Source organism: Pseudomonas sp. 22082 (assembly GCF_052046055.1).
Lineage (GTDB): Bacteria > Pseudomonadota > Gammaproteobacteria > Pseudomonadales > Pseudomonadaceae > Aquipseudomonas > Aquipseudomonas pharyngis.
This window is the reverse complement of sequence record NZ_JBQEQB010000028.1, coordinates 1-57,415: the sequence shown is the minus strand read 5'-3', so window position 1 is coordinate 57,415 and position 57,415 is coordinate 1. Positions and strand designations below refer to the sequence as shown.

Genomic DNA, 57,415 nt, shown 5'->3' with positions numbered 1-57,415 from the left:
TCGGCAGGAAACCGTCGGCATCGACTTGATTGACGCCGATCTTGTATTCCTTGACTGCCCAATCGAACAGGTCGCGGCGGTTGGTCGCGACCGATGTCGCCATCACCGACCACGCGGCCCAGTACGAGTGGTTATTGGTTTTTTCCAGCGGCAGGTTGTCCCAATCGCTGACCACCTGATCAGCCATTTTGCTGAACCAGGCTTCGATCACCTGGGCTTCCTGCTGGTGCTGGGCCAGGGGATGGGAGTCGGAGAACTTCAGGCGAATGTACGAAGACGCCATGCTGCCCAGCGCCCATTTGCGCATCGACTTGCCGGTGTGGTTGAAGTCCTTGGACATCAACGCATCGGCCTTGGCCCAAGCTGTCAACCAGTTCAAGGTGCACTCCAGCTGTTCAGGGCGACCGTCGCGCATGAACTGCATCACCCGCTTGGCGGTGCCGCGCTCCAGGGTGGTGATGTCTTTGGTGGTGTCGCGGAAGGCCTTTTCCGACTGCACGTTCAGCGTCGCGCGAGCCTTGTCCGAGCCTTCGTACTTGCTGCGAAATTGCAGCGGCCCGGTGTAGGGCGTCGGCATCGCATCGCAGCCTTCGCTCTTGTCGCCGGTCTTGAATTTATCCACAGGCGCAAAATAGCCCTGTGGCGGACGCAGTGGTGCGGCGGCCTGCGCGGTACCGGCGAAGATCGCCAGCCCGAGCAGCGTCGGCGCCAAAAAAGTTTTCAGTTTCGGATTTCGCATAGCAGACCTCATTGCCCGACCTGAGCGGTTTGTTGCCCAGCGCCCGGGAATACGTTGCGTTTGCAGATTTTCGCTTCGACTTTCTGTGGCGCGGTGCCCGCTTCCGGACCCTGGACTTCGACTGCCAGCAGGTTTTGCGAGGCCCAGTCTTCGTCCGTGCGCAACTCAAAGGCGAAACGACCGTCGGTGTCGGAGGTTTCCGGTTTCTCGATCTTGATGTCCTCGTGGCGACCGTTCATGTACCAGAGGGTGGCTTGCAGGGTTTTCACCGAGGTGTCGGCGAAGCGGATGTCGACCTGATGGCTGCTGTTCTGCAGGTTCAGGTTCTTGCTGTTGACCAGCAGTTCTTGTTTGCCGCCCGGCTTGAGCGTGGTGCTGGCGGACATTTGCGCCTCTTTGCCTTCGCAGCCGTTGTCGAGCAGCGCCATCATCTGGCGATAGATGGTTTCCTGGTCGAGGCGGTACAGCGGCGAGAATTCCCAGATGAGGATTTTCGGCGGCGTCTTCTGGAATTCGTCGCTGCCCAGGTACTGCAACATCGAACCTTCCAGACCGCCGCCGGGGAACGCGACGTTGAGAATGTCGGCGCCGATGGCTTCTTCGAGGAACCCGGCGAAGTTGTAGTTCTTGCCGCTGTGCGAAGTACCCACGAGGGTGATTTGCGGATTGCCGGAATCACCGAACAGATCGCCGTCACCGGCCTCGCCTTTCGGCTCGGTGGTGAACTGGTCCATGTACTGGATCGCGTAACTGGTGCCGCACAGTTGCCCGGCCATGTTGTGCAGGGTGCCGGTCTTGCCCATGCGTCCGGAGCGTTTGGTTTCGAACTCACGCTTGGGAATGTCGGCGAAGGCCGGAATCTGCTTGACCTTCTCGGCGACGATTTTTGCCGTGCGCTGGGCACCGTATGGCGTCCAGTGCTGGTCTCCGCGGAAGTAGAAATCGTGGGCGGGCAGGGTCTCCGGCAGCGATTCGTTGGTCAGCGGCGACAGGTCCGGCACCACGTAACCCATCTTGGCGAAACGGCCGAGCATGGTCTTGTAGTTGCCCAGCGCTTTCTCGTAATCGAACGCGGCTTTTTCCGCCGGGTTGAGCTTGTTGCGGTTCACCAGGCCACGGGTCGGCTGATAGACGATCACCAGTTCGACGCCTTTGGCCTTGAACGCATCGTGCAGCTGTTGCAGGCGCTTGTAGCCGGCCGGGGTGGTGTTGAACTCGGTGCGCAAGTCTTCCTGGGTCCGGAACAACCAGTCGCCCTGCGCCTGCACCAGAGTGGTGAAGTTCTGCTGATAGCGCGTGGTGTAGTTCTTCGCGTCATAGGCGGCCGGGCACAGGCTGCAGCACGGTTCGGCGGTGAACGTTGGCGCTTTCACTTCGTCTGCGCGGGCGCCGTTGCTGGCCGCCAGAATGCCCACGGTCAGGGCCGACAGGCTGAGTAATTTGATCAGGTGTGGGTGCATAAAATTATCCTCAGTCCTGCAATTCGGTCTGGCGTTCGACAGGGTCGATCAGCACGGCTTTCTGCTGGCGCACCAGCAGGTCGAGAATTTCATCCTGGCGCTCGCCGAGGATGCCGTTGAAGCTGATGCCGCTGGATTTGGTCGGCGCCAGCATCGACACGCGATACAGCTCGACACTCAGGGGCGAATCGATCGACAGCGGGCCGCTGCCGTTGGCCGCCAGTTCACCGCCGACCACGATCAGCGAGACCTGGGCGTCGAACGGGTCGAGCTTGATGTCACGGTCGGTGTCGGTCAGGTCCTTGATGTGCCCGTAGACGCCGGTCAGGCCGTTGGCCATGGCGACGTTTTCGTAGAGGCGGATGTTCACGCTGTTACGAATGCGGATGCCGTGGCGCTTATTGCTGATGACTTTGTTGCCCCACAGCAGGTTGTCGGCGGACTCGTAGAGGGTGATGCCGTCGGTGTGGTTCTTGTAGATCTCGTTGTAGGCGATCAGGTTGTTCACGCTGTTACGGTCGATCACCAGCCCCGAGAGGTGGTTGTCGTAGCTTTTGTTGTTGAAGATGAAGCTGTCGTTCACCTCACGGGAAATGATGATCCCGTGCTTCTTCTTCGTGCCGTACACCGTATTCTCGGCAATGATCAGACCGTGGGAACGGTCGTGCGGGTCGATGCCGTAGACGATGTTGTCCTTGTAGGTGTTGCCCTTGACCACGAAGTCGCGTGTCTCGTAGCAGTAGAAGCCGTACCACATGTCCGAGAACTCGGAGCCGACGATCCAGCCGGTCGGCTCGGGACGCTTGAGCACCTTGGCCATGTTCGGCGTGTACTGGGAAATACTCACGCCGTAGGACTTACTGTTGGCGTAGCCGAAGCTGGCCATCTTGCTGTTGACGATGTAGGTCTCGGTGCCGCCCCAGGCCAGCAGGAACGGGCGGAATTCCTTCGGCGAACGGAAGGTTGCCGGGCCGTTTTCCTTCTCGCGCCAGCCGGTGACCTTGGTGTCACGCACGAACAGCTGGCCGTCGTTGACCAGGAACGAACCGGCCTCCTGGGACAGGCGCAATTCCTGGGTCTGGCCGTCGATCTCGAGGATGCCTTTGCGGCCGACCACGATCGGCAACTTGGCCAGGTAGACGCCCGGCGAGGTTTCGCTGAAGTACTGCTTGGGCAGTTTCTGCGCCAGCTCTTTCAGGTTCATGTAGCCGTCGTCGACGAAGATCGCCTGCGGGATGCCGTGCTGACGCACCACCCATTCGGCCATCTTGTTGTCGCCGCCGATGAAGTCCTTCAGGGCGTCTTCCTGCATCATCCGGCGCACGCTGATCTTGCCCGCTTTGCTGCGCACGATTTTCGCGGCGGCGGCTTCGGCGGTGTAGCCGGAGAGGTCGGGCAATTTCGGCTTGGCCAGTTCCAGCGCTTCGGTCGGCGCGCTGCTGACGGTGTAGGTCTTGGCCTGTTGCAGCTCCTTGGCGGTGGTCGCGGGTTTGGCCGGTTCCACACTGGCGAAGGCGCCGGCCGAGGCCAGCAGCATCGCGCCGGCCAGCAGGCTGAGTGAGCCTTTGCGGGCACTGTTCATGTCGGGCACTCCCTTGGCGGTCAGCATCAGAAGCGCCAGATCACGTCGATGAACGCGCGGTGCATGTACGAATCGACCTGGCTGCCATAGGCGTCACCCGGCTTGAACACGCCGCCACGGAAACGCACCAGCGCCGACGGTTCGTCGATCGACTGGCTCAGCGCCGCCGGCAGCAAGCCTTGCTTGAAGTACTTGGTGACCACCAGATCCATTTCCTGGCCCAGATCCTTGTTGCCGTCCTGCAGTGGCAGGGAAGTGCTGGAAAGGATCGCGCCGGTGACGTCGTCGGTGTTGTTCTCCACGGCGTTGATGCCGTTGCTGCCCACCGGCTTGTTGCCGTCCACGCGCCAGAACTTGTGGTAGATCAGGCTGGCGTCGTACTGGTCGTTGAGCATCCACGAACCGAACAGGGTGGCGGTCTGCATGTTGTTCATTTCGCCACGGAAGGCCTCGCCGAAACGGTGAACGCGGGAGCGAGTACCGGTGTAGTTCGAGCGGTTGCTTTCCAGGCCGTTCTGTTCGTAATCGGCGCTGGCACGGGCATACGCCGCACCGACCTGCCATTGCGGATCAAGGCGCAGACGCACACCGATGTCGGTGGCCCAGCCGTCGACGTTGTCACTGCGCTTGGCCTGGGCCGGGCGGGTGCCGTCGGCGTTGAGGGCGTTGACCGTGTCGCGGTCGCCGCTCATGCCGGTGATGCTGCCCCAGTAGTTGACGGTGTTGGTGTTGCGCCAGTTGTAGGCGTCGCTGTCTGCGGTCAGGCCGAGCCAGCTGATGTCGCCGTTTTCTTTCTTGTCCAGCGAATCGCCGGCCACGCCTGGCTCCGGATAGTCGAGCTTGCCGTCGTCGTGGGTGTGGTGACCGCGAATCCCGACCCAGTTGCCCGGTGTCCACTGGTAAGCGGCATCGGCGTAGGCGTGCAGGCGATCCTTGTCTTTGGGGGCCAGCTCTTTCAAGTCGGTGCGGTATTCGCTGAAGCGTTCGGCGACACCGGCGTTGGCGCGCAGCAGGGTGGTATCGAAAGTCCAGTTCAGGGCTTCGATGTTGGTGTCGCGCCACTGGCCGTCGTCGTTGCGCAGGCGCTGGCGACCGAACTTGAGGATCTCGCCGGGGTAGGGCGTCAGGCCGCTGTAGCCGACCCAGAACTCGCGCATCGCCAGGTAGTTTTTCTTGGTCTTGCGGTCACCGTTGTCGGTGGTCTGGGTGCCCTCGCTGTCGGACTGCTGCAGGGTGTCGGTCTCGATGATGTCGGTCGAGGTCACGGCCTGGCCCATGGCATAGGCGCTCCACGCGCCGCTTTCGCCGTAGACCCACGGACGCAGATCGAGGCCGATGCCGTTGACGTCGCCGCCGCTGGCGGTGCCGAGGTCGCGGTCGTCTTCGGACTGGCCGGTGATTTTCACTTCGAGGCCGAAGTTCTTCGATTCAGTCATCGCGGCCAGGGTCGGGCAAGACCAGATCAACGCGAACGTGAGGCCAATGCCGGCCTTCACAAAGGGATTCAATTTCATGGTTTTTCCTCGCCGTCTTCTTCTTGCAGGGCGTGCAGTTGCAGCGTGTTCGGGCTCAGGGCGCCACGGGTCGCCTGTTCCTGTTGCAGCAGGCGCTGGGCTTCGGCCAGGCGCTCGGGCGGCAGTTGTGCGGCGAGGGTGGTCGCCAGCTCATCGGCTTGCGGGGTGTTTTGCGCCTTGGCCAACTGGCTGAACACATAGGCATTGAGCGGGTCGGGCTTGGTGCCCTTGCCTTGGGAAAACAGCTGGGCGATGGCGAAGTCGGCGCTGTTCTGGCCGTTGCGCGCAGCGGTCAGCAGATGGTCGAGGGCCTTCTGCGGATAGACCTTGCCCAGGTAGCCACGGCGGTAGATCTGGCCGAGGTAGTAATCGGCGGCGACTTCGCGGCCGACGGCTTTCTGGAAATGTTCCTCGGCGACTTTGGCGTCGGCCGGGACCAGTTTGCCTTCGTAGTAGAGCTTGCCCAGCAGCAGTTCGGCGCGCGGCTGATCGGCGGCGCGGCCGTTGTCCAGGTACTTCATCATCTGGTCGACGTCGCCCAGTTCCGGGAAGTCGTAGAGCAGTTGCGCGAGGGTGACCCACGACGCCGGGTAACCCGGCGCGATCGGCTCGAGCAGCGACTGCGCGGTTTTTTCGTCGGTCTTGCCCAGGGTCGAATCGGCCAGCACACGGGCCACGGAGTCCACCCGCTGAGCACTGACGGTGCCGCGGCTGTAACCGGCCTGCAGTTGTTTGATCAGCTCGGCCTGTTGCTCCGGCGCGCCACGTTTCTGATAGACCGTGGCCAGCTCGACGTAGCAGATGTCGGTGGTGTTGAGCGCGGCCTTGCAGATCTTTTCCACGTCATCCAGATGCTGGTCGTACGTGCCTTGGGTGCGATACAGCAGCACTTGTGCGAGACCTGCTTCCGGGTAACCGGATTTGCGCCATTGGTCGATCTGCTGCTGGGCGTTGATGTTCGGGAAACTGTGCGGGTATTGCAGGTACAGCATCGCGAGCGGGATCAGCGTGTTGCCTTCGCCACTGGCGGCGGCCTTTTTCAGCAGGCTTTCGGCTTCCTGATGCTCGGCTTCGGTGGAGCCGGGCTTGGCCACCAGCAAACGACCGAGTCGGGCCTGGGCACGCGGCGAAACACTGGCGGCGGCGCGGTAGGTGGCTTCGGCCTGTTTCATTTGTTCCGGATCGCGGCTGTCGACCTGAATATCGGCGAGGCCCACCTGGGCTTCGCTGTACCCCAGATCGGCCAGCGCACGGTAGTTCTGCGCGGCGGTCGCGGTGTCACCGCGCTTGAGCGCTTCGTTGGCCAGGCGCTGGTCAGGCAGGCCGGCGCAACCGGCCAGACTCACTGCCAATGCAACTGCACACAGAGGACGCATGTGAGAGCGGGCTTGCTCGCGAAGGCGGAGTGTCAGCCCACACTGATTCTGAATGTTGAACCGCATTCGCGAGCAAGCCCGCTCCCACAGGGGACGCGGCGTATTCGAGAGAGTTGGAATCGTCACGGGCATGTCCTCGACTTAAAGACCGGCAGCCATGGCTTTGTCGATCAGCCAGTTCAGGTTCGGACCACGGTCGCTGTTGACTTCCACCGGGCGGCCGGCGAAGCGGCTGTCCAGCGGCTCGTCAGGCTGGATCTGCACACGGATGTCGGAGGACAGGTCGGCACTTTTCAGGCTGGTGCTGCTGACGATCTTGCCGGTGCGGGTCTTGTCTTCGCCGGCGATCTGGAAGCTCACCGGGGTGCCCGGACGCACGTCGCCGAACTGGCGATAGGAGAAGCGCGCATCGACGGTGGCCTGGGTGTTGCGCGGCACCAGCTGGAAGATCACGTCGCCCTTGCTCGCGTATTGACCGTCGGCCACCAGTTGCTGGGCCACGGTGCAATCGCACGGCGAGGTCAGGGTGCCGGTCATCTGTTTGCCGAACAGTTCTTCAACCTTGGCCGGGGACAGTTGATCTTCTTCCAGGTGACCTTTGAGTACGTCGAGCATGCTGGTGCTGAACGTCGCCAGCGGTGCGCCCTTGGCGGCGACGCCGTCGGACTTCACCAGGCTCTGCACGGTGCCGTCGCGCGGCATGGTGATGTTCATCCCCGGCACGCTGACCAGACCGGCCTGCGCATGGCTGACGAAGTACATGCTGTACACCGATTTGAAAATGAAACCCGCCGCCACCAGCCCGACCGCGAAGATACCGGCGCTGAACGTCACCGCTTTCAGACGCCCGAACGGGGTCATGCCGGAGTCGCCGTCCTTGACCTTGCGGGCCTTGGTGAAGTTGTCGCGCTGCAGGGTTGCCAGCACTTCGCCGATGCTGACGATGTCGCCGGCCAGGTGCGAAGTGATCAGGTGGCGCAGGGTGGAAATGTCCTGCGGCTCGAGGTTCTGGAACTGGCAGCCAGCACGACCCGTCTGGCGGTCGTAGGAGCGCACTTGCAGTTCAACGTCCATGGCCAGGCCGAGGTTGTCGATGACGAACTGCAGACGCGCCTTGTACACCTCGCCGACGGTCAGCGGCAGTTGTCCGGCGTTGAACGCCAGACCACCGGCGGACAGGTCGAGGACCCGCGCTTCAACCGGAGTCCGGTCGGGGCCGAAGAAGCGCAGCTTGGCCGGGATTTTCACACGGGCGTGCTGACGCTGGGCTTCGGATTCATGCACTACGTTGGCGTTGACGGCGGTATTCATGGGGGCGATTTCCTTGTTAATTCAATAGGGGCAGGTCAGACCATCATCAGCAGCACGGCGACGAAAATGCTGCCGGCGGAGAAGGTCATGGTCCGAGACGACCAGGTGTTGAACCAACGTTGAAAGCTGGCGAGATCACGGGTCAGGGAAGTGGGTTGTCGGGTCCAGGATTGTTGGTCGAGGCGGAAGAACACGTAGATCTTCACCAGCGCACCGACGATCTGGTTGTAATAGAGAATTGCCGGGTAAGCCGGGCCGATCCGGTGGCCGGAGCAGGACAGCAGCAGCGTCAGAATCAGACGGGTGATGCCGATCCACAGCAGGTAAACCAGGATGAACGCGGTGCCGTACTTGAAGCTGGCGATGATTGCCACGGTCAGGCCGAGCAGCGAAGTCCACATCGATACGCGCTGGTCGAACAGCACCACCGAGGTGAAGGCGCCGAGGCGTTTTACACCCAGGCCCAGCGCACGGGAGTTCTGGCGCAGGTTGTTGCCGTACCAACGGAACATCAGTTTGCGGCTGGCCTTGATGAAGCTCTTTTCCGGCGGGTGTTCAACGGTATTGATCGCCGCATCCGGCACGTAAAAGGTGTCGTAGCCCAGACGCATCAGGCTGAACCAGCTCGACTTGTCGTCGCCGGTCAGGAATTTGAACCGGCCCAGGCGCCAGTGTTGCAGCGAGTCGCTTTCAACGTCGGCGATGAATTCCGGGTTGGTGACCACGGTGGCGCGAAACACCGACATGCGCCCGGTCATGGTCAGCACGCGTTTGGACAGGGCCATCGAGCACATGTTGATGTGGCGCTGGGCGAAACGCAGCTTGTGCCATTCGCTCATGATGTAGCCGCCGCGCACTTCGCAGAACTCGTTGGTGGTCAGGCCGCCGACGTTGCCGAACATCTGGAACCACGGCACGGTTTTGCGCACCACGCCTTCGCCTAGCACGGTGTCGCCATCGATCACGGCCACCACGGCGCGGTCGTCCGGCAGGTGACGGGAGATCGCGCGGAAACCATAGGCCAGGCCATCGCGTTTGCCGGTGCCGGGAATGCGTACGAAGTCGAGTTTCACGCGGTCTGGCGGATTCATCCGCGCCCACAGTGCCTTGACCAGCAGCTCATCGGACATTTCGACGATGGAACAGACCACGGTGGTCGGCAGTTCGCAGTCGATGGCTTCGCGGATCACCGAGCTGTAAACCTGCGCGGTGGTCAACGCTTCGATGCGGAAACTGGTGACCATCAGAAACACATGGGACGGGTCCGCCGCCTTACCCAGCTTGCGAACCTTGCGGCGCAGGTGCGGGTAGACGATGTAGAGAAAAATCATGCCGCGCACAAAGTGCGTGGCACCCATCGAGTAGCGCCAGATACCTACGGCGCCAATCAGGAAAATGAAGTCCTTCGACTCGGAGTCGAATGTGGACGTGGGCAGCATCAGGGCCAGGCCCATCAGCAGGCTCAGAAACAAAAGCCAGCCGGCGGATTGCAGAAAAAAATGTTTGAGCTTGGACATGACCGTCATCCGAAGGTGATGGGGGCTTCAAGCCGCCCGCCGATTCACGGCGTGCGGCCTGAAGCTCGAGGCTTGCTGCTGCGTTACCAGCAGATCCCTTCGGTGCGGCTACCGGCGCTGGTGGCCTTGGACATGAAGCCCACCAGGTCGATCACCTGCTTGCCCTGCGGCGCTTCTTCGGCGAGGGCGCGGAACTTCTCGTCGCGGTTGCCGAGGATGATCACGTCGGAGTTGTCGATCACCGAATCGAAGTCCGAATTGAGCAGGGACGATACGTGCGGGATCTTCGACTCGATGTAGTCCTTGTTCGCGCCGTGGACACGGGCGTACTGGACGTTGCTGTCGTAGATGCTCAGGTCGTAGCCCTTGCCGATCAGCATCTCGGCCAGTTCCACCAGCGGACTTTCGCGCAGGTCGTCGGTGCCGGCCTTGAAGCTCAGGCCCAGCAGGGCGACTTTGCGTTTGTCGTGGCTTTCAACGATGTCGAAGGCGTTCTGCACTTGCGATTCGTTGCTGCGCATCAGCGAGTTGAGCAGCGGCGCTTCGACGTCCAGGGAGCCGGCGCGGTAGGTCAGGGCGCGCACGTCTTTCGGCAGGCACGAACCGCCGAAGGCGAAGCCCGGGCGCATGTAGTACTGCGACAGGTTGAGGGTCTTGTCCTGGCAGACCACGTCCATCACTTCGCGGCCATCGACGCCCACCGCTTTGGCGATGTTGCCGATCTCGTTGGCGAAGGTCACTTTGGTGGCGTGCCAGACGTTGCAGGTGTACTTGATCATCTCGGCGACGGCGATGTCCTTGCGGATGATCGGTGCGTCGAGTTCTTCGTACAGCGATTGCAGAACGTCACCCGAAGCCTTGTCGAACTCGCCGATGACGGTCATCGGTGGCAGGTCGTAGTCGGCGATTGCGGTGGATTCACGCAGGAACTCAGGGTTGACCGCCACGCCGAAATCGACGCCGGCCTTCTTGCCGGAGCAGTCTTCGAGAATCGGGATGACAACGTTTGCCACGGTGCCCGGCAATACGGTGCTGCGCACCACGATGGTGTGGCGGGTGGACTTTTCACGCAGGACAAAACCGATCTCGCGGCATACCGCTTCGATGTAGTTCAGTTCCAGGTCGCCGTTCTTTTTGCTCGGCGTACCGACGCAGATCATCGACAGGTCGGTGTCGCGAATCGCTTCGGCGAAGTTGGTCGTGCCGCGCAGACGACCGGTCTGGATACCTTGTGCGAGCAACTCACCCAAGCCCGGTTCAACAATGGGAGATTTGCCAGCGTTGATCATGTCGATCTTGTCTTTGGCAACATCGACGCCAACCACGTCATGGCCCCGTGCAGACAGGCAACCGGCACATACTGCGCCAACGTAACCCAAACCAAATATGCTGATGCGCATCGCAATTACCTCTGTATATATCAGGCCTTAGAGGGCCGGAGTTAATGGTGTTCAGCGTTCATTAGTGCACTCGAAAGTGCGGCATACAGGCGCCACAATGCCGTGTGCAGGCATACTAAGTTTCGAGTGTCTAAATAAGTGCACTCAAGATGTGCGTAACCAGGCCTTGTTGTTATGACGTGCCCTGTTATGCAGCCGATCTTCTTTGGAGAAGACTCTTGTGCAATCGTCTTGCGCGCTCGATGTCAGGATTAAAGTCCCGTAAATCAAGCGGTTGGGTGCTCAGGCGAGCACGTTTATAAGGGCGCGGCCATGGCCTTTGTAGGGGATATTAATGGTGCGTATCTCCTGTCCATCGTCTGGTTTGAGACTAGTTAGTCATCTAGGCAAGTTGCTGTGACAACTTGGTTACATGGCTATCTGCTCCGCGTAAGTTATCTCGTACAAACTCGGCGAGAATCGTTACCGGTGGTATGAGCTATGCATTCGGACGAAGTTCCTGTCCGCTCATCGCGAAATCTGAAATTTCTTGAAATATTGTCAGAGATGGCACCAGTATCAATTTGATAGCAGTTTCGTTTTCGACCTTTAATAACAGGCGAAAAATCACGTTAGATAGTTTTGTGCCACTACGGTGAAAAAATTTAGGTGCCACTACTGAAAAAAATGATCAGTGTCGAGTGAAACTAATCTTAGAAAAGACAGGGAGGTTTTTCTGGCGCCAGTAAAATGGCGAAATGTTGCGAGGGATTTTTGACATCGTGCGAGCTGCACGACTCTTCATATAAAGAGTCGTGCATTAGGCATGCTTTATTCGGGGGCGTGATCGCGTAGAAAAACCAGATTATCCGGTTTCGATTGCTCGGCGCTGTAGCGATAACCCTGCACATCGAACTGTTTGAGCAGGGCCGGATCGTTGATTTTTTCCTGGATCACGAAACGGCTCATCAGGCCTCGGGCCTTTTTCGCGTAGAAACTGATGATCTTGTATTGGCCGTTCTTCAGGTCCTTGAACTCGGTGTTGATGATCCGCGCATTCAGCGCTGTGCGTTTCACCGCCGAGAAATACTCGTTGGATGCCAGGTTCAACAGCACGTCATCGCCCTGATCGGCCAGTGCTTCGTTCAGCCATTCGCTGATGCGCGTGCCCCAGAAGGCGTACAGGTCCTTGCCTCGGGCGTTGGCCAGTTTGGTGCCCATTTCCAGGCGATACGGCTGCATCAGGTCGAGCGGGCGCAGCAGGCCGTAGAGGCCGGAAAGCATGCGCAGGTGCTGTTGCGCGTAGTCGAAATCGGCTTCGCTGAACGACTGGGCGTCGAGACCGGTGTAGACGTCACCCTTGAACGCGAGCAGCGCCTGCTTGGCGTTTTCCGGCGTGAACGCTGGTGTCCAGCTGCCGAAGCGCGCGGCGTTGAGGCCGCCGATCTTGTCGGACACGTGCATCAGTTCGCTGATCTGCGCCGGGCTCAGTTCGCGCAGTTGCTGGATCAGTTCCTGGGAATGGTCGAGGTATTGCGGCTGAGTGAAGCGCTGGGTCGCCGGCGGTGTTTCGTAATCGAGGGTCTTGGCGGGGGAAATCACCATCAGCATGAAGTCGTCTCCTTTAATCGTGGGGGCGATTCTAGGGGGTTGGGACGGATCACTCCAGCTATCAGGTCCATAGGTGATCGGCGGTTTGCCAGCCGGATCGGCTATAGTGCGGCGCGGGTTTTGTTATGGAGACACCCTTTGCGCATTGTTCTTTTCTTCACCGCGTGGCTGTTGAGCGTCGGTGCCGTTGCGGCGCCGGGCGATATCGCGACGCTGGATCGCAGCACCTGGCCGGAAAAGCTCGACAACCCGACGCTGTTCGATGTCGCCTCGCGGGCGGAAATCCTGATGTTCGCCCGCGGTCTGCTCGGTACCGAAGCGCTGGACGAGGCGGCGCTGGCCCAGCGCCTGGGGCTGCGCACAGTCAATCTGGAGGCGATCAACAGCCTGCGCGAGCGGCTGTGGCAGCGTCTGCTCGCCAACTACAACTTTGCCCAGCAAAGCTGCGATCAGGATGCCTCGTTCTGCTTCCTCGTCGAAGACCTGCCGACCCTGCGCGAGCAGGCCGCCAAATTCGTGGTCAGCGACGAAAGCTATTACACCAAATGGGCCGAGCCGAGCCGAATCTTCCATCTGCAATACCTCGATGAACTGATGCGCAAGGCGGCGCTGTCACCGCAGACCAGCAGCGAAATCGATCATTTCGGTGACTACGAGCGCAACGGCGACGATATGCACGATCGCCTGTTTCTGCTGAGTTTCGACAGCGCCGCCAACCTGCAACCGGACAACACCGACTGGCTCGCCGAGTACTTGCGCAAGTCGAACCTGAGCGGCACCTTCTTCATGTTGGGCAAGGATGTTCAGGCACGATTGGCCGACCGTTCCGTCAGCAGCCTGCAAGCGGCGTTTTCGCAGCAGTGCGTCGGCGTGCAGGGCTGGGAGTTCCGCTCCCACAGCCACTGGCAGGACTGGCAGGATTCGGTGCGGCGCAGTGCCGATCTGGTCCGCAACAAGCTGCCGGAAAACTACGTGCCGCTGTTCCGTCCGCCGGAAGGCCAACGTCGCAGCGATGCCCAGGGGTTCTTCAACAGTCAGGGCCTGCAAGTGGCGCTGTGGGACATCGATGCCCAGGACGGCGCCGGCAAGCTCAAGGGCAGCCAGAGCGCGCAACGGGTCCTGACCCTGATGCTGTTGTGGCGGCACGGGGTGATCAATTTCAACATGAAGCAGGATGCGGTGAAGACCGCGTTGCCGTGGCTGATCACGCAAACCGCGCAAAGCGGCATCGGCTGGGAAGACTGTCAGGACGCGTTTCGCTGAAAAACGGCAAGAGCCCGGAAACATTGGGCTTGGGGTGAATTTTTTGCAGAATTCGATGCAGGCGGACTTCCGACTCTAACGGGGGCAGGGCAGTCCGCCAAGGGCTTTTCGTCACTTTGCAAAATAAACTTCAAAAAAGCGTCAAAGTGCTTTTTTCTGTCACGGGTTTTGGAGTATTACGAAGTCAGACCGCCGAAACCTGCAACACAGGTGGCGTCTTCCAAGACCCATTTTGTGTGCGGTTCACCTGCTATCCCGACAAAAGCTGTGCAGGTGGATTCGGCAGTCACTTCGAGGCGCAGCACCGCCGAGGTATTGCGTCGAATGGCTCCCACAAAGGTGACCGAGTATGGATGATCACGGACGTAGCCCTTCCTCCAACCAGCCAATCCTTTATGTACTCGATACCAACGTACTGATTCACGATCCGAACGCCCTGCTGAATTTTGAAGAACACCACGTCGCGATCCCGATGACCGTGCTTGAAGAGCTGGACAAGCTCAAGAGCGGGCATCACAGCGTGGCCGCCGAATGCCGTCAGGCGATCCGGCTGATCGACAAGACCCTGGGCGATGCCTCACCCGATGATGTTGAACAGGGCGTGCCGATCCAGCGCGGCAAGGGCGGTCCGAAGGGCTTGCTGTCGATTCTGATGAGCAAGCAGGCCGAATCGAACCTGATTCTGCCCGAGCATCTGAACGACAACAAAATCATCAACCAGCTGATCGACCTGCACACCCGCGAACCGAGCAAACCGGTGGTGCTGGTCACCAAAGACATCAACATGCGCCTCAAGGCGCGCGCCTGCGGAATCGACGCCGAGGACTACAGCACCGACCAGCTGGTCGATGACGTGTCCCTGCTGCCCAACGGCTATCACAACATGACCGGCTCTTTCTGGGACCGCGTGAGCAAGGTCGAAACCCGTCAGGACCACGGCCGCACCTGGCATCAGGTACAGCTGATCGACAACCTGCCTGCCGTGCACATCAACGAATTCATCATTGATGAGCAGGGCTTCGTCGGCTGGATCAAGGAGATCGAAGAAGACAAGCTGCTGATCCTCGACCTGCACCAGGAACCGCTGCTGCACCAGGAAGCCTGGGGCCTCAAGCCACGGGACATCTATCAGAGCCTGGCGCTGTACGCGCTGCTGGATCCGGACATTCACCTGGTCAACCTGTCCGGCGCCGCCGGCTCGGGTAAAACCATTCTGGCGCTGGCCGCGGCGATCGAGCAGACCATGGTCAGCAAGCGTTATCGCCGCATCATCGCCACCCGCAGCGTGCAGGGCCTGGACCAGGAAATCGGCTTCCTGCCCGGCACCGAGGCGGAAAAAATGGAGCCTTGGCTCGGCGCCATCACCGACAACCTCGAAGCCTTGCACATGGATGACGAAAACACCCATGGCAGCGTCGACTACATCCTCAGCAAAGTGCCGTTGCAGTTCAAATCGCTCAACTACATTCGCGGTCGCAGCTTCCAGCAGAGCCTGATCCTGATCGACGAATGCCAGAACCTCACGCCGCACCAGATGAAAACCATCATCACCCGGGCCGGCGCCGGTTCCAAAGTAGTGTGCCTGGGCAACCTGGCACAGATCGACACCCCTTACCTGTCCGCGACCAGCTCCGGGCTGACCTACCTGACCGAACGTTTCAAGGATTTCCCCAACGGTGTGCACATCACCCTGCAAGGGGTGCCTCGCTCGATCCTGGCCGAATACGCCGAATCGCATCTGTAACCGTCCACAACCAACCGGGCGGCCCCAAAGCCGCCCGGTTTTTTATGTGCGCAATTCTGACCCCCAGGTTTACAATCGACGCTCCTGATCAGGAGTAATCCCGTGCTGACTCATCTCGATTCCCAAGGTCGCGCCAACATGGTCGACGTCACCGAAAAAGCCGTGACGTTCCGTGAGGCGACGGCCCAAGCGCTGGTGCGCATGCTGCCCGACACTCTGCAGATGATCGTCAGCGGCGGCCATCCCAAGGGCGACGTGTTCGCCGTGGCGCGCATTGCCGGCATTCAGGCGGCGAAGAAAACCAGTGATCTGATTCCCCTGTGCCATCCGTTGATGCTGACTGGCGTCAAGGTCGAACTCAGCGCCGAAGGCGATGACACGGTACGCATCGTGGCTCGCTGCAAACTGTCCGGGCAGACCGGCGTCGAGATGGAAGCGTTGACCGCCGCCAGCGTCGCCGCGCTGACGATCTACGACATGTGCAAGGCCGTGGACCGTGGCATGACCATCGAAAGCGTGCGTCTGCTGGAGAAGGTCGGCGGCAAGAGCGGGCATTTCCAGGCGGAGCAGCCATGAACCTGACCGTGAAGTTTTTTGCCCGTTACCGCGAGGCGCTGGGCGTGGATTCGGTGGAGGTCGAGGGTGATTTCGCCACCGTCGATGACGTTCGTGCGTTGCTGGCGCAGCGAGAGGGCGCCGAGGTGCTGAGCGAACAGAACCTGATGTGTGCGCGCAACGAAGACCTCTGCCAGCTCGACGAGCCGGTGGTGGACGGCGACGAAGTGGCGTTTTTCCCCACCGTGACCGGAGGCTGAGCCATGGGGATTCGGGTGCAATCCGAACCGTTCGATCCGGGTGCCGAAGTCAACGCGATGCACGCGGCCAATGTCGGCGTCGGCGCGGTGGTGAGTTTTGTCGGCTACGTGCGCGACTTCAACGATGGCCTCGATGTCGCGGGAATGTTCCTCGAACACTATCCGGGCATGACCGAAAAGGCCCTCGGCAAGATTGCCTTGGAGGCCGAGCAGCGCTGGCCGCTGTTGAAGCTGGAAGTGCTGCACCGCATCGGCGCGCTGGAACCGGGCGAGCCGATCGTGTTTGTCGCCGCCGCCAGCGCCCACCGCCAGGCGGCGTTCGACGCCTGCGCCTTCGTCATGGATTACCTGAAAACCCGCGCGCCTTTCTGGAAGAAAGAGAACACCAGCGACGGCCCGCGCTGGGTCGAAGGCCGTGACAGCGATCATGCGGCGGCGGATCGCTGGAAGCAGTAGATTTTGCGCTGTACTCCCGGCCCTCTTCGCGAGCAAGCCCGCTCCCACAGGGAAATGCATTCCAATGTGGGAGCGGGCTTGCCCGCGAAGGCGCGATCCGCAACACCGAAAACGCTCCGGTTTTCCCACCCGACCAACAGCAGGAAGCAATCTCTTTTGCCTGATTGACGGCTTGTACGTAAAAGTCCAGTATGGATTTACAAGTACAAAAAACAGCCTCGTGCTTGAAGCTCCAGGCTTACCGCTTGCAGCTGCTCTTCTTCGTCTTGCCAAACCAACAACAACCCGCGAGAGAACGAACATGAAGAAATTTCCCCTCATCACCGGTCTGGCATTGAGCCTGTTGGCCTGCAGCAGCGCGTTCGCCGCCGAGAAAACCCTGCGCATCGGTATCGAAGCGGCGTATCCGCCCTTCGCCTCGAAAACCGACAAGGGTGAGATCGTCGGGTTCGACTACGACATCGGCAATGCCCTGTGCGCGCAGATGCAGGTCAAATGCGTGTGGGTCGAGGGCGAGTTCGACGGTCTGATTCCTTCCCTGAAAGTGAAGAAAATCGACATGGCGCTGTCGTCCATGACCATCAACGAAGACCGCAAGAAGTCGGTGGACTTCACCCACAAGTACTATTTCACCTCGTCGCGGCTGGTGATGAAGGAAGGCGCGAGCGTCGATGACCAGTACGCCAGCCTCAAAGGCAAGACCGTCGGCGTGCAGCGTGCAACCACCACCGACCGTTACGCCACCGAGGTGTTCGAGCCCAAGGGCATCAACGTCAAACGCTATGGCAACAACGAAGAAATCTACATGGACCTGGCGGCCGGGCGTCTCGACGCAATCTTCGCCGACACCATCCCGCTGAACGACTTCCTGTCGATGCCGCGCGGCAAGGGTTACGCCTTTGTCGGGCCTGAGCTGAAGGATCCGAAGTACGTGGGCGAGGGCGCGGGGATTGCGGTGCGCAAGGGCAACACCGAGCTGGTCAGCCAGTTGAACACTGCCATCGACGGCATTCGCGCCAGTGGCGAGTATCAGAAGATTTCCGAGAAGTACTTCAAGTCCGATATCTACGGCGACTGATAGTCCGCCATCGCTGGCAAGCCAGCTCCCACAGAGATTTTCGATATACACAAAACCTGTGGGAGCTGGCTTGCCAGCGATGAGGCCTTAACATTCACCGCAAATCTTCAGCCCTTCAATTCCTTCAAATGCTTGTACACCGTCGCCCGCCCCATGTTCAGCACATTGGCCACATAGTTCGAGGCGCTCTTGCCCTTGAATGCCCCTTCGGCGTGCAGCGCCAGCACCAGTTCGCGTTTGTGATCGCGGGTCAGCAGGTTCAGGCTCAGTTGCCGCTCGCGTAGCCAGGCGTGCAGGAAGGTGTTGATCCGCTCCTGCCAGTCATCGCGAAACAGCGAGTCCGGTTGCGGGATCAGTTTGCTCGGCGAGAGGAACAGGTCCAGCGCAGCCTTGGCGTTCTCGAACAGCGAAATATTCAGGTTGATGCACAGCACCGCCAGCGGATGCCCTTCGCTGTCACGCAGCACGGTACTCAGGCTGCGAATTTTCTGGCCGTCCCAGTTGAGCTTTTCGTACGGGCCGATGTTCCGTTCGCTGACGTCTTCGCTGAGCATGTCTTCCAGCGACGACTCATCGCCGATCACCCGTTTCGACAGGTTGTTGGCGATGTAATCGACCTTCTGCGTGCGCAGGTCGTGCAACACCACTTCGGCATGGGGAAAGAACAGCGTGGCAATGGCGTCGGCGATGGCGTGGTAGTTATCCAGCGCGGCGTCATGCAGCTCGGGCGTGTGTTCGGGGGCGGTCATAACTGTGGAGCTCCAGGCAACGTCAACGCCCCCGTGATCCGGGGGCGTTGCGAGTGTGCCGCAATCCGTCGGGCGCGTCATCCGCGCGGACGGTCAGGCCAGGCGGGCAGGCGCGAGCATGGCGGCGGTCAGGCCGAATTGCTGAAGGTGTTCGGGTAACGATTCACCACGCACCAGCGCGGCGCTGGCCTGGCCCATGGCCGGTGAGGTCTGGATACCGTAACCGCCCTGGGCCGCGACCCAGAACAGCCCCGGCACCTGCGGATCGAACCCGGACAGCAAATCGCCGTCGGCGACGAAACTGCGCAGGCCGGCCCAGGTGCGGGTCGGACGGCGGATGGTCAGGGTCGTCGCTTCCTCGATCTGGTAAATGCCCATGGCAATGTCCAGCTCCTCGGGCTGTACGTCGTGGGGTTCGACCGGGTCGGCGTTGGCCGGCGAGCCGAGGAACATGCCGGCGTCGGGCTTCATATAGAAGGATTCGTCGAGGCTGACCAGCATCGGCCAATGGTGGATGTCGACGCCCTCGGGGCCGGCGAAAATGAACGCGGCCCGGCGTTTCGGTTGCAGGCCCAGCGGCCGGGCACCGGCCAGGGCAGCGATCTTGTCGGCCCAGGCGCCGGCGGCGTTGATCACGACGGGAGCGCTGAAGGTCTGGCCGTTGGTCTGGACTTGCCAGATGCCGTCGGCATCGCGGCTCAGGCCGAGCACTTCGCAATCGGTCTGCACCTGGCCGTTGTTGCGGCGGATACCGCGCAGATAGCCCTGATGCAGGGCGTCGGTGTCGATGTCGCTGGCGGTCGGGTCGTAGATCGCGCCATGGACTTTCTCCCGGCGCAGGATCGGCAGCCGCGCGCAGGCTTCATCCGCGCTGAGCAACTGCATCTGCGGCACCGTGGCCTTGGCGCTGAGGTATTGATTGTTCAGCTCGGCGGCGTCGCCGGTGAAGTCGACGGTCATTTCGCCGCGCGGGGTCAGCAGCGGGTGCTCGCAGAAACCGCTGGGCGGATGGTCGAAGAATTCGCGGCTGGCCTGGGTCAGCGCCCGGACCTGTGGCGTGCCGTACGCGGCGGTAAACAATGCGGCCGAGCGCCCGGTGGAGTGATAGGCCGGGTGCGACTCGCGCTCCAGCACCACGACCTTGCCGTGCTGCGACAGCCAGAAACCGGTGGAAGCACCGGCAATCCCGCCGCCGATGATGATGAAATCTGCATGACTCATGGAGTTCTCCAGTGTGTACGCAATATCAAGGAGTTTGCTGTTCTCCATGTGGGAGNGCTGAATAAGTTGCCTGACACGGCCTCTTCGCGAGCAAGCCCGCTCCCACAGGGGGAGGCTTGGTGTTACAGGCTCAGGTGATAAACCGCATTCGCGAGGGCGATGTCTTCCAGGCCCAGACCGATGGAGCGGAAAAACACGTGACGGTGGTAGTCGGGGCGCTGCACTTTTTCGCTGAGCAGATCCGCCAGGTCACCGAGGATCGCACTGTGGTCCCAGCCATGTTGTTCGCTGGCGATCAGCATCTCGCCGGCCGAGCCCGGGGTGGTCAGACGATAGTCGCAGAACACCTGCATGTCGTTGAGGCTTTGCGGCGGCACTTCGTGGGCGCGCGGTGCGTTGGTGCTGATCGAGGTGATCAGCGCCGGTTTGCTCAAGGTTGCCGGGTCAATCACCGGGCCTGCGGACGAAGTGCAGAGCATGATCACGTCGGCCCCGGCGATGGCGGTTTCGCGGCTGTCGGCGATGCTCACCCGTGGATCGAGGGCGTGCAGTTGGCGGGCGGTTGCCGGGTCGTCGCTCAAGGTCGGCGAGTACACACTGATGTTCTGCCAGTCGCGCAAGGTTTTGACGTAATGCAGATGCGCCTGGGCGACCTTGCCACTGCCGATGATTGCCAGTCGCGCTGCCTTCGACGGGGCGAGGGCATCGACCGCCACGGCGGTGGTCGCAGCCGTGCGGGCGGTGGTCAGCTCGCCGGCATCGCAGAGCAACAGCGGCTGGCCGGTGTGCATCGACATCAGCAGTGTCCACGCCGTCACCAGCGGGCCTTGTTCGCGAACGATGTACGGCGAGGTCTTGACTCCGTACACGCCGTCTTCCGCCAGCACGCCGAGATAGTTGATGAAGTCCCCGGCGCCCTGGGGGAATTCCACCAGTTGCTGCGCCGGTTGCACGGCATGCCCGGCCGCCAGATCGCGGAACAGCTTGCGCAGGATCTGCGGCACATCGATCCGGGCCAGCAGCTCGCGGGCCTGGGTTTGGTCGATCACGTAAGGCGTACTGGACATGTTGGACTCCGCAGATTGTTTCTAAACTAATTTGTCCATTATGGACTTTTAGTTTTGTTGAACAATATCCGGGCGAAAAAAAAGCGCAGTCCGTTGCCGGCTGCGCTTCGCTTTATAGCGTCGCTTACTGTGGACGCTTGCGCTCAACCGCCCGCAATAGATGGGTCGGCGGCGTTTCACAGCTGATCTTGCGACCGAGCTTTTCTTCGATGGACGGCAACTGATAGGAGTCGTCCTCACCGGCGAAGCTGATCGACACGCCGTCGGCGCCAGCACGACCGGTACGGCCGATGCGGTGCACGTAGTCGTCCGGGACTTCCGGCAGGGTGAAGTTGATCACGTGGCTGATGCCGTCGATGTGGATGCCGCGACCGGCCACGTCGGTGGCAACCAGTACCCGGATCTTGCCTTCGCGGAAGCCTTCCAGCGTCTTGATCCGCTTGTGCTGCGGCACGTCGCCGGACAGTTGCGCGGCGTTGATGCCGTCACGCACCAGGCGCTCCTCGATGCGGCGCACTTCGTCCTTGCGGTTGGCGAACACGATGACTCGTTCCCAGCCGTTGTCGTTGACCAGGTTGAACAGCAGTTTGTATTTGTCGGCACCGGCCACCGCGTAGATGTGCTGCTCGACGTTCTCGTTGGCCACGTTGGTGACTTCGATTTCGACGATCGCAGGATCGGTGGTCCACTGCTTGGCGAGGTTCATCACGTCATCGGTGAAGGTCGCGGAGAACAGCAGAGTCTGGCGCTCGCTTTTCGGCGGGGTCTGGCGAATGATCTGCCGGACCTGTGGGATGAAGCCCATGTCGAGCATGCGGTCGGCTTCGTCCAGCACCATCACTTCGACCATGTCCAGGTGCACGTCACCGCGCTGGTTGAAGTCGAGCAGGCGGCCCGGGGTCGCGACGAGGATGTCGCAATGGCGCGCTTCGAGGTGCTTGAGCTGCTTGTCGAAGTCCATGCCGCCGACGAACGTCATGACGTTGAGGCCGGTGTACTTGGTCAGGTCGGCGGCGTCCTTGGCGATCTGCACCACCAGCTCGCGGGTCGGCGCGATGATCAGCGCCCGTGGCTCGCCCATGTAGCGCTCTTTCGGCGGCGGGGTCTGCAACAGCTGGGTGATGATCGAGATCAGGAACGCGGCGGTCTTGCCGGTGCCGGTCTGGGCGCGGCCGATGGCGTCTTTGCCGGCGAGGGTATAACCCAGCACCTGGGCCTGGATCGGTGTGCAATACGGGAAACCCAGGTCGTGGATGGCGTGCATCAGTTCCGGGGCGAGCTTGAAATCGTGGAAGCGGGTCTTGCCTTCCTGCGGCTCGACGACGAAGTCTTCGAGTTTCCAGGGAATCACCGGCGCCTTGGGCTTGGGTTCGCGACGTGGTTTGGCCGGTTTCGGTGTTTCGCTGCGGGCCGGCTCGGTAGCGGGCGCGGCAGCTGGAGCGGGTTTCGGTTCGCGTTTGGGCGTCTGGCGGTCGGCCTGGCTGGCATCGTTGCGATGACCGGGGGCGTGCGACGGCGCAGTGGGGACTGGCGCGAGCTGCTCAGCCTCGCTTTTACCGAACATTTTCTTGAGTGCTTTGAGCACGGTCATCTCATCAATTGGTTAAGGAATGTACGCCGGCCAGTGTAATGCAAGAAACGGGCGCGGCGTAGTGGGATGATCAAAGGGCGACCCCTGTCGCAATTGTCAGCGCAGGCGTTCGCTCAGCCACGCGCCGATGTCGCGAATTTCTTCGGGTAACACTTCGTGCTCCATTGGGTATTCCTGCCATGTCACGGTGACACCATGGGCCTTGAGATACTCATAAGCCGTGCGTCCCATGGAGTTCTGCACCACGTTGTCAAACTGGCCGTGCAGCGCCAGCACCGGAATCCGCTGCTGGCTGGCGGACAACTCCAGTTCATCGCTGAACGTCGGCGCGTATGTCGATAGTGCCAGCACCCCGCCCAACGGCCCCTGCCATTTCAGAAACGCGGTGTGATAGACCACGGCGCCACCCTGGGAAAAACCGGCGAGAAAAATCCGCGAGGCGTCTATTCCGCTGCTTCGCTGTTCTTCGATCAATTCGATGATGCGGTCGGCGGAGGCTTCCAGCTCATCGCGGTCGATCGCCCGGGCCGGGCTCATGGCCTTGATGTCGTACCAGCTCGGCATGGCATATCCGCCATTTATCGTCACTGGACGGGTCGGCGCCTGGGGCAGGACGAAACGCGTGCTCAGCAGGCTTTCCTGAAGCGCTTCGGCCACCGGCAGAAAGTCGTAGCGGTCGGCGCCGAGGCCGTGCAGCCAGATCACGCAGGCGTCTGCGGGCTTAACAGGCTGAAGAATCAAGGGCTCGGTCATGTCTGCTCCAAAAATGTGCGGGCGCTCTCATTAAGTGCGTGGTTCGAGTGCGCGTCCGGTTGATCCGTTAAGAAGATGTCGCAAGGTTACAAGTTTTGCTATTGACCTGTCGCCGAATCGATTCCGCGACAGGTGTGGTACGGGCTTTGCTATGGAAGGTTCTGTACGAAACATCCTACGCGTGGCGGTAACACTATCAGTGTATGACCCGCGACGGGATGGCAACGAATCCGGTGATGGATGTTCGCCAATGGCCGCAACGGGCTTAGCGAACGTGAAAGGGCTACCGCCCGTTCGGCCGACTGGTGAGAAGTGAGTTGTCCATGATGTGGATTGTCTCCTACTAGACTCATAGCGAAGGTCCTGCGTCGGTTGACCCCAAAAAAAGCCAACACGGGTCAACAACGCCTCAAAAGGGTGCGACTGGACTCAAGCTCCGACACAACAAGAGCAAAACTGGAGGTTTGAATGAAGATGTTGAAATCCACTCTGGCGATCGTGACTGCTGCTGCAGTACTGGGTGTCAGCGGGTTCGCTCAGGCGGGTGCAACCCTGGATGCAGTGAAGAAGAAAGGTTTCGTGCAGTGTGGCGTCAGCGATGGCTTGCCAGGTTTCTCGGTTCCGGATTCCACCGGCAAGATCGTGGGTATCGATGCTGACGTCTGCCGCGCCGTGGCCGCTGCCGTGTTCGGCGATGCGACCAAGGTCAAGTTCAGTCAGTTGAACGCCAAAGAGCGTTTCACCGCGCTGCAGTCGGGCGAGATCGACATCCTGTCGCGCAACACCACCATGACCAGTTCCCGTGACGCGGGCATGGGCCTGAAATTCCCGGGCTTCATTACCTACTACGACGGTATCGGCTTCCTGGTAAACAACAAGCTGGGCGTGAAGAGTGCCAAAGAGCTGGACGGTGCAACCATCTGCATCCAGGCCGGTACCACCACCGAGCTGAACGTTTCCGACTACTTCCGCGGCAACGGTCTGAAATACACCCCGATCACTTTCGACACCTCCGATGAAAGCGCCAAGTCGCTGGAATCCGGTCGTTGCGACGTGCTGACCTCCGACAAGTCCCAGCTGTTCGCCCAGCGCAGCAAGCTGGCTTCGCCGAAGGACTACGTGGTTCTGCCGGAAACCATTTCCAAGGAACCCCTGGGCCCGGTCGTGCGTAACGGCGACGACGAGTGGCTGGCCATCGTACGTTGGGTTGGCTACGCGCTGCTGAACACCGAAGAAGCGGGCATCTCTTCGAAGAACGTCGAAGCCGAAGCCAAGGCGACCAAGAACCCGGATGTCGCTCGTATGCTCGGCGCAGACGGCGAATACGGCAAAGACCTGAAACTGCCGAAGGACTGGGTCGTTCAGATCGTCAAGCAAGTCGGCAACTACGGCGAAATCTTCGAGAAAAACCTCGGCAAGAGCACTCCGCTGGAAATCGACCGCGGCCTGAACGCGCTGTGGAACAACGGCGGCATTCAATACGCACCACCAGTGCGCTGATGGTTCTGTCACCCGGCAGGCCAACTGCCGGGTGACGTTCTGTTCCATTATTTCCGGGGCACTTCATGCAAAATTCAATCGGCGCACCAAAGCAGAGGCTCAGCCTCAGCGATCCACGAGTGCGTGCGTGGGTATTTCAGATCATCACCATCGTGGCGGTGGTCTCCCTGGGCTGGTATCTGTTCGATAACACCCAGACCAACCTGCAACACCGGGGTATCACTTCGGGGTTCGACTTTCTGGAGCGCAGTGCCGGGTTCGGCATCGCTCAACACCTGATCTCCTACACCGAAGCGGACAGTTATGCCCGGGTGTTTGTCATCGGCCTGCTCAACACGCTGCTGGTGACCTTCATCGGCGTGATCCTGGCCACGATCCTCGGCTTCATCGTCGGCGTCGCGCGCCTGTCGAAGAACTGGATCATCGCCAAACTGGCAACGGTGTACGTGGAGGTGTTCCGTAACATCCCGCCACTGCTGCAGATCCTGTTCTGGTACTTCGCGGTGTTCCTGACCATGCCGGGGCCGCGCAACAGCCACAACTTCGGCGATACCTTCTTCGTCAGCAGCCGTGGCCTGAACATGCCGGCCGCGCAAATGGCCGACGGTTTCTGGGCGTTCGTGATCAGCATCGTGGTGGCCATCGTCGCCATCGTGCTGATGAGCCGCTGGGCCAACAAGCGCTTTGAAGCCACCGGCGAGCCGTTCCACAAGTTCTGGGCCGGCCTGGCGCTGTTCCTGGTGATCCCGGCGCTGTGCGCGCTGATCTTCGGTGCACCCGTGCACTGGGAAATGCCGAAGCTGCAGGGCTTCAACTTCGTCGGTGGCTGGGTGCTGATTCCGGAACTGCTGGCCTTGACCCTGGCGCTGACGGTGTACACCGCCGCGTTCATCGCCGAGATCGTGCGTTCGGGCATCAAGTCGGTCAGCCATGGCCAGACCGAGGCGGCGCATTCGCTCGGCCTGCGCAACGGCCCGACCCTGCGCAAGGTGATCATTCCGCAAGCGCTGCGGGTCATCATCCCGCCGCTGACCAGCCAATACCTGAACCTGGCGAAGAACTCCTCGCTGGCGGCCGGTATCGGTTATCCGGAAATGGTTTCGCTGTTCGCCGGCACCGTGCTGAACCAGACCGGTCAGGCGATCGAAGTCATTGCCATCACCATGAGCGTGTACCTGGCGATCAGTATCAGCATTTCCCTGCTGATGAACTGGTACAACAAGCGCATCGCGCTGATCGAGCGGTAAGGAATAGCGCATGAGTACTCATACTTTCAAACCCGACATGCCACCGCCGGCCAAGGTCTTCGGCCCGATGGCGTGGATCCGCGCGAACATGTTCTCCAGCTGGCTCAACACCCTGCTGACCCTGTTCGCGTTCTACCTGATCTATCTGGTGATTCCGCCGATCCTCAGCTGGGCGATCATCGATGCCAACTGGGTCGGCACCACCCGTGCCGACTGCACCAAGGACGGCGCCTGCTGGGTCTTCATCCAGCAGCGTTTCGGTCAGTTCATGTACGGCTACTACCCGCCGGAACTGCGCTGGCGCGTGGACCTGACCGTGTGGCTGGCGGTCATCGGCGTGGCGCCACTGTTCATCAAGCGCGTGGCGCACAAGGCGGTGTACGGCCTGAGCTTCCTGGTGGTCTACCCGATCGTTGCCTGGTGCCTGCTGCATGGCGGCGTCTTCGGCCTCGACACCGTGGCGACCAGCCAGTGGGGCGGTCTGATGCTGACCCTGGTGATCGCCACTGTCGGCATCGCCGGTGCGTTGCCGCTGGGGATTGTCCTGGCGCTGGGCCGGCGTTCGAACATGCCGGCGATCCGTGTGGTCTGCGTGACCTTCATCGAGTTCTGGCGCGGTGTGCCGTTGATCACGGTGCTGTTCATGTCCTCGGTGATGCTGCCGCTGTTCCTGCCTGAAGGCATGAACTTCGACAAGCTGCTGCGGGCGCTGATCGGCGTGATCCTGTTCCAGTCGGCGTACGTCGCCGAAGTGGTGCGTGGCGGTCTGCAAGCGATCCCCAAGGGCCAGTACGAAGCCGCGGCCGCGATGGGCCTCGGTTACTGGCGCGCCATGGGCCTGGTGATTCTGCCGCAAGCCCTGAAGCTGGTGATTCCCGGCATCGTCAACACCTTCATCGCGCTGTTCAAGGACACCAGCCTGGTGATCATCATCGGCCTTTTTGACCTGCTCAACAGCGTCAAGCAAGCCGCTGCCGATCCGAAATGGCTGGGCATGGCCACCGAAGGCTACGTGTTCGCCGCCCTGGTGTTCTGGATTTTCTGTTTTGGTATGTCGCGCTATTCCATGCATCTGGAACGCAAGCTCGACACTGGCCACAAGCGTTAGGAGTTTTTTCGATGAGCGAAGCAATCAAAAAGCCAGTGGGCCCTGAAGGCATCATTCAGATGCAGGGCGTGAACAAGTGGTACGGCCAGTTCCACGTGCTGAAAGACATCAACCTCAATGTGCGTCAGGGCGAGCGTATCGTGCTGTGCGGTCCGTCGGGCTCCGGCAAGTCCACCACCATCCGCTGCCTCAACCGTCTGGAAGAGCACCAGCAGGGCCGCATCGTGGTCGATGGCGTGGAGCTGACCAACGACCTCAAGCAGATCGAAGCGATCCGCCGCGAAGTCGGCATGGTGTTCCAGCACTTCAACCTGTTCCCGCACCTGACCATTTTGCAGAACTGCACCCTGGCGCCGATGTGGGTACGCAAGATGCCCAAGCGCAAGGCCGAGGAAATCGCCATGCATTACCTGGAACGCGTACGCATTCCGGAGCAGGCGCACAAGTACCCGGGGCAACTGTCCGGCGGTCAGCAGCAGCGTGTGGCGATCGCCCGCGCACTGTGCATGAAACCGAAAATCATGCTGTTCGACGAACCGACCTCGGCACTCGACCCGGAGATGGTGAAAGAAGTACTCGACACCATGATCGGCCTCGCCGAAGACGGTATGACCATGCTCTGCGTAACCCACGAAATGGGCTTCGCCCGCACCGTGGCCAACCGCGTGATCTTCATGGACAAGGGCGAAATCGTCGAGCAGGCGGCACCGAACGACTTCTTCGACAATCCGCAGAATGATCGGACGAAGCTGTTCCTGAGTCAGATCCTGCATTGAGATCTGATGAATAAAATAAACCCGGCCTTGTGCCGGGTTTGTTTTTTGTGGGTCAGGAGGCGGTAAGGGCTTCTTGTTTTTTGTGCTCGGTGAACTTGAAAGCCCCTCTCAAGTCAGCCCCTTCGGCCAGGTTTCTCGCATCGGCAAGCAAGTGTGGATAGCGATCCAGCAGACGCATGAGTAGCATCAATGCTTTCGGCGGAAGTACCTCGCCGCGTTCGTATCGTGAAAATGCGTTGTGCCCGCCTCCTGAAAGCAATTGCACCGTTTCCTTTTGCGTCAGATGCAGTTTGCGGCGGATCCTTTTCATTTCGTTACCTATCATTTTTCTACAGGCGAGAACGAGTTCATCGCATGCATCCGAATAGCGCTGCCCGCACTCGTCATCCAATTCGACCTCGCCGCACTTCTTGCACTCCCAGCCCGACAAGTCGTCGATGCGACGCTCCATTCCCCTGGCGCTCAAGGTTTCGCCTCGACCTTTGAAATGCACCATGCCTTCCGGGGCGCCGCAACTGAAACACAGCTGCGTGTTCATGAATTGTTCTCCTTGAAGGAGATCACGGGTGGGCGCCTGTCGTAGTGATAGGACACCTTGATGTAAATCTCCAAACCATGTGATTGGATGTGATAGACGTCTTGCCAGATACGATGGTCGTCATAAGGCGTCATCGATTTGTACAGCATGCCGCGCTGCAGTCTGAGAACGATTTCCTGCATTTCTGGGAGACTCAGTTCGAGTGCAGTCCCAGTCTTTCTCGCCGTGTGCGTGAATGCCTTCCAACCGAGTCGCCTGACATCCGCCTTGATCACTGCCAAGTCGTAATGGGGTGTGTTCTTTTCCATAAGAAACCAAAACCCTGTCCCTGAAATTACCCTTAAAGGGTAATTTTGACTAATCGAAAATCCCGCTCCACTTGTCTCTCTCTGACCCTAGGTGGTTGCCGTCCTACGCGGAGCTGACTAACATGTCAGAAAATTCATCCTATGATTGGATGAAAGGGCAAATCCTATGTCAGACATTTCTCCACTTATTAAGCGATCCCTGGTCGATCAGGCCCTGGACCAATTGCGCCAGCGCATCACCGATGGCAGCTGGCAGGTCGGTCAGCGTCTGCCGACCGAGCCTGAGCTGTGCGCAGAACTCGGCATCAGCCGCAACACCGTGCGCGAGGCGATGCGGGTATTGGCGTTCTCAGGGTTGATCGAGATTCGTCAGGGTGACGGCAGTTACCTGCGGGCGGTGGTCGATCCGATGGACACGCTCAAGGCACTGTCCAAATGCTCGCTGGATCAGGCCCGGGAAACCCGGCACATCCTTGAAGTCGAGGCCATCGGCCTGGCCGCCTTGCGTCGGACCGACGACGACCTTGTGGCTCTGCGCGAGGCACTGGGGCACGCCGGCAGTCACTACCACGGCGACCTCGACAGCTACATCGCCTGCGATCTGGTGTTCCACCGCCGTCTGGTGGACGCCGCGCACAACCCGACCCTCAGCGAGCTGTATCGCTATTTTTCCAGCATCGTCGGCGCGCAATTACGCCAGACCCTGAACATCGTCCCCCGTCGACAGGAAGTCTTCGATTTGCACGTCGCCTTGCTTGAGGCCGTCGAGCAGCGCGATCCGGAGCGGGCCAAAGCCCTGTCGAGGCAGTTGATCAATGAACCTTGAAACCGAGAAAACCATGTCCCGCCCAGAAGTCTCCCCAGCACCCGTTCGCAAGGCCGAGCTCGAAGAGTTGTTGATCGATGCCGAAGCCGATGACGAACAAGTGCAGCAAAGCCATCCGCTGGTGCGGCGTCCGTGGCTGTTGCTGCTGGGGCTGATTCTGGTGGCGTTGAACCTGCGACCGGCGCTGTCGAGCATGGCGCCGCTGCTCAGCGAGGTGTCGAGAAGCCTCGGTTTGTCCGCCGCTCAAGCGGGGTTGCTGACGACGTTGCCAGTGCTCTGCCTCGGTCTTTTCGCCCCGCTGGCCCCGGTGCTCGCGCGGCGTTTCGGTGCCGAGCGGGTGGTCTTGGGGATTCTTCTGACACTGGCCGGCGGCATTATCCTGCGCAGCAATTTCGGTGAGATCGGTCTGTTCGCCGGCAGCGTGCTGGGTGGCGCGAGCATCGGCATCATCGGCGTGTTGCTGCCGGGTATCGTCAAACGCGACTTCGCCAAACATGCCGGCACCATGACCGGTGTCTACACCATGGCCCTGTGCCTGGGCGCGGCGATGGCGGCGGGGTCAACCGTGCCACTGAGTGAGCACTTCGACCACAGCTGGGCCATGGGCCTGGGCTTCTGGGTGATTCCGGCGCTGGTTGCCGCAGTTTTCTGGCTGCCGCAAATCGGCCAGAAGCACGGTGCGCACAACGTTGCCTACCGGGTACGCGGTCTGCTGCGGGATCCGCTGGCCTGGCAGGTGACCTTGTACATGGGTCTGCAATCGTCGTTGGCCTACATCGTGTTCGGCTGGTTGCCGTCGATCCTCATCGGTCGCGGGCTGACGCCAACCCAGGCCGGTCTGGTGCTGTCCGGTTCGGTGATCATCCAGCTCGCCAGCTCCCTGGCGGCACCGTGGCTGGCCACCCGCGGCAAGGATCAGCGGCTGGCGATCGTGGTGGTAATGGCGCTGACCCTTGGCGGCCTGTTCGGTTGCCTCTACGCGCCGATCGAAGGCCTTTGGGGCTGGGCGATCCTCCTGGGCCTGGGGCAGGGCGGTACGTTCAGCCTGGCGCTGACCCTGATCGTGCTGCGCTCGCGGGATTCCCACGTGGCGGCGAACCTGTCGAGCATGTCCCAGGGCTTTGGCTACACCCTCGCGTCGATGGGGCCATTCGCGGTCGGCGTGGTGCACGACTGGACCGGCGGCTGGAACGCCGTGGGCTGGATCTTCGGTATCATCGGTGCCGGGGCGATCCTCGCCGGCCTCGGTGCCGGTCGCGCGCTGTACGTGCAGGTGACAAGCGAAAAGGTCTGACGCGCACACATTGTCGGTATTCGAAATGCGAATGCCGATAGTGTTTCAGGCGTTTGCGGATTATCGTGCTGGCAATCTGTACCTTTCCTGGAGATTGCCCATGAGTGAAGAAGCCCACAGCGCCCTGATCACCCGTTTCTACCAGGCTTTCCAGCGCCTCGACGCCGAGGCCATGGCCGCCTGCTACACCGACGACGTGGTGTTCAGCGATCCGGCCTTTGGCGAGCTGCGCGGTCGTGATGCCGGCGACATGTGGCGCATGCTCACCACTCGCGCCAAGGACTTCTCCCTGACCTTCAACAACATCCGCGCCGACGAGCGCAGCGGCGGCGCCCACTGGGTGGCGACCTACCTGTTCAGCCAGACCGGCAATGTCGTGATCAACGACATCCAGGCGCGCTTCGTTTTCCGTGACGGCAAGATCTGTGAACACCACGACCACTTCGATCTGTGGCGCTGGTCGCGTCAGGCGCTGGGCTTCAAGGGCCTGCTGCTGGGCTGGACGCCACTGGTGCGCAACGCCGTCCGCGCCCAGGCGCTGAAAGGGCTGAAGGCATTTCAGGCGAGTCGCTGATAAGATCGCGGCCTGTTTTCCTTACGCCTGAATTGCCCCGTGACCAGCCTCAGCGAAAATCCTCCCGATGCCAACGTTCCAGTGAACAAGTCCTGGTTCGTCTACCTCGTACGCGCCGCCAACGGCTCGCTGTACTGCGGGATCAGCAATGATCCCGTGCGCCGTTTTGCCAAGCACCAGAGCGGCAAGGGCGCGCGGTTCTTTCTCTCAAGCCCGGCGATGGCGCTGGTCTACACCGAGCGTTGTCGCGACAAAAGTGATGCGTTGCGCCAGGAGCGGTTGATCAAGAAGCTCAGGAAGAGTGCGAAGGAATGTCTGGTGGCGTCTTATCGGCCTGACTGAATACGCCCTCGAACCTTGTAGATATCCCTTCCGTAGATTCGGCACGTTGCATAAACAACAGGCAAGAAAAAACCGCCCTTGTAGGCGGTTTTTTCTGTAAACCTCGGTTTGCGGCCGGGGTTTACCGCATCTCACTGGATACACTGGCGCAGGCCAAGAGTATTCGTCTTTACGTCACCAGGCAAGCCTTGAAACACCCATTCCAGAGAATGCGATTTTGAGCTCATTTGTTTAAATGACGGTATAGCAATCCGATTACTATTCGTCCGCTCGCATGCCAATGCAGCTTTGAGGTCTGGCTGATCGACGTAACGGTTTCATGCCCTCTGACATGGGGTTGCTCCCGTGCCGGAATGATTTTTCAGGGGGATCACAACCGGCCGCCTCATTGGGTACATTGGCGTGTATTCCGAAGGCGTACGTGGTCCGGTAAGCACGCTGGAGGTTTGGCCCCCAACCGGAGGCCAAAATGTATGAAGCTTTTGCTGCGTACTCTGAGCCTCGTATGGAGGTCGTTCAAAGCGTTTCGCTTTTACGAGTTCCTGCGAGATCACTTCGATGACCTGACGTAAGGTCCTTGATGTGGGAAAACCGTCTCGGTTTCGGCTGAGGCGGTTTTTTTCGAAGACTCTCAAGTGCCTTATCACTCTGACTGATCAGTTCCCATCAGCCGGATCCGTAGGCTGCGAACGAATTGCACGCTAAGCTGCGGGCTCATTTTCTGTGCGGCGGAGCCGAGCATGTCCGAGTTGATTCTGCATCATTACCCGACCTCTCCATTCGCCGAAAAGGCCCGGCTGCTGTTGGGTTTCAAGGGCTTGTCCTGGCGCTCGGTGCACATCTCGCCGGTGATGCCGAAACCGGACCTGACTGCCCTGACCGGTGGCTACCGCAAGACCCCGGTGCTGCAGATCGGCGCCGATATCTACTGCGACACCGCGCTGATCGCCCGCCGCCTCGAGCAGGAAAAGGCCCAGCCTTCGTTCTTCCCGGAAGGCCAGGAGATGATCGCCGCCAGTTTCGCCGCCTGGGCCGATTCGGTGGTGTTCCAGCATGCGGTGAGCCTGGTGTTCCAGCCGGAATCGGTGGCAGTGCGTTTCGGCAAGTTGCCGCCGGAAGCGATCAAGGCGTTCCTCGCCGATCGTGCCGGACTGTTCAGCGGCGGCAGCGCGACCAAGCTTTCAGCCGAACAGGCCAGGCACAATTGGCCGCCCCTCATGGCGCGTCTGGAGCAGCAGTTGCAGCGTGAAGACGGTGACTTCCTGTTCGGTGAGCCGTCGATTGCCGACTTCGCCATGGCCCATCCGCTGTGGTTTCTCAAGGCCACGCACGTGACGGCGCCGTTGGTGGATGCTTATCCGGCGGTGTCGGCGTGGCTGGGGCGTGTGCTCGGTTTTGGCCATGGCGCGGCCAGCGAGATGAGTTCGGAGGAAGCACTGGAGATCGCGCGCAGCTCTAAGCCCGTAGCGTTGCCGGATGAGGTGTTCACTGATCCGAACGGGTTCGTGGCAGGTCAACAGGTGCTGATCGCAGCGACAGACTACGGTGTTGATCCGGTGGCCGGTGAGCTGGTGTTTGCCGGTCGCGAGGAGCTGATCCTGCGCCGTGAAGACGAACGTGGCGGGGTGGTGCATGTGCACTTCCCGCGTTTCGGTTTCCGAATCGAGAAACGCTGAAACAACCGAGGGAGCCGATTGGCTCCCTCGTTCATTTCAGTGCAGCGAGAATTTCGTCGGGATCAAACCCGCGAATCAACGTGCCGTTGACGTCGATCAGCGGAATCCCGCGTCCGCCCAGCGCTTCGTACGCCTTGCGTGCCTCGGTATCCTTCTCGATATCGAATTCCTTGAACGCAATGCCTTTCTGATCGAGAAAGCGCTTGGTCTGCTTGCAGTAGCCGCACCAGTCTGTGGCGTACAGCACGACCTTGGCGTTGGCGCGGACCTGCTCGGACGCCATCTGCGACGGGTTGAACACCCGCTCGATCTTGCCCCAGTTCTGATAGACCACAACCACCAGCAGAACCAGCGCAACCTTTTTCAGCACATTGCCGAGCATCAGTTGCGACGCTTCAGCTGATCGGTGAGCGAGGTCGGCAGGCCTTTGATGACCAGGGTCCCGGCTTCTTCGTCGTATTCGATCTTCGAGCCCAGCAGGTGCGCTTCAAAGCTGATCGACAGGCCTTCGGCGCGACCGGTGAAGCGACGGAACTGATTGAGCGTGCGCTTATCCGCCGGGATCTCCGGCGACAGGCCGTAGTCCTTGTTGCGGATGTGATCGTAGAAGGCCTTCGGGCGTTCTTCGTCGATCAGCTCCGAGAGTTCTTCCAGCCCCATGGGTTCGCCGAGCTTGGCCTGGCTGCTGGCGTAGTCGACCAGGGTCTTGGTCTTCTCGCGGGCGGAGTCTTCCGGCAGGTCTTCGCTCTCGACGAAGTCGCTGAAGGCCTTGAGCAGGGTGCGGGTCTCGCCCGGGCCGTCGACCCCTTCCTGGCAGCCAATGAAGTCGCGGAAGTACTCCGAGACCTTCTTGCCGTTCTTGCCCTTGATGAACGAGATGTATTGCTTGGACTGCTTGTTGTTCTGCCACTCGGAAACGTTGATCCGCGCCGCCAGGTGCAGTTGACCGAGATCGAGGTGGCGCGAAGGCGTCACATCCAGTTCATCGGTCACCGCCACGCCTTCGCTGTGGTGCAGCAGGGCGATGGCCAGGTAATCGGTCATGCCTTGCTGATAGTGGGCGAACAACACGTGGCCGCCGACCGACAGGTTCGATTCTTCCATCAGCTTTTGCAGGTGCTCGACCGCGACCTTGCTGAACGCGGTGAAGTCCTTGCCGCCTTCCATGTATTCCTTCAGCCAGCCGCTGAACGGGAATGCACCGGACTCCGGATGGAACAGCCCCCAGGCTTTGCCCTGTTTGGCGTTATAGCTCTCGTTGAGATCGGCGAGCATGTTCTCGATGGCTGCGGACTCAGCCAGTTCGGAGTCACGGGCGTGCAGGACTGCGGGTGTGCCGTCGGGTTTTTTGTCGATCAAATGGACGATGCAATGACGGATCGGCATAGGCTTCTCGGCTGGTGGAAGGGAGGAGGGCGGGCTCCCCCGAAAAAGCGCCCAGTGTACCGCAACCACTGGATTTGGCGCGGGGTGAAGGGCAAATCCGGGTCACCCGGCGGCCCTTATGCATTTATTTACCGATTTAGCGCAATAAACCTGACCATTTGGCTAGCTAGAGGCGGATATTTCCTTGTCTCTGTGCTAGTTTTGCCCGGTCTTGTGCGAAGTCACCGCGACAAGCATGCATTCAGCTTTTGTCAGGTCGAACCAAACCTTGATTTCGGCATCTATAACCCCGACTCGTCGTGGTTATCGCCGAGGGTGCCAGATCCAGAAGATCGGGCTCGATGGCTGACACTGCACTCTGCAATCCATATGAATTTGATAGGGAAGGAACACTACATGGCTCTTACTAAAGACCAACTGATCGCCGACATCGCTGAAGCTATCGACGCGCCGAAAACCACCGCGCGTGCCGCTCTGGACCAACTGGGCCAAATCGTTGCCGATCAGCTGGAAAACGGTGCCGAAATCACTTTGCCAGGTATCGGCAAGCTGAAAGTGACCGAGCGTCCTGCCCGCACTGGCCGTAACCCGTCGACTGGCGCTGCCATCGAAATCCCTGCCAAGAAAGTGATCAAGCTGGTTGTGGCCAAAGGCCTGACCGACGCTGTGAACAAGTAAGACGCAGCGATAAAAAAAACCGTGCGCCGGAGTGATCCGGGCACGGTTTTTTTATGTCTGCGATTCAGTGACTGCTGAATCGCGCGGACGAATTCAGCTCTTGCGCACCCAGCGTTCGCGCCGCCAGATCTGCTGTTCGGACTTGGTCTGGAAGGTCCAGGCGACGAAGCGACTCTGTTTCTGCCCTTGGGACATTTCCACCACCTGGCTTTCCAGCGCACCGGCCTTCTTCAGCGCGGTTTCGATGGCAGGCAGGTTCGAAGCTTTCGATACCAGGGTGCTGAACCACAACACCTTGTGCGCAAAGTTCGCGCTTTCGGCGATCAGTTGCGTCACGAAACGCGCTTCGCCGCCTTCACACCACAGTTCGGCCGACTGCCCGCCAAAGTTCAGTACCGGCAGTTTGCGTTTCGGGTCGGCCTTGCCCAGGGCTCGCCATTTACGCTCGCTGCCCTTGGTGGCCTCTTCCATCGAGGCGTGGAACGGCGGGTTGCACATGGTCAGGTCAAAGCGCTCGCCTGGCTCCAGCAGGCCGATCAGGATGTGCTTGCGGTTCTCCTGCTGGCGCAGCTGGATGACCTTGTTCAGGTCGTTGGACTGGACGATAGCCTTGGCGGCGGCCACGGCGGTCGGATCGATCTCCGAGCCGAGGAAGTGCCAGCGATATTCGCTGTTACCGATCAGCGGATACACGCAGTTGGCGCCCATGCCGATATCCAGCACATTGACGATGGCGCCGCGCGGGACCACGCCGTCGTTGTTGCTGGCCAGCAGGTCAGCCAGGAAGTGGATGTAGTCGGCACGGCCCGGCACCGGTGGGCACAGATAATCGGCCGGGATGTCCCAATGCTGGATGCCGTAGAACGACTTGAGCAGCGCCCGGTTGAACACTCGCACCGCATCGGGACTGGCGAAGTCGATGCTTTCCTTGCCGTACGGGTTGGTGATCACGAACTTCGCCAGTTCCGGCGTGGTCTTGATCAGCGCCGGGAAGTCGTAACGACCCTGATGGCGATTGCGCGGGTGCAGGCTGGCTTCTTTACGCGGTTCCACGGGCTTGGCCGGGGTAGCGGAGTCAGGCTTCTTGCGCGCAGGTTTCGGTGTACGTGGGGCGTTCATGGGCGTGGTCGATTCGGGTAGGGCTGAAAGTGGCGGCCATTGTCCCACAGGGAGCCATGTTGTTGGCCGGAAAAGTGCCGGGCACAAAAAAGGGAGGCCGGTGCGGGCCTCCCTTTTCAGTGCGATACGCGGTTACAGGCTGGCAATCCGCGCGTGCTGCTCGGCCAGTTTGCCCAAGGCCTGTTCAGCCTCGGCCAGTTTGGCGCGCTCCTTCTCGATGACTTCGGCCGGGGCCTTGTCAACGAAACCGGCGTTGGACAGCTTGCCGCCAACCCGCTGGACTTCGCCCTGCAGACGCAGGATTTCCTTGTCCAGACGCGCCAGCTCGGCGTTCTTGTCGATCAGACCGGCCATCGGCACCAGCACTTCCATCTCGCCGACCAGCGCGGTGGCGGACAACGGTGCTTCTTCGCCAGCGGCGAGAACGGTGATCGATTCCAGACGCGCCAGCTTCTTCAGCAGCGCTTCGTTCTCGGTCAGGCGACGCTGGTCTTCAGCGCTGACGTTTTTCAGGTAGATCGGCAGCGGTTTGCCCGGGCCGATGTTCATTTCGCCACGGATGTTACGCGTGCCGAGCATCAGGCCCTTGAGCCATTCGATGTCGTCTTCGGCCGCCGGATCGATGCGCTCTTCGTTGGCCACCGGCCAAGGTTGCAGCATGATCGTCTTGCCCTGAATGCCGGCCAGCGGCGCGATGCGTTGCCAGATTTCTTCAGTGATGAACGGCATGAACGGATGCGCCAGACGCAGCGCCACTTCCAGTACCCGAACAAGCGTGCGGCGGGTACCGCGCTGACGCTCGACCGGCGCGTTTTCGTCCCACAGCACTGGCTTGGACAGTTCCAGGTACCAGTCGCAGTACTGGTTCCAGATGAACTCGTACAAGGCTTGCGCCGCCAGGTCGAAACGGAACTGATCCAGTTGACGGGTCACTTCGGCTTCGGTGCGTTGCAGTTGCGAGATGATCCAGCGATCCGCCAGCGACAGCTCGTAGGCTTCGCCGTTCTGGCCGCAGTCTTCGCCCTTGTCCAGAACATAACGCGCGGCGTTCCAGATCTTGTTGCAGAAGTTGCGATAGCCTTCGACGCGGCCCATGTCGAACTTGATGTCGCGACCGGTGGACGCCAGCGAGCAGAAGGTGAAGCGCAGGGCGTCGGTGCCGTAGCTGGCGATGCCGTCGGCGAACTCGTCGCGGGTCTGCTTCTCGATCTTCTTCGCCAGTTTCGGCTGCATCAGACCGGAAGTGCGTTTCTGCACCAGGGTTTCGAGCTCGATACCGTCGATGATGTCCAGCGGGTCCAGGACGTTGCCCTTGGACTTGGACATCTTCTGACCCTGGCCATCACGCACCAGACCGTGCACGTAAACGGTCTTGAACGGAACCTGCGGCGTACCGTCCTCGTTCTTGATCAGGTGCATCGTCAGCATGATCATCCGGGCAACCCAGAAGAAAATGATGTCGAAACCGGTGACCAGCACGTCGGTGGAGTGGAATTTCTTCAGGAACTCGGTCTTTTCCGGCCAGCCCAGGGTGGAGAAGGTCCACAGGCCCGAACTGAACCAGGTGTCGAGAACGTCGTTGTCCTGTTGCAGCGCAACGTCCGGGCCGAGGTTGTGCTTGGCACGTACTTCGGCTTCGTCGCGACCGACGTAAACCTTGCCCGACTCGTCGTACCAGGCCGGAATCCGGTGGCCCCACCACAGCTGACGGCTGATGCACCAGTCCTGGATGTCGCGCATCCACGAGAAGTACATGTTTTCGTACTGCTTCGGCACGAACTGGATGCGACCATCTTCAACGGCAGCAATCGCAGGCTCGGCCAGCGGCTTGGTGGACACGTACCACTGGTCGGTCAGCCACGGCTCGATGACGGTGCCGGAGCGGTCGCCTTTCGGCACTTTCAGGTTGTGGTCGTCGACGCTGACCAGCAGGCCGGCGGCGTCGAACGCGGCAACGATCTGCTTGCGCGCTTCGAAACGCTCGAGACCGGCGTACTCGGCCGGAATCTTGCCGTCGATGCTGTCGTTCAGCGTGCCGTCGAGGTTGAACACCTGCGCTGCCGGCAGCACGTTGGCGTTCTTGTCGAAGATGTTCAGCAGCGGCAGGTTGTGGCGCTTGCCGACTTCGTAGTCGTTGAAATCGTGGGCCGGGGTGATTTTCACGCAGCCGGTGCCGAATTCAGGATCGCAGTAATCGTCGGCGATGATCGGAATGCGGCGGCCGACCAGCGGCAGCTCGACAAATTTGCCGATCAGGGCTTTGTAGCGCTCGTCGTTCGGGTTCACCGCGACGGCGGAGTCGCCGAGCATGGTTTCCGGACGGGTGGTCGCGACAATCAGGAAATCGTTGCCTTCAGCGGTTTTCGCGCCGTCGGCCAGCGGGTATTTCAGATTCCACAGGAAACCTTTCTCGTCGTGGTTTTCCACTTCGAGGTCGGAAATCGCCGTGTGCAGTTTGGTGTCCCAGTTGACCAGACGCTTGCCGCGATAGATCAGACCGTCTTCGTGCAGGCGCACGAAGGCTTCCTTAACGGCTTCCGAGAGGCCGTCGTCCATGGTGAAGCGCTCGCGGCTCCAGTCCACGGACGAGCCGAGACGGCGGATCTGACGGCTGATGTTGCCGCCGGACTGATCCTTCCACTCCCAGACTTTCTGGAGGAATTTTTCGCGGCCCAGATCGTGGCGATTCTGGCCCTGGGCTTCGAGTTGACGCTCCACCAGCATCTGCGTGGCGATACCGGCGTGGTCGGTACCCGGCTGCCACAGGGTGTTGCGACCCTGCATGCGGCGGAAACGGATCAGGGCGTCCATGATCGCGTTGTTGAAACCGTGTCCCATGTGCAGGCTGCCGGTGACGTTCGGCGGCGGGATCATGATGGTGTAGGAGTCGCCCGCGCCTTGCGGGGCGAAGTAGTTCTCGGACTCCCAGGTGTTGTACCAGGAAGTTTCAATGGCGTGCGGCTGGTAGGTCTTATCCATGCGCGGCGGGACCCTATTGGCATTTATTCAGGAAAAGCCGGGAAGTATAGCGGGGCATGGGGCGCAGGGCGAGCGGGGCGGGCCGGGTGGAGGCTTAAATGTGGGAGCTGGCTTGCCAGCGATGCAGGCGCCGCGGTTTTTCAGGAAAAGCGCGGTGATGCTATCGCTGGCAGGGCAGCTCCCACAGGAGATCAGGGAATTATTCGTACTGGCCGAGAAGCCGTTCCATCCGCGCCTCGAGGCGACGTTTGATTTCGGTTTCGATGTGCGGCGCGAAATCGTCGATCACGTCCTGCATGATCAATTGCGCAGCAGCGCGCAGTTCGCTGTCCAGGTGCAGGATAGCGTCGGGGCCTTTATCCACAGGCGCAGCGGCAGGCTGCGGGGCAGGCGTCGGCGCGGGTGCCGCTTCGACGGCTTGCGGTGTGTTGTCGACCGAATCGAACAACATCGGAATCTGTTCCTGTTCGCCATCATCGACCGTGTCGGTCAACAGCGGCGGTTGCAGGTTGTCATCGCCGAGCAGCTGGCGGATCGACTCGAGGTCATCCAGCAGGTGTGCGGGTTTTTGCAGCGGTTTTGGAGTGTCCATCGGCGTACTCAGAGTCGCTGTAAACGGTGGTCTTGCAGAGGATAGCCCTGTTCGCGGTAGAAACGGAAACTCTCCCGCGCCGCAGTGCGAATCGCCGGATCTTCCACCACAACCTCCGCCACCCGGGCGAATTTGTTGGCGAAAACCGGGACTTTCAGGTCGAGGTTGACCAGCAAGTCTGCGTGCTGGCCGCAGTCATCGCCCAGTCCCAACACGATCAGTCCTTCCGGTTCGCTCTCAGCCGGGCCGTGAGGCACGAAGGTTTCGCCCTTGAACGCCCACAGTCGCGCATCGAGATCATCACGCTGGGCGGCATCGCTGCAATGCAGGTAGATGCGATGGCCCATGCGCCAAGCCTTGTCAGTGAGCTTGCAGGCAAAATCCAGACGCGCCGAAGGATCGGCGCTGGGCAGGATATAAAAGTCGACTTTGGTCATTGCGGTTCCTGAGCCTTGAACGGCGCCGCCCGAAGGCAGCGCCGCCCAGGTTCATCGGTTTCAGGCTTTGGCGCGATCCAGCAGGTATTGAGTCAGCAACGGAACCGGACGGCCAGTGGCGCCCTTGTCCTTGCCGCCGCTGGTCCAGGCGGTGCCGGCGATGTCCAGGTGCGCCCAGTTCAGGTTCTTGGTGAAGCGCGACAGGAAGCAGGCAGCGGTGATGGTGCCGGCCTTCGGACCGCCGATGTTGGCGATGTCGGCGAACGGGCTGTCCAGTTGCTCCTGGTACTCATCGAACAGCGGCAGTTGCCAGGCGCGGTCGTCGGCAGCCTTGCCGGCGCTCAGCAGTTGCTCGATCAGTTCGTCGTTGTTGCCCAGCAGGCCCGACGTGTGGGCGCCCAGCGCAACGACGCAGGCACCGGTCAGGGTGGCGATGTCGATCACCGCCTGCGGCTTGAAGCGCTCGGAGTAGGTCAGGGCGTCGCACAGCACCAGACGGCCTTCGGCGTCGGTGTTGAGGATTTCCACGGTCTGGCCGCTCATGGTGGTGACGATGTCGCCCGGACGCGAAGCGGTGCCGCTCGGCATGTTCTCGGCGCAGGCCAGGATGCACACCAGATTGATCGGCAGCTTCAGTTCCAGCACGGCGCGCAGGGTACCGAACACGCTGGCGGCGCCACCCATGTCGTACTTCATCTCGTCCATGCCGGCGCCCGGCTTCAGGCTGATGCCGCCGGTGTCGAAGGTGATGCCTTTACCGACCAGCGCGTACGGCTTCTCGGATTTCTTGCCACCGTTGTATTGCATGACGATCAGGCGCGGCGGCTGGGCGCTGCCCTGGCCGACGGCGTAGAACGAACCCATGCCCAGGGATTTGATCTTCTTCTCGTCGAGGACTTCGACTTTCAGATCCTTGAACTCTTTGCCGAGGTTCTTGGCTTGCTCGCCGAGGAAGGTCGGGTGGCAGATGTTCGGCGGCAGGTTGCCCAGGTTACGGGTGAATGCCATGCCGTTGGCGATCGCGGTGGCGTGGTTCACGGCGCGTTGCACTTCAGCCTGAGCGGCCTTGATGGTCAGCAGGGTGATTTTCTTCAGGGCGCGCGGTTCGGCTTTCTGGCTCTTGAACTGGTCGAAGGTGTATTCGCCATCGACCAGGGTTTCGGCCAGCAGACGGGTCTTGCCGTAGCTGTCGCGGTTCTTGACGATGATTTCATCGAGTGCCAGCACGGCGTCGCTGCCACCCAGGCCTTTAAGCGTGTTGAGGATGCCGGCGACGATCTTGCGGAACGGACGGTCGCCCAGTTCTTCATCCTTGCCCACGCCGACCAGCAGCACACGTTCGGCTTTCAGGTTCGGCAGGCTGTGCAGCAACAGGCTCTGGCCGACCTTGCCGGCCAGGTCGCCACGCTTGAGCACGGCGCTGATGGCGCCGCCGCTCAGTTCGTCGACCTGCCTGGCGGCAACGCTGAGTTTGCGGCCTTCGCCGACGGCAACCACCAGGGTGGCGGTTTTCAACGTTTCTGGGCTAACGCTTTTTACAACCAGTTCCATGTCCGGATCCCTGAATGAATGGTCAACACGCAGGCGTTCGACGTGTCCGCCGTCGCCTGCTTATAGAGAGAAGAGGCGCAGGCCAGTGCCTGCGACAGAGGCGGCAGTTTGAACCTCGCTCACCGCGCCTGACAACCCTCGGTTGTACGATCTTCAACGGATTGCATGCTTGCGTGAGTGTGCGCAGTGACAGGCGCCCTCAATCACAGGATAATGCCGCATCTTTTTTCGACGGCTCTGCCTTGCGGGCCCGTCGATACGTTTGCTTGTTTGGCCGCCTTAGCCTGACAACCCTGGAGTGTCTGGTTTGATCGTCTTCCGTTATCTGTCCCGCGAAGTCCTGTTGACCCTGAGTGCGGTAAGCGCCGTGCTGCTGGTCATCATCATGAGCGGTCGCTTCATCAAATACCTTGCCCAGGCCGCTGCGGGCCAGCTCGATCCGGGATCACTGTTCCTGATCATGGGCTTCCGTCTGCCGGGCTTCCTGCAACTGATCCTGCCACTGGGCCTGTTTCTCGGGATCCTGCTGGCGTACGGCCGGTTGTACCTGGAAAGCGAGATGACCGTGCTCTCGGCCACCGGCATGAGCCAGCAGCGTCTGTTTCGCATGACCCTGTTCCCGGCCACCCTGGTGGCACTGGTGGTGGCGTGGCTGAGCCTGAGCCTGGCCCCGCAAGGCGCCAACCAGTTCCAGCTGCTGCTGAACAAACAGGACGCCCTGACCGAATTCGACACCCTCGAGCCCGGCCGCTTCCAGGCCCTGCGTGACGGCACGCGGGTGACCTACACCGAAACCCTGAGCGACGATCGGGTCAACCTTGGCAGCGTGTTCATCTCGCAGAAGAACCTCGGCGCCAACCAGAAAGATCGCGGGATTTCCGTGCTGGTGGCGGAAAAGGGCCGTCAGGAAGTGCGTCCCGACGGCAACCGCTACCTGATTCTCGACAGCGGCTACCGCTACGACGGCAGCCCGGGGCAGGCCAACTATCGCGCCATTCACTACGAAACCTACGGCGTGCTGCTGCCCAAGCCGGATGTCAGCGAGGAAGTCACCGACCGTGACGCCATGCCGACCTCGTCTTTGCTGGGCAGTGACGACATCCGCTCGAAAACCGAACTGCAATGGCGTCTGTCGCTGCCGTTGCTAGTGTTCATCGTGACCCTGATGGCGGTGCCGCTGTCGCGGGTCAACCCGCGTCAGGGGCGTTTCCTCAAGCTGCTGCCGGCGATTCTTCTTTATATGGCTTACCTGACCATCCTGATTGCCGCCCGCGGCGCCCTCGAGAAAGGCAAGATTCCACCTGCGCTCGGCTTGTGGTGGGTGCACGCGATCTTCCTGGTCATCGGTCTCGGCCTGCTGTACTGGGAACCTCTGCGCCTGAAGCTGGCCAGCCGTCGCAGTGCAGCGCTGGAGGTGGCCCGTGGTTAAACTCGACCGCTATATCGGCAGCAGCGTGTTCATGGCGATCATCGCAGTGCTGGCAATCATTCTCGGCCTGGCCACCTTGTTTGCGTTCATCGACGAGATGGGCGACGTCAGTGATACCTACACCCTGGTCGACGTCCTGAGCTTCGTGCTCCTGACCGCGCCGCGTCGTATGTACGACATGCTGCCGATGGCGGCGCTGATCGGCTGCCTGATCGGCCTCGGCAGTCTGGCGAGCAGCAGTGAGCTGACCGTGATGCGCGCCGCCGGTGTGTCCATCGGGCGCATCGTCTGGGCGGTGATGAAGCCAATGCTGGTGCTGATGCTGGCCGGCGTGCTGATCGGCGAGTACGTGGCACCGGCCACCGAAAGCATGGCTCAGGCCAACCGCTCGCTGGCGCAAGGCAGCGGCGACGCGCAGAGCGCCAAGCATGGCATGTGGCACCGTCAGGGCGAGGAGTTCATTCACATCAACTCCGTGCAACCCAACGGTCGTCTGTACGGCGTGACCCGCTATCACTTCGACAAGGAGCGCCATCTGCTGAGCTCGAGCTTCGCCAAGCGCGCCGAGTTCGACACCGATCACTGGCAGCTCACCGACGTGACCACCACCAAATTCCACGAGCGCAGCACCGAAGTGGTCAATACGCCGGTCGAGCGCTGGGATGTCTCCCTGAGCCCGCAACTGCTGAGCACCGTGGTGATGGCGCCGGAGTCGCTGTCGATCACCGGCCTGTGGGGTTACATCCACTATCTGGCCGATCAGGGCCTGAGCAATGGTCGTTACTGGCTGGCATTTTGGGTCAAAGTGTTGCAGCCGCTGGTGACCGCCGCGCTGGTGCTGATGGCGATTTCCTTCATCTTCGGTCCGTTGCGTTCGGTGACCCTCGGTCAGCGGGTGTTCACGGGCGTGCTGGTGGGTTTCACCTTCCGCATCGTTCAGGATCTGCTGGGTCCATCCAGCCTGGTATTCGGTTTCTCGCCGCTGTTCGCGGTGCTGGTGCCGGCCGGCGTGTGTGCGCTGGCAGGTGTCTGGCTGTTGCGCCGAGCCGGTTGATGAACAAGGTTTCACCCACGCTTTAGCCTTGAAAACGCCTCGGTCGCCAGACCGGGGCGTTTTTGCATGCAATCCGGGTGACAGGCGAACGTGACGCTTGCGCCGTGTATCAGGTACAATTCCCGGCTATTTTTCGGCGGGCCAAGCCTGCAGCCTTTTTGAGTGTTGATCCGTGAGTGATTTGAGTCATATCCGCAATTTCTCCATCATCGCCCACATTGACCATGGCAAGTCGACGCTGGCTGACCGTTTCATCCAGATGTGCGGTGGCCTGGCCGAGCGTGAAATGGAAGCCCAGGTACTGGATTCCATGGATCTGGAGCGCGAACGCGGGATCACCATCAAGGCCCACAGCGTTACCCTCTATTACAAGGCCAAAGACGGCGTCACCTACCAGCTGAACTTCATTGACACCCCGGGCCACGTCGACTTCACCTACGAAGTCAGCCGTTCCCTGGCGGCCTGTGAAGGTGCGTTGCTGGTGGTCGATGCGGGGCAGGGCGTTGAAGCCCAGTCCGTGGCCAACTGCTACACCGCCATCGAGCAGGGCCTCGAGGTCATGCCGGTCCTGAACAAGATCGACCTGCCACAGGCCGAGCCTGACCGCGTCAAGGACGAGATCGAGAAGATCATCGGCATCGACGCCACCGACGCCGTCACCTGCAGCGCCAAGACCGGCCTGGGTGTCGACGAAGTGCTCGAGCGTCTGGTCGCCACCATTCCTGCGCCAACCGGCAATATCGAAGATCCGCTGCAAGCGTTGATCATCGACTCCTGGTTCGACAACTACCTGGGTGTTGTCTCCCTGGTGCGCGTGCGTCATGGCCGCGTGAAGAAGGGCGACAAGATTCTCGTCAAGTCCACCGGCAAGGTGCATCTGGTCGACAGCGTTGGTGTGTTCAACCCGAAACACACCGCCACCGCTGACCTGAAGGCCGGCGAAGTGGGTTTCATCATCGCCAGCATCAAGGACATTCACGGTGCACCGGTCGGTGACACCCTGACCCTGAGCTCCACCCCGGACGTTCCGGTGCTGCCAGGTTTCAAACGCATCCAGCCGCAGGTTTACGCCGGTCTGTTCCCGGTCAGTTCCGACGACTTCGAGGACTTCCGCGAAGCGCTGCAGAAACTGACCCTGAACGACTCGTCGCTGCAATACACGCCGGAAAGCTCCGACGCGCTGGGCTTCGGCTTCCGTTGCGGCTTCCTCGGCATGCTGCACATGGAAATCATCCAGGAGCGCCTGGAGCGCGAATACGACCTGGACCTGATCACCACGGCGCCGACGGTAATCTTCGAACTGGTGCTGAAAACCGGTGAAACGATTTACGTCGACAACCCGTCGAAGCTGCCGGACGTCTCGTCGATCGAAGACATGCGCGAGCCGATCGTGCGCGCCAACATCCTGGTACCGCAGGAGCATCTGGGCAACGTCATCACTCTGTGCATCGAGAAACGCGGTGTGCAGGTCGACATGCTGTTCCTCGGCAATCAGGTCCAGGTGACCTACGACCTGCCGATGAACGAAGTGGTCCTCGACTTCTTCGACCGTCTGAAATCCACCAGCCGCGGCTATGCTTCGCTGGACTACCATTTCGATCGTTACCAATCGGCTAATCTGGTGAAACTGGACGTGCTGATCAACGGCGACAAGGTCGACGCTCTGGCGTTGATCGTGCACCGTGACAATTCGCACTTCAAAGGTCGCCAGTTGACCGAGAAGATGAAAGAACTGATTCCTCGTCAGATGTTCGACGTGGCCATCCAGGCTGCCATTGGCGGTCAGATCGTCGCCCGGACAACCGTCAAGGCACTCAGAAAGAACGTATTGGCCAAGTGCTACGGCGGCGACGTCAGCCGTAAGAAAAAACTGCTTGAGAAGCAGAAGGCCGGTAAGAAACGCATGAAACAGGTCGGCAACGTGGAAATTCCACAAGAAGCCTTCCTCGCCGTGCTCAGGTTGGAATAGTCAGGTCCTATGTCACTAAATTTCCCGCTGTTGCTGGTCATTGCCGTGTTCGTCTGCGGTCTGTTGGCGTTGCTCGATCTGTTGATCCTGGCACCGCGTCGGCGTGCCGCCATCGCCTCCTATCAGGGCAGCGTCAGCCAGCCTGACGTGGTGGTGGTCGAGAAGCTGAACAAGGAACCGCTGCTGGTCGAGTACGGCAAGTCGTTCTTCCCGGTGCTGTTCATCGTCCTGGTGCTGCGTTCGTTCCTGGTGGAACCGTTCCAGATTCCGTCCGGCTCGATGAAACCGACCCTGGACGTCGGCGACTTCATTCTGGTGAACAAGTTTTCCTACGGGATCCGTTTGCCGGTGATCGACAAGAAGATCATCGAAGTCGGTGACCCGCAGCGCGGCGATGTGATGGTATTCCGCTACCCGAGCGACCCCAACGTCAACTACATCAAGCGTGTAGTCGGTCTGCCGGGCGATACCGTGCGGTACACCGCCGACAAGCGCCTGTTCGTCAACGGCGAGTCGATTGCCGAGCAACTGGTCGGCTCCGAGCCGGGTACGCTGGGCAGCGCGGAACTCTACAAGGAAAAACTCGGCGCCGCCGAGCACCTGATCCGCAAGGAAATGAGCCGCTACCGCGCCACGCCGGACCATACCTGGACCGTGCCGGCCGGGCACTACTTCATGATGGGCGACAACCGCGACAATTCGAACGACAGTCGCTACTGGGATGATCCGAACATTCCCAAGGATCTGCTGGGCATGGTTCCCGACCAGAACATCGTCGGCAAAGCCTTCGCGGTCTGGATGAGCTGGCCGGAACCGAAACTCAGCCACCTGCCGAACTTCTCGCGGGTCGGCCTGATCAAGTAAACAAACACGGCGCTGTTGACCACAGCGCCGAATGCATTTCTGGCGTCGGCACAACCGGCTCCGGGGCATGAAGCCACGATATTCAGGACGTCATTTTTGAACACAGCGTTAATTGTCCCAGGCCTGCGCCGTATCCCGGCGATGGCAGTGGAATCCAGCCACGAACTCAGCGTGGGTAAACCGTGAGCGTTTCTCTAAGCCGTCTCGAGCGTCAGCTCGGTTACACCTTCAAGGACCAGGAACTGATGGTCCTGGCCCTTACGCACCGCAGCTTTGCCGGACGCAATAACGAGCGTTTGGAATTCCTCGGCGATGCGATCCTCAATTTTGTTGCCGGCGAAGCCTTGTTCGACCGTTTCCCGCTGGCGCGCGAAGGCCAGTTGTCGCGTTTGCGCGCACGGCTGGTAAAAGGTGAGACGCTGGCGGTACTGGCCCGCGGTTTCGATCTGGGCGATTACCTGCGTCTGGGTTCCGGCGAGTTGAAGAGCGGCGGTTTCCGTCGCGAGTCGATTCTGGCCGACGCCCTGGAAGCACTGATCGGTGCGATCTACCTCGACGCCGGCATGGAAGTCGCCCGCGAGCGCGTACTGGCCTGGCTGGCCGGCGAGTTCGAAGGCTTGACGCTGGTCGACACCAACAAGGATCCGAAGACCCGCCTGCAGGAATTCCTGCAATCGCGCGGCTGCGAACTGCCGCGTTATGAAGTGGTGGATATCCAGGGCGAGCCGCACTGCCGTACCTTCTTCGTCGAGTGCGAAGTTGTCCTATTGAATGAAAAAAGCCGGGGTCAGGGTGTGAGCCGTCGCATTGCCGAACAGGTAGCGGCCGCCGCAGCACTGATTGCCCTGGGTGTGGAGAATGGCAATGACTGATACAAACGCAACGCGCTGTGGCTATGTTGCCATCGTCGGCCGTCCCAACGTGGGCAAGTCCACGCTGCTGAACCACATCCTCGGCCAGAAGCTGGCGATCACCTCGCGCAAGCCGCAGACCACTCGCCACAACATGCTCGGGATCAAGACCGAGGGCGATGTGCAGGCGATCTACGTCGACACCCCCGGCATGCACAAGGGTGGCGAAAAAGCCCTGAACCGCTACATGAACAAGACCGCTTCGGCGGCGTTGAAAGACGTCGACGTGGTGATCTTCGTGGTCGACCGCACCAAGTGGACCGAAGAAGACCAGATGGTGCTCGAGCGCGTGCAGTACGTGACCGGCCCGCTGATCGTCGCACTGAACAAGACCGACCGCATCGAAGACAAGGCCGAGCTGATGCCGCACCTTTCGTGGTTGCAGGAACAGCTGCCGAACGCGCAGATCATTCCGATCTCGGCGCAACACGGGCACAACCTCGACGCCCTGGAAAAGGTCATCGCCGACCATCTGCCGGAGAACGATCACTTCTTCCCGGAAGACCAGATCACCGACCGCAGCAGCCGCTTCCTCGCCGCCGAACTGGTGCGCGAGAAGATCATGCGCCAGCTCGGCGCCGAGCTGCCGTACCAGATCACTGTGGAAATAGAAGAGTTCAAGCAGCAGGGGGCGACGCTGCACATCCATGCGCTGATCCTCGTCGAGCGCGACGGCCAGAAGAAAATCATCATTGGCGACAAGGGCGAGCGCATCAAGCGCATCGGCACCGAGGCGCGCAAGGACATGGAGCTGCTGTTCGACTCCAAGATCATGCTCAACCTGTGGGTCAAGGTGAAGGGCGGCTGGTCCGATGACGAGCGTGCGCTGCGTTCGCTGGGTTACGGCGACCTGTAACACCGGTTTTCTGCTGCACCAGAGAACCCCCTGTGGGAGCGGGTTTGCTCGCGAATGCGCCGTATCAGTCGACATATGTTTTGACTGACTTACCGCTTTCGCGAGCAAGCCCGCTCCCACATTAGTTTTGGGTTTGTGTGTAAAACTGCGTTTCGTCATCGAGAACTCAATGTCGCAAAGCCCGCCTCCCGCCCAACCCGCCTACGTCCTGCATTCGCGCGCCTACCGCGAAACCAGCGCCTTGGTGGACTTCCTCACGCCGCAAGGTCGGCTGCGGGCGGTGTTGCGCAGTGCGCGGGGCAAGGCCGGGACGCTGGCACGACCGTTCGTGCCGCTGGAAGTGGAGTTTCGCGGCAAGGGTGAGTTGAAGAACGTCGGGCGCATGGAGAGTGTCGGCAACGCCACGTGGATGGTCGGCGAGGCGCTGTTCAGCGGTCTGTATCTCAATGAGCTGTTGATCCGCCTGTTGCCCGCCGAAGATCCGCATCCTGCGGTGTTCGATCATTACGCTGCCACGTTGCTGGCATTGGCCGAGGGGCGGCCGCTGGAACCGCTGTTGCGCTCCTTCGAATGGCGGCTGCTCGACGACCTCGGTTATGGCTTTTCCCTGAACACCGACATCAATGACGAACCCATCGCTGCGGATGGCCTATACCGCTTGCAGGTGGATGCCGGGCTCGAACGGGTCTATCTGCTGCAACCCGGTCTGTTCAACGGCACCGAACTGCTGGCCATGGCCGAAGCCGACTGGTCGGCCCCCGGCGCGTTGTCCGCCGCCAAGCGCTTGATGCGACAAGCGCTGGCCGTGCATCTGGGCGGTCGTCCCCTCGTCAGTCGCGAGCTGTTTCGCAAGCCCTGATCTCACCGTATGCTGTGCGCCGAATCTTTCCATTCAGGAGCGCATCCGTGACCACCAGCAATCGCATTCTTCTTGGCGTGAACATCGACCACGTCGCCACCCTGCGTCAGGCCCGTGGCACGCGCTATCCGGATCCGGTCAAGGCTGCGCTGGACGCGGAAGAGGCGGGCGCTGACGGCATCACCGTGCACCTGCGCGAAGACCGTCGGCACATTCAGGAGCGCGACGTGCTGCTGCTCAAGGATGTGCTGCAAACCCGCATGAACTTCGAAATGGGCGTCACCGAAGAAATGATGGCGTTCGCCGAGCGCATTCGTCCGGCGCACATCTGCCTGGTGCCGGAAACCCGTCAGGAGCTGACCACCGAAGGCGGTCTGGATGTGGCGGGGCAGGAAGAGCGGATCAGGGCGGCGGTCGAGCGTTTGTCGAAGATCGGCAGCGAAGTGTCGCTGTTTATCGACGCCGACGAGCGGCAGATCGCTGCGTCGAAGCGCGTCGGCGCACCGGCCATCGAGCTGCACACCGGACGTTACGCCGATGCCGAAACACCGACCGAAGTGGCTGAAGAACTCAAGCGTGTCGCGGACGGCGTGGCCTTCGGTCTGGCCCAGGGCCTGATCGTCAATGCCGGCCATGGCCTGCACTATCACAACGTCGAGGCGGTTGCCGCGATCAAGGGTATCAATGAGCTGAACATCGGTCATGCGCTGGTGGCGCATGCTCTGTTCGTCGGTTTCAAGTCGGCGGTGTCGGAGATGAAGGCGTTGATTCTGGCGGCTGCCAAACACTAAGTTTCAACATCTCGTGGGAGCAAATTGCTCCCACATTTGTTTTGGGGATGGGTTAAAGCGGGGCGGGCTCTTGAGCCGGTTTCGATTTGTCGATCCCCGGCACATGCAGATTGCCCTCGGCCACCTGATCGCCTTCAAGCTGCGGCTGGGTCACCCAGGTGAGGATGTCGTAGTAGCGACGGATGTTCGCCACGAAATGCACCGGTTCGCCGCCCCGGGCGTAGCCGTAGCGGGTCTTGCTGTACCACTGCTTCTGCGACAGGCGCGGCAGGATCTTTTTCACATCCAGCCACTTGTCCGGGTTCAACCCTTCCTTGGCCGCCAGTTTGCGTGCGTCATCCAGATGACCGCTGCCGACGTTGTAGGCCGCCAGGGCAAACCAGGTGCGATCCGGTTCCTGGATCGACTCGTCGAGCTGATCCTTCATGTAGGCCAGGTACTTGGCGCCACCCATGATGCTCTGCTTCGGATCGAGGCGGTTGGACACGCCCATGGCCTGGGCGGTGTTCTGGGTCAGCATCATCAGCCCGCGCACGCCGGTCTTCGAGGTGACCGCCGGTTGCCACAGCGATTCCTGATAACCGATCGCCGCCAGCAGGCGCCAGTCGACTTTCTCTTTCTTGGCGTAGGCCTTGAAGTGCTGTTCGTATTTGGGCAGCCGCTGCTGCAAATGCTGGGCGAAGGTGGTGGCGCCCATGTAGCCGAGGACGTCGACGTGGCCGTAATAGCGGTCTTTCAGACGTTGCAGGGTGCCGTTCTTCTGCACCTTGTCCAGATAACTGTTGATCTCGTTGAGCAGGCTGTTGTCTTCGCCGGCCGCCACGGCCCAGCTCTGGCTGCGCGCGTCGCCGAGGTCGAAGGCGACGCGGATGTTGGTGAAGTACACCTGGTTCATCGCCACTTCGTTGGAGTCGACCAGGGTCAGGTCGATCTGGCCCTCATCGACCATGCGCAGCAGGTCGACCACTTCAACGGCGTCGGACTCTTCGTACTGGATGCCAGGATATTTCTGTTTCAGCTCCGCCAGTTGTTCGGCGTGGGTGCTGCCCTTGAGCACCATGATCTTCTTGCCCACCAGATCGCCGGCGTCGGTGGGGCGTGACTGGCCGTTGCGGTAGATGATCTGCGGGGTGACTTCGAGGTAGGAGCGGGAGAAGCGCACCTGCTTCTTGCGCTGTTCGCTGCTGACCAGGCCGGCGGCCGCCAGTACCGGACCGTTCGGTTTGCCGACCTGATTGAACAGGTCGTCGAGGTTGTCGGCGGTTTCGATCTTCAGCTCGACCCCCAAATCGTCGGCAAAGCGCTTCACCAGCTCGTATTCGAAGCCGGTTTCACCGCTGCGATCCTGAAAGTAGGTGGCGGGGCTGTTTCGGGTGACCACCCGCAGCACGCCATCCTCCTTTACGCGCTCGAGTGTGTTGGGTTTATCAACACAGCCACTGAGCATCAGGAAGAGTCCGGTAGCGATCAGCCATTTGGCGTATCGCGGACGCAAAGCCGTTGGGGAAAACATGTGCGCAGTATACGCAAAGGACAACGGGCGCCATATCTCGACAGTCGAGGGGTTGTCTGCTAGGCATCACAAAACCGCGCGAAACCCCGCAGAAACGGGCCCGAAAGGCATTTTGTGACAGAAAAAATAACCCGCCTTGCAACACCCCATAAATTTGACCCTCAAGGCAGGAACACCACTCGACATCCGGGTGCAACCGTGCGTAGCGTTTCGGGTGATGTTGAGGGCGGTTTAGGCTAGAATGCACGGCCTCAAAGCACACCCCTTCCCGAGGCTGTCCCGAAGATGTTGATCCTGCGCGGCGCTCCTGCCCTTTCTGCCTTTCGCCACAGCAAACTCCTTGAGCAACTGAGCCAGAAGGTTTCAGCTGTCAGCGGCCTGTATGCTGAATTCGCTCACTTCGCCGAAGTCACCGGCGTCCTGACCGGCGACGAACAGCAGGTGCTTGCGCGCCTTCTGAAGTACGGTCCAAGCGTTCCGGTTCAAGAGCCGACCGGTCGTCTGTTCCTGGTGTTGCCACGTTTCGGCACCATCTCGCCATGGTCGAGCAAGGCCAGCGACATCGCCCGCAACTGCGGCCTGAGCAAGATCCAGCGCCTGGAGCGCGGTATCGCGTTCTACGTGGCCGGTCAGTTCAGCGAAACCGAAGCGCAGCAGATTGCCGATGTACTGCATGACCGCATGACTCAGATCGTTCTGGCCAACCTCGAGCAGGCCGCCGGTCTGTTCAGCCACGCCGAACCGAAGCCGCTGACCGCCATCGACATCCTCGGCGGCGGTCGCGCCGCGCTGGAAAAAGCCAACGTCGAACTGGGCCTGGCCCTGGCCGAAGACGAGATCGATTACCTGGTCAACGCCTTCAACGGTCTCAAGCGCAACCCGCACGACATCGAACTGATGATGTTCGCCCAGGCCAACTCCGAGCACTGCCGCCACAAGATCTTCAACGCCAGTTGGGATATTGACGGCGAGAGCCAGGAAAAAAGCCTGTTCGGCATGATCAAGAACACCTATCAGATGCACAGCGAAGGCGTGCTGTCCGCTTACAAGGACAACGCCTCGGTGATCGTCGGCAACGTCGCCGGCCGCTTCTTCCCGGATCCGGAAACCCGCCAGTACGGCGCGGTGCAGGAGCCGGTGCACATCCTGATGAAGGTTGAAACCCACAACCACCCGACCGCGATCGCTCCGTTCCCGGGCGCGTCCACCGGTTCCGGTGGCGAGATCCGCGACGAAGGTGCAACCGGTCGTGGCGCCAAGCCGAAGGCCGGCCTGACCGGTTTCACCGTGTCGAACCTGCAGATCCCGGGCTTCGAACAGCCGTGGGAAGTGCCGTACGGCAAGCCCGAGCGCATCGTCAACGCGCTGGACATCATGATCGAAGGCCCGCTGGGCGGCGCTGCGTTCAACAACGAATTCGGCCGTCCGGCCCTGACCGGTTACTTCCGTACCTTCGAACAATCGATCACCACCCCGCACGGTGATGAAGTTCGCGGTTACCACAAGCCGATCATGCTCGCTGGCGGCATGGGCAACATCCGTGAAGAACACGTCAAGAAAGGCGAGATTCTGGTCGGCTCCAAGCTGATCGTGCTCGGCGGCCCGGCGATGTTGATCGGCCTGGGCGGCGGCGCTGCTTCCTCCATGGCCACCGGCACCAGCTCGGCGGATCTGGACTTCGCTTCCGTTCAGCGTGAAAACCCTGAAATGGAACGTCGCTGCCAGGAAGTCATCGACCGTTGCTGGCAACTGGGCGACAAGAACCCGATCAGCTTCATCCACGACGTGGGTGCGGGCGGTCTGTCCAACGCCTTCCCGGAACTGGTCAACGACGGCGACCGCGGTGGCCGTTTCGAACTGCGCAATATTCCAAACGACGAGCCGGGCATGGCCCCGCACGAAATCTGGTCCAACGAATCCCAGGAGCGTTACGTTCTGGCGGTCGGCCCGGCCGACTTCGAGCGCTTCAAGGCGATCTGCGAACGTGAGCGTTGCCCGTTTGCCGTTGTCGGTGAAGCCACCGCCGAGCCGCAACTGACCGTGACCGACAGCCATTTCGGCAACAACCCGGTGGACATGCCACTGGAAGTGTTGCTGGGCAAGGCGCCGCGCATGCACCGTTCGGTGGTTCGCGAAGCCGAGCTGGGCGATGACTTCGATCCGTCGAACCTCGACATCAGTGAAAGCATCGAACGCGTCCTGCACCACCCGGCCGTGGCGAGCAAAAGCTTCCTGATCACCATCGGCGACCGCACCATCACCGGCCTCGTGGCCCGTGACCAGATGGTCGGCCCTTGGCAGGTTCCGGTGGCCGACGTGGCCGTCACCGCCACCAGCTTCGACGTCTACACCGGTGAAGCGATGGCGATGGGCGAGCGCACTCCGCTGGCACTGCTGGATGCTCCGGCGTCGGGCCGCATGGCCATCGGCGAAACCCTGACCAACATTGCCGCTTCGCGCATCAACAAGCTCTCCGACATCAAACTGTCGGCGAACTGGATGTCCGCTGCCGGCCACCCGGGCGAAGACGCGCGTCTGTACGACACCGTGAAAGCGGTCGGCATGGAACTGTGCCCTGAACTGGGCCTGACCATTCCGGTTGGCAAGGACTCGATGTCCATGGCCACCCGCTGGAACGACGATGGCGAAGACAAGACCGTCACCTCGCCGATGTCCCTGATCGTGACCGGTTTCGCGCCAGTGGCTGACATCCGTCAGACCCTGACTCCGGAACTGCGCATGGACAAGGGCACCACCGACCTGATCCTGATCGACCTCGGTCGCGGTCAGAACCGTATGGGCGCCTCTATCCTCGCGCAGGTTCACGGCAAGCTCGGCAAGCAGGCTCCGGACGTCGACGACGCCGAAGACCTGAAAGCGTTCTTCGCCGTGATCCAGGGCCTCAACGCCGACGGTCATCTGCTGGCTTACCACGACCGTTCCGACGGCGGTCTGCTGACCACCGTGGTGGAAATGGCCTTCGCCGGTCACTGCGGTCTGAGCCTGAACCTCGACAGCGTTGCTGAATCCTCGGCAGAAATCGCCGCCATCCTGTTCAACGAAGAACTGGGTGCCGTGATCCAGGTTCGTCAGGACGCGACCCCGGACATCCTCGCCCAATTCAGCGCGGCTGGTCTGGGCGACTGCGTGTCGGTGATCGGTCAGCCGATCAACAATGGCCAGATCAACATCACCTTCAACGGTGACACCGTGTTCGAAGGCCAGCGTCGTCTGCTGCAACGTCAGTGGGCCGAGACCAGCTACCAGATCCAGCGTCTGCGCGACAACGCCGACTGCGCCGAGCAAGAGTTCGATGCGCTGCTGGAAGAAGACAACCCGGGCCTGAGCGTCAAGCTGAGCTACGACGTCAACCAGGACATCGCCGCGCCTTACATCAAGAAAGGCATCCGCCCACAGGTTGCGGTACTGCGTGAGCAGGGCGTCAACGGTCAGGTGGAAATGGCGGCTGCGTTCGACCGCGCCGGTTTCAACGCGATCGACGTGCACATGAGCGACATTCTGGCCGGCCGCGTCGACCTGAACGAGTTCAAGGGTCTGGTGGCCTGCGGTGGTTTCTCCTACGGCGACGTTCTCGGCGCCGGTGAAGGGTGGGCCAAGTCCGCACTGTTCAACAGCCGTGCCCGCGATGCGTTCCAGGGCTTCTTCGAACGTAACGACAGCTTCACCCTCGGCGTGTGCAACGGTTGCCAGATGATGTCCAACCTGCACGAGCTGATCCCGGGCAGCGAGTTCTGGCCGCACTTCGTGCGCAACCGCTCCGAGCAATTCGAAGCGCGCGTGGCGATGGTTCAGGTTCAGGAGTCGAACTCGATCTTCCTGCAGGGCATGGCCGGTTCGCGCATGCCGATCGCCATCGCTCACGGTGAAGGCCATGCCGAATTCGAAAGCGAAGAGGCACTGCTGGAAGCCGATCTGTCGGGTTGCGTGGCGATGCGTTTCGTCGACAACCACGGCAAGGTCACCGAAGCCTACCCGGCGAACCCGAACGGTTCGCCGCGCGGGATCACCGGCCTCACCAGCCGCGACGGTCGCGTGACGATCATGATGCCGCACCCGGAGCGTGTGTTCCGTGCCGTGCAGAACTCGTGGCGTTCGGAAGACTGGAACGAAGACGCACCTTGGATGCGTATGTTCCGTAATGCTCGTGTGTGGGTGAACTAAGCGCTGTGTACAAGCTCGCGTTTTTTGTTCCCGACAGCCATGTCGAGGTGGTCAAGGACGCTGTGTTCGCTGCCGGTGGTGGGCGGATTGGTGACTATGACCACTGTGCTTGGCAGGTGCTTGGCTCTGGTCAGTTTCGGCCTCTGGACGGCAGTCAGCCGTTCATTGGTCAGGCTGGGCAGGTTGAGCGGGTCGAGGAGTGGAAGGTTGAGCTTGTCGTTTGCGATGAGTTGATTCGCGCGGTAGTGGCGGCTCTTAAGTTGAGCCATCCCTACGAGACACCGGCTTATGAAGTTTGGCGGTTGGAGGATTTTTGATCTTCCTTGGCTGCTGATACGGGAAACCCGCTGGAAGTGATTTCAGCGGGTTTTTTGGTTTTTTGGTTTTGGGATTGAGTGAATATCCGTTGCTTCGGGTGTTGCCACTGGCGGTTTCGCCCTTACGGCGAGTCACTTTTTTCAAACGCCAAAAAAGTAACCAAAAACGCTGGGCCCCGGCGTTCGGCACCTCGCTTTGGCTCGGTGTTCCTTCGTTCCGGGATTCATCCGGGGGCATCGCCTACGGTTTGCTTCGCTGCACCTCCTCTCGATGCATGCGGCTGCGCCGCACGGTCGCTGCGCTCCCACCCCCGGATAAATCCCTCCACTCAGCCTTCCGAAGGGGCCAAAAGATCAAGAGCTTTACTCGAGCTAACGCTCATCGTGTTGAGTGGTGGGAAGTGGGAAGCGGGAAGCAGGAAGCAGGAAGCAGGAAGCAAAAGGTAGCTGTGTACTGCTTGATCGTTCCCACGCTCCGCGTGGGAATGCAGCCCGGGACGCTCCGCGTTCCAT

50 protein-coding genes (1 of these 50 cut by a window edge) are annotated in these 57,415 nt (G+C 60.8%); 26 read left to right on the top strand and 24 right to left on the bottom strand.

Annotation, left to right across the window (positions count from 1 at the left end):
• The 9 genes from ACTJK9_RS26150 to yaaA form a co-directional block, all read right to left on the bottom strand.
• Positions 1–739: the 5' portion of a mannuronate-specific alginate lyase gene (locus ACTJK9_RS26150; RefSeq protein WP_440817208.1), read on the bottom strand. 386 nt of this gene lie to the left of the window's left edge; the window shows 739 of its 1,125 coding nt (coding positions 1–739); it begins with the start codon at positions 737–739; its stop codon lies beyond the left edge, outside the window.
• Positions 740–747: 8 nt separating this feature from the next.
• A complete protein-coding gene (locus ACTJK9_RS26145) occupies positions 748–2,199 on the bottom strand; it encodes an alginate O-acetyltransferase (RefSeq protein WP_440817205.1) in 1,452 nt (483 codons plus the stop codon).
• 10 nt (positions 2,200–2,209) lie between these two features.
• Positions 2,210–3,781, bottom strand: coding sequence for a mannuronan 5-epimerase AlgG (gene algG, locus ACTJK9_RS26140; protein ID WP_440817202.1), 1,572 nt, complete (start codon positions 3,779–3,781; stop codon positions 2,210–2,212).
• 26 nt (positions 3,782–3,807) lie between these two features.
• A complete protein-coding gene (locus tag ACTJK9_RS26135; protein WP_085611404.1) occupies positions 3,808–5,295 on the bottom strand; it encodes an alginate export family protein in 1,488 nt (495 codons plus the stop codon).
• A complete protein-coding gene (gene algK, locus ACTJK9_RS26130) occupies positions 5,292–6,803 on the bottom strand; it encodes an alginate biosynthesis TPR repeat lipoprotein AlgK (RefSeq protein ID WP_440817199.1) in 1,512 nt (503 codons plus the stop codon). Before algK ends, ACTJK9_RS26135 begins: the two co-directional genes overlap by 4 nt.
• Before the next feature lie 9 nt (positions 6,804–6,812).
• Positions 6,813–7,982 (bottom strand): alginate biosynthesis protein Alg44, encoded by a 1,170-nt coding sequence (locus tag ACTJK9_RS26125; RefSeq protein ID WP_039769455.1) that lies wholly within the window; start codon positions 7,980–7,982, stop codon positions 6,813–6,815.
• Positions 7,983–8,017: 35 nt separating this feature from the next.
• Positions 8,018–9,499: a mannuronan synthase gene (gene alg8, locus ACTJK9_RS26120; RefSeq protein ID WP_440817196.1), complete on the bottom strand. Its 1,482-nt coding sequence runs from the start codon at positions 9,497–9,499 to the stop codon at positions 8,018–8,020.
• An 83-nt stretch (positions 9,500–9,582) separates the two neighbouring features.
• Positions 9,583–10,899: a nucleotide sugar dehydrogenase gene (locus ACTJK9_RS26115; RefSeq protein ID WP_011332560.1), complete on the bottom strand. Its 1,317-nt coding sequence runs from the start codon at positions 10,897–10,899 to the stop codon at positions 9,583–9,585.
• An 810-nt stretch (positions 10,900–11,709) separates the two neighbouring features.
• Positions 11,710–12,489, bottom strand: a complete 780-nt coding sequence (gene yaaA / locus ACTJK9_RS26110; protein ID WP_064382456.1) for a peroxide stress protein YaaA — start codon at positions 12,487–12,489, stop codon at positions 11,710–11,712.
• A 138-nt stretch (positions 12,490–12,627) separates the two neighbouring features.
• Between yaaA and ACTJK9_RS26105 the strand changes: the two genes are divergently transcribed.
• From ACTJK9_RS26105 to ACTJK9_RS26080, 6 genes are all read left to right on the top strand, one after another.
• The gene (locus ACTJK9_RS26105; protein WP_440817192.1) at positions 12,628–13,752 is read left to right on the top strand and encodes a polysaccharide deacetylase family protein; all 1,125 of its coding nucleotides are present in this window, start codon (positions 12,628–12,630) and stop codon (positions 13,750–13,752) included.
• A 349-nt stretch (positions 13,753–14,101) separates the two neighbouring features.
• Complete coding sequence (locus ACTJK9_RS26100) at positions 14,102–15,496, top strand: PhoH family protein (RefSeq protein ID WP_011332563.1); 1,395 nt, start codon at positions 14,102–14,104, stop codon at positions 15,494–15,496.
• A 102-nt stretch (positions 15,497–15,598) separates the two neighbouring features.
• Positions 15,599–16,072 carry a cyclic pyranopterin monophosphate synthase MoaC gene (gene moaC, locus ACTJK9_RS26095; protein WP_064382454.1) on the top strand — a complete coding sequence of 158 codons (474 nt, stop codon included), beginning with the start codon at positions 15,599–15,601 and terminating at the stop codon, positions 16,070–16,072.
• On the top strand, positions 16,069–16,311 hold the full coding sequence (moaD, locus tag ACTJK9_RS26090) for a molybdopterin converting factor subunit 1 (RefSeq protein ID WP_064593540.1): 243 nt from the start codon (positions 16,069–16,071) through the stop codon (positions 16,309–16,311). The genes moaC and moaD overlap by 4 nt, the downstream gene beginning before the upstream one ends.
• 3 nt (positions 16,312–16,314) lie before the next feature.
• Entirely contained in the window at positions 16,315–16,767 is a 453-nt protein-coding gene (moaE, locus tag ACTJK9_RS26085) for a molybdopterin synthase catalytic subunit MoaE (RefSeq protein WP_011332565.1), read from the top strand.
• 301 nt (positions 16,768–17,068) lie between these two features.
• A complete protein-coding gene (locus ACTJK9_RS26080) occupies positions 17,069–17,845 on the top strand; it encodes an ABC transporter substrate-binding protein (protein WP_085611408.1) in 777 nt (258 codons plus the stop codon).
• Positions 17,846–17,952: 107 nt separating this feature from the next.
• Here ACTJK9_RS26080 and ACTJK9_RS26075 read toward each other — a convergent pair whose 3' ends face one another.
• The 5 genes from ACTJK9_RS26075 to ACTJK9_RS26055 all read right to left on the bottom strand — a co-directional run bounded on the left by ACTJK9_RS26075 (position 17,953) and on the right by ACTJK9_RS26055 (position 23,226).
• Positions 17,953–18,594, bottom strand: a complete 642-nt coding sequence (locus tag ACTJK9_RS26075) for a helix-turn-helix transcriptional regulator (RefSeq protein ID WP_064593544.1) — start codon at positions 18,592–18,594, stop codon at positions 17,953–17,955.
• A 93-nt stretch (positions 18,595–18,687) separates the two neighbouring features.
• Positions 18,688–19,815 (bottom strand): NAD(P)/FAD-dependent oxidoreductase, encoded by a 1,128-nt coding sequence (locus tag ACTJK9_RS26070; RefSeq protein ID WP_085611409.1) that lies wholly within the window; start codon positions 19,813–19,815, stop codon positions 18,688–18,690.
• 122 nt (positions 19,816–19,937) lie between these two features.
• Positions 19,938–20,882 (bottom strand): ornithine cyclodeaminase family protein, encoded by a 945-nt coding sequence (locus tag ACTJK9_RS26065; protein ID WP_085611410.1) that lies wholly within the window; start codon positions 20,880–20,882, stop codon positions 19,938–19,940.
• Between the two features lie 124 nt (positions 20,883–21,006).
• The gene (rhlB, locus tag ACTJK9_RS26060) at positions 21,007–22,473 is read right to left on the bottom strand and encodes an ATP-dependent RNA helicase RhlB (RefSeq protein WP_064593549.1); all 1,467 of its coding nucleotides are present in this window, start codon (positions 22,471–22,473) and stop codon (positions 21,007–21,009) included.
• Between the two features lie 96 nt (positions 22,474–22,569).
• Positions 22,570–23,226 carry an alpha/beta hydrolase gene (locus ACTJK9_RS26055; RefSeq protein WP_064593550.1) on the bottom strand — a complete coding sequence of 219 codons (657 nt, stop codon included), beginning with the start codon at positions 23,224–23,226 and terminating at the stop codon, positions 22,570–22,572.
• 468 nt (positions 23,227–23,694) lie between these two features.
• Between ACTJK9_RS26055 and ACTJK9_RS26050 the strand changes: the two genes are divergently transcribed.
• The 4 genes from ACTJK9_RS26050 to ACTJK9_RS26035 all read left to right on the top strand — a co-directional run bounded on the left by ACTJK9_RS26050 (position 23,695) and on the right by ACTJK9_RS26035 (position 27,857).
• Positions 23,695–24,726: an amino acid ABC transporter substrate-binding protein gene (locus ACTJK9_RS26050; RefSeq protein ID WP_007957332.1), complete on the top strand. Its 1,032-nt coding sequence runs from the start codon at positions 23,695–23,697 to the stop codon at positions 24,724–24,726.
• Between the two features lie 65 nt (positions 24,727–24,791).
• On the top strand, positions 24,792–25,973 hold the full coding sequence (locus ACTJK9_RS26045) for an amino acid ABC transporter permease (protein WP_039769483.1): 1,182 nt from the start codon (positions 24,792–24,794) through the stop codon (positions 25,971–25,973).
• A 10-nt stretch (positions 25,974–25,983) separates the two neighbouring features.
• Positions 25,984–27,081 carry an amino acid ABC transporter permease gene (locus ACTJK9_RS26040; protein ID WP_007957335.1) on the top strand — a complete coding sequence of 366 codons (1,098 nt, stop codon included), beginning with the start codon at positions 25,984–25,986 and terminating at the stop codon, positions 27,079–27,081.
• 11 nt (positions 27,082–27,092) lie between these two features.
• Positions 27,093–27,857 (top strand): amino acid ABC transporter ATP-binding protein, encoded by a 765-nt coding sequence (locus ACTJK9_RS26035; RefSeq protein WP_007957337.1) that lies wholly within the window; start codon positions 27,093–27,095, stop codon positions 27,855–27,857.
• A gap of 52 nt (positions 27,858–27,909) precedes the next feature.
• Here the strand turns inward: ACTJK9_RS26035 and ACTJK9_RS26030 are convergent, their stop codons facing one another.
• The gene (locus tag ACTJK9_RS26030; protein WP_440817181.1) at positions 27,910–28,395 is read right to left on the bottom strand and encodes a type II TA system antitoxin MqsA family protein; all 486 of its coding nucleotides are present in this window, start codon (positions 28,393–28,395) and stop codon (positions 27,910–27,912) included.
• Positions 28,392–28,703 (bottom strand): type II toxin-antitoxin system MqsR family toxin, encoded by a 312-nt coding sequence (locus ACTJK9_RS26025; protein WP_440817179.1) that lies wholly within the window; start codon positions 28,701–28,703, stop codon positions 28,392–28,394. Before ACTJK9_RS26025 ends, ACTJK9_RS26030 begins: the two co-directional genes overlap by 4 nt.
• A 166-nt stretch (positions 28,704–28,869) precedes the next feature.
• On the opposite strand from ACTJK9_RS26025, the gene ACTJK9_RS26020 reads away from it, so the two are divergent.
• The 5 genes from ACTJK9_RS26020 (at position 28,870) to ACTJK9_RS26000 (ending at position 33,415) form a co-directional block, all read left to right on the top strand.
• A complete protein-coding gene (locus ACTJK9_RS26020) occupies positions 28,870–29,529 on the top strand; it encodes a FadR/GntR family transcriptional regulator (protein WP_085611415.1) in 660 nt (219 codons plus the stop codon).
• A complete protein-coding gene (locus ACTJK9_RS26015; RefSeq protein ID WP_085611416.1) occupies positions 29,519–30,823 on the top strand; it encodes a CynX/NimT family MFS transporter in 1,305 nt (434 codons plus the stop codon). The genes ACTJK9_RS26020 and ACTJK9_RS26015 overlap by 11 nt, the downstream gene beginning before the upstream one ends.
• Before the next feature lie 100 nt (positions 30,824–30,923).
• Complete coding sequence (locus ACTJK9_RS26010) at positions 30,924–31,397, top strand: nuclear transport factor 2 family protein (RefSeq protein WP_085647748.1); 474 nt, start codon at positions 30,924–30,926, stop codon at positions 31,395–31,397.
• Positions 31,398–31,436: 39 nt separating this feature from the next.
• Positions 31,437–31,739, top strand: coding sequence for a GIY-YIG nuclease family protein (locus ACTJK9_RS26005; RefSeq protein ID WP_440817175.1), 303 nt, complete (start codon positions 31,437–31,439; stop codon positions 31,737–31,739).
• A gap of 740 nt (positions 31,740–32,479) precedes the next feature.
• On the top strand, positions 32,480–33,415 hold the full coding sequence (locus ACTJK9_RS26000) for a glutathione S-transferase family protein (RefSeq protein WP_085611418.1): 936 nt from the start codon (positions 32,480–32,482) through the stop codon (positions 33,413–33,415).
• A 31-nt stretch (positions 33,416–33,446) separates the two neighbouring features.
• Here the strand turns inward: ACTJK9_RS26000 and ACTJK9_RS25995 are convergent, their stop codons facing one another.
• Both ACTJK9_RS25995 and yejK read right to left on the bottom strand, forming a co-directional pair.
• Positions 33,447–33,797, bottom strand: coding sequence for a glutaredoxin family protein (locus tag ACTJK9_RS25995; protein WP_085611419.1), 351 nt, complete (start codon positions 33,795–33,797; stop codon positions 33,447–33,449).
• A complete protein-coding gene (gene yejK, locus ACTJK9_RS25990) occupies positions 33,797–34,801 on the bottom strand; it encodes a nucleoid-associated protein YejK (RefSeq protein ID WP_039769496.1) in 1,005 nt (334 codons plus the stop codon). Before yejK ends, ACTJK9_RS25995 begins: the two co-directional genes overlap by 1 nt.
• A gap of 396 nt (positions 34,802–35,197) precedes the next feature.
• Between yejK and ACTJK9_RS25985 the strand changes: the two genes are divergently transcribed.
• Entirely contained in the window at positions 35,198–35,479 is a 282-nt protein-coding gene (locus tag ACTJK9_RS25985; protein WP_007957357.1) for an HU family DNA-binding protein, read from the top strand.
• Positions 35,480–35,572: 93 nt separating this feature from the next.
• Here ACTJK9_RS25985 and rlmF read toward each other — a convergent pair whose 3' ends face one another.
• The 5 genes from rlmF to ACTJK9_RS25960 all read right to left on the bottom strand — a co-directional run bounded on the left by rlmF (position 35,573) and on the right by ACTJK9_RS25960 (position 42,157).
• Positions 35,573–36,598 carry a 23S rRNA (adenine(1618)-N(6))-methyltransferase RlmF gene (gene rlmF, locus ACTJK9_RS25980; RefSeq protein ID WP_064593569.1) on the bottom strand — a complete coding sequence of 342 codons (1,026 nt, stop codon included), beginning with the start codon at positions 36,596–36,598 and terminating at the stop codon, positions 35,573–35,575.
• Between the two features lie 132 nt (positions 36,599–36,730).
• Positions 36,731–39,577, bottom strand: coding sequence for a valine--tRNA ligase (locus ACTJK9_RS25975; protein ID WP_440817169.1), 2,847 nt, complete (start codon positions 39,575–39,577; stop codon positions 36,731–36,733).
• 199 nt (positions 39,578–39,776) lie between these two features.
• Positions 39,777–40,169 carry a DNA polymerase III subunit chi gene (locus tag ACTJK9_RS25970; RefSeq protein WP_221398761.1) on the bottom strand — a complete coding sequence of 131 codons (393 nt, stop codon included), beginning with the start codon at positions 40,167–40,169 and terminating at the stop codon, positions 39,777–39,779.
• A gap of 8 nt (positions 40,170–40,177) precedes the next feature.
• Positions 40,178–40,606, bottom strand: coding sequence for a DNA polymerase III subunit chi (locus ACTJK9_RS25965; protein ID WP_064593578.1), 429 nt, complete (start codon positions 40,604–40,606; stop codon positions 40,178–40,180).
• 60 nt (positions 40,607–40,666) lie between these two features.
• On the bottom strand, positions 40,667–42,157 hold the full coding sequence (locus tag ACTJK9_RS25960; RefSeq protein WP_221398762.1) for a leucyl aminopeptidase: 1,491 nt from the start codon (positions 42,155–42,157) through the stop codon (positions 40,667–40,669).
• 307 nt (positions 42,158–42,464) lie between these two features.
• Here ACTJK9_RS25960 and lptF point away from each other — a divergent pair, with 307 nt between their 5' ends.
• From lptF to pdxJ, 8 genes are all read left to right on the top strand, one after another.
• Positions 42,465–43,586 carry an LPS export ABC transporter permease LptF gene (gene lptF, locus ACTJK9_RS25955; protein ID WP_440817165.1) on the top strand — a complete coding sequence of 374 codons (1,122 nt, stop codon included), beginning with the start codon at positions 42,465–42,467 and terminating at the stop codon, positions 43,584–43,586.
• On the top strand, positions 43,579–44,640 hold the full coding sequence (gene lptG, locus ACTJK9_RS25950; protein ID WP_007957365.1) for an LPS export ABC transporter permease LptG: 1,062 nt from the start codon (positions 43,579–43,581) through the stop codon (positions 44,638–44,640). The genes lptF and lptG overlap by 8 nt, the downstream gene beginning before the upstream one ends.
• A gap of 172 nt (positions 44,641–44,812) precedes the next feature.
• Positions 44,813–46,609: a translation elongation factor 4 gene (lepA, locus tag ACTJK9_RS25945; protein ID WP_039769508.1), complete on the top strand. Its 1,797-nt coding sequence runs from the start codon at positions 44,813–44,815 to the stop codon at positions 46,607–46,609.
• 9 nt (positions 46,610–46,618) lie between these two features.
• Entirely contained in the window at positions 46,619–47,473 is an 855-nt protein-coding gene (gene lepB, locus ACTJK9_RS25940) for a signal peptidase I (RefSeq protein ID WP_064382430.1), read from the top strand.
• Between the two features lie 182 nt (positions 47,474–47,655).
• Positions 47,656–48,345 (top strand): ribonuclease III, encoded by a 690-nt coding sequence (gene rnc, locus ACTJK9_RS25935; RefSeq protein ID WP_011332589.1) that lies wholly within the window; start codon positions 47,656–47,658, stop codon positions 48,343–48,345.
• Positions 48,338–49,240: a GTPase Era gene (era, locus tag ACTJK9_RS25930; RefSeq protein WP_039769512.1), complete on the top strand. Its 903-nt coding sequence runs from the start codon at positions 48,338–48,340 to the stop codon at positions 49,238–49,240. The genes rnc and era overlap by 8 nt, the downstream gene beginning before the upstream one ends.
• Positions 49,241–49,409: 169 nt before the next feature.
• Positions 49,410–50,099, top strand: coding sequence for a DNA repair protein RecO (gene recO, locus ACTJK9_RS25925; RefSeq protein ID WP_039769514.1), 690 nt, complete (start codon positions 49,410–49,412; stop codon positions 50,097–50,099).
• 47 nt (positions 50,100–50,146) lie between these two features.
• Positions 50,147–50,890, top strand: a complete 744-nt coding sequence (gene pdxJ / locus ACTJK9_RS25920; RefSeq protein WP_064382428.1) for a pyridoxine 5'-phosphate synthase — start codon at positions 50,147–50,149, stop codon at positions 50,888–50,890.
• A gap of 52 nt (positions 50,891–50,942) precedes the next feature.
• On the opposite strand, the gene mltF is transcribed toward pdxJ, so the two are convergent.
• Positions 50,943–52,403 (bottom strand): membrane-bound lytic murein transglycosylase MltF, encoded by a 1,461-nt coding sequence (gene mltF / locus ACTJK9_RS25915; protein WP_011332593.1) that lies wholly within the window; start codon positions 52,401–52,403, stop codon positions 50,943–50,945.
• 285 nt (positions 52,404–52,688) lie between these two features.
• Between mltF and purL the strand changes: the two genes are divergently transcribed.
• Entirely contained in the window at positions 52,689–56,585 is a 3,897-nt protein-coding gene (purL, locus tag ACTJK9_RS25910; RefSeq protein ID WP_440817160.1) for a phosphoribosylformylglycinamidine synthase, read from the top strand.
• Between the two features lie 5 nt (positions 56,586–56,590).
• Positions 56,591–56,902, top strand: coding sequence for a Nif3-like dinuclear metal center hexameric protein (locus ACTJK9_RS25905; protein ID WP_085611424.1), 312 nt, complete (start codon positions 56,591–56,593; stop codon positions 56,900–56,902).
• Positions 56,903–57,415: the final 513 nt, after the last annotated feature.

What these genes read in the sequence shown, in the direction of transcription:
- ACTJK9_RS26070 (WP_085611409.1), bottom strand. Translation starts at nt 19,815, where the DNA reads ATGAGTCATGCAGATTTCATCATCATCGGCGGCGGGATTGCCGGTGCT.
- ACTJK9_RS26045 (WP_039769483.1), top strand. Translation starts at nt 24,792, where the DNA reads ATGCAAAATTCAATCGGCGCACCAAAGCAGAGGCTCAGCCTCAGCGAT.
- ACTJK9_RS26025 (WP_440817179.1), bottom strand. Translation starts at nt 28,703, where the DNA reads ATGGAAAAGAACACACCCCATTACGACTTGGCAGTGATCAAGGCGGAT.
- ACTJK9_RS25975 (WP_440817169.1), bottom strand. Translation starts at nt 39,577, where the DNA reads ATGGATAAGACCTACCAGCCGCACGCCATTGAAACTTCCTGGTACAAC.
- ACTJK9_RS26145 (WP_440817205.1), bottom strand. Translation starts at nt 2,199, where the DNA reads ATGCACCCACACCTGATCAAATTACTCAGCCTGTCGGCCCTGACCGTG.
- ACTJK9_RS26075 (WP_064593544.1), bottom strand. Translation starts at nt 18,594, where the DNA reads ATGACCGCCCCCGAACACACGCCCGAGCTGCATGACGCCGCGCTGGAT.
- ACTJK9_RS26115 (WP_011332560.1), bottom strand. Translation starts at nt 10,899, where the DNA reads ATGCGCATCAGCATATTTGGTTTGGGTTACGTTGGCGCAGTATGTGCC.
- ACTJK9_RS26000 (WP_085611418.1), top strand. Translation starts at nt 32,480, where the DNA reads ATGTCCGAGTTGATTCTGCATCATTACCCGACCTCTCCATTCGCCGAA.
- moaD (WP_064593540.1), top strand. Translation starts at nt 16,069, where the DNA reads ATGAACCTGACCGTGAAGTTTTTTGCCCGTTACCGCGAGGCGCTGGGC.
- purL (WP_440817160.1), top strand. Translation starts at nt 52,689, where the DNA reads ATGTTGATCCTGCGCGGCGCTCCTGCCCTTTCTGCCTTTCGCCACAGC.
- rhlB (WP_064593549.1), bottom strand. Translation starts at nt 22,473, where the DNA reads ATGACCGTGCTCAAAGCACTCAAGAAAATGTTCGGTAAAAGCGAGGCT.
- ACTJK9_RS26055 (WP_064593550.1), bottom strand. Translation starts at nt 23,226, where the DNA reads ATGACCGAGCCCTTGATTCTTCAGCCTGTTAAGCCCGCAGACGCCTGC.
- ACTJK9_RS26030 (WP_440817181.1), bottom strand. Translation starts at nt 28,395, where the DNA reads ATGAACACGCAGCTGTGTTTCAGTTGCGGCGCCCCGGAAGGCATGGTG.
- ACTJK9_RS25970 (WP_221398761.1), bottom strand. Translation starts at nt 40,169, where the DNA reads ATGGACACTCCAAAACCGCTGCAAAAACCCGCACACCTGCTGGATGAC.
- yejK (WP_039769496.1), bottom strand. Translation starts at nt 34,801, where the DNA reads ATGCCGATCCGTCATTGCATCGTCCATTTGATCGACAAAAAACCCGAC.
- era (WP_039769512.1), top strand. Translation starts at nt 48,338, where the DNA reads ATGACTGATACAAACGCAACGCGCTGTGGCTATGTTGCCATCGTCGGC.
- ACTJK9_RS26125 (WP_039769455.1), bottom strand. Translation starts at nt 7,982, where the DNA reads ATGAATACCGCCGTCAACGCCAACGTAGTGCATGAATCCGAAGCCCAG.
- algG (WP_440817202.1), bottom strand. Translation starts at nt 3,781, where the DNA reads ATGAACAGTGCCCGCAAAGGCTCACTCAGCCTGCTGGCCGGCGCGATG.
- rlmF (WP_064593569.1), bottom strand. Translation starts at nt 36,598, where the DNA reads ATGAACGCCCCACGTACACCGAAACCTGCGCGCAAGAAGCCTGACTCC.
- lepB (WP_064382430.1), top strand. Translation starts at nt 46,619, where the DNA reads ATGTCACTAAATTTCCCGCTGTTGCTGGTCATTGCCGTGTTCGTCTGC.
- ACTJK9_RS26040 (WP_007957335.1), top strand. Translation starts at nt 25,984, where the DNA reads ATGAGTACTCATACTTTCAAACCCGACATGCCACCGCCGGCCAAGGTC.
- ACTJK9_RS26135 (WP_085611404.1), bottom strand. Translation starts at nt 5,295, where the DNA reads ATGAAATTGAATCCCTTTGTGAAGGCCGGCATTGGCCTCACGTTCGCG.
- ACTJK9_RS26010 (WP_085647748.1), top strand. Translation starts at nt 30,924, where the DNA reads ATGAGTGAAGAAGCCCACAGCGCCCTGATCACCCGTTTCTACCAGGCT.
- ACTJK9_RS25985 (WP_007957357.1), top strand. Translation starts at nt 35,198, where the DNA reads ATGGCTCTTACTAAAGACCAACTGATCGCCGACATCGCTGAAGCTATC.
- ACTJK9_RS26020 (WP_085611415.1), top strand. Translation starts at nt 28,870, where the DNA reads ATGTCAGACATTTCTCCACTTATTAAGCGATCCCTGGTCGATCAGGCC.
- ACTJK9_RS25965 (WP_064593578.1), bottom strand. Translation starts at nt 40,606, where the DNA reads ATGACCAAAGTCGACTTTTATATCCTGCCCAGCGCCGATCCTTCGGCG.
- ACTJK9_RS26080 (WP_085611408.1), top strand. Translation starts at nt 17,069, where the DNA reads ATGAAGAAATTTCCCCTCATCACCGGTCTGGCATTGAGCCTGTTGGCC.
- alg8 (WP_440817196.1), bottom strand. Translation starts at nt 9,499, where the DNA reads ATGTCCAAGCTCAAACATTTTTTTCTGCAATCCGCCGGCTGGCTTTTG.
- ACTJK9_RS26050 (WP_007957332.1), top strand. Translation starts at nt 23,695, where the DNA reads ATGAAGATGTTGAAATCCACTCTGGCGATCGTGACTGCTGCTGCAGTA.
- ACTJK9_RS26035 (WP_007957337.1), top strand. Translation starts at nt 27,093, where the DNA reads ATGAGCGAAGCAATCAAAAAGCCAGTGGGCCCTGAAGGCATCATTCAG.
- mltF (WP_011332593.1), bottom strand. Translation starts at nt 52,403, where the DNA reads ATGTTTTCCCCAACGGCTTTGCGTCCGCGATACGCCAAATGGCTGATC.
- recO (WP_039769514.1), top strand. Translation starts at nt 49,410, where the DNA reads ATGTCGCAAAGCCCGCCTCCCGCCCAACCCGCCTACGTCCTGCATTCG.
- ACTJK9_RS25960 (WP_221398762.1), bottom strand. Translation starts at nt 42,157, where the DNA reads ATGGAACTGGTTGTAAAAAGCGTTAGCCCAGAAACGTTGAAAACCGCC.
- moaE (WP_011332565.1), top strand. Translation starts at nt 16,315, where the DNA reads ATGGGGATTCGGGTGCAATCCGAACCGTTCGATCCGGGTGCCGAAGTC.
- algK (WP_440817199.1), bottom strand. Translation starts at nt 6,803, where the DNA reads ATGCCCGTGACGATTCCAACTCTCTCGAATACGCCGCGTCCCCTGTGG.
- ACTJK9_RS26065 (WP_085611410.1), bottom strand. Translation starts at nt 20,882, where the DNA reads ATGTCCAGTACGCCTTACGTGATCGACCAAACCCAGGCCCGCGAGCTG.
- ACTJK9_RS25995 (WP_085611419.1), bottom strand. Translation starts at nt 33,797, where the DNA reads ATGCTCGGCAATGTGCTGAAAAAGGTTGCGCTGGTTCTGCTGGTGGTT.
- ACTJK9_RS26015 (WP_085611416.1), top strand. Translation starts at nt 29,519, where the DNA reads ATGAACCTTGAAACCGAGAAAACCATGTCCCGCCCAGAAGTCTCCCCA.
- ACTJK9_RS26100 (WP_011332563.1), top strand. Translation starts at nt 14,102, where the DNA reads ATGGATGATCACGGACGTAGCCCTTCCTCCAACCAGCCAATCCTTTAT.
- yaaA (WP_064382456.1), bottom strand. Translation starts at nt 12,489, where the DNA reads ATGCTGATGGTGATTTCCCCCGCCAAGACCCTCGATTACGAAACACCG.